The sequence below is a fragment of the Alteromonas marina genome (genome assembly GCF_000808575.1).
GTDB lineage: Bacteria > Pseudomonadota > Gammaproteobacteria > Enterobacterales > Alteromonadaceae > Alteromonas > Alteromonas marina_A.
Genome location: NZ_JWLW01000019.1, coordinates 1 through 57,671 on the forward strand (window position 1 = coordinate 1; position 57,671 = coordinate 57,671).

52 protein-coding genes and 1 pseudogene (1 of these 53 running past the window's edge) are annotated in these 57,671 nt (G+C 45.7%); 28 read left to right on the forward strand and 25 right to left on the reverse strand.

The window, feature by feature from the left end; all coding sequences use genetic code 11:
* Positions 1–370: 370 nt before the first annotated feature.
* On the reverse strand, positions 371–1,234 hold the full coding sequence (locus tag RJ41_RS11790) for an alpha/beta hydrolase family protein (protein WP_039220918.1): 864 nt from the start codon (positions 1,232–1,234) through the stop codon (positions 371–373).
* 253 nt (positions 1,235–1,487) lie between these two features.
* On the opposite strand from RJ41_RS11790, the gene RJ41_RS11795 reads away from it, so the two are divergent.
* Complete coding sequence (locus RJ41_RS11795) at positions 1,488–2,081, forward strand: hypothetical protein (RefSeq protein ID WP_039220920.1); 594 nt, start codon at positions 1,488–1,490, stop codon at positions 2,079–2,081.
* A 74-nt stretch (positions 2,082–2,155) separates the two neighbouring features.
* Here the strand turns inward: RJ41_RS11795 and RJ41_RS11800 are convergent, their stop codons facing one another.
* Both RJ41_RS11800 and RJ41_RS11805 read right to left on the reverse strand, forming a co-directional pair.
* The gene (locus RJ41_RS11800; protein WP_039220922.1) at positions 2,156–2,740 is read right to left on the reverse strand and encodes an HAD family hydrolase; all 585 of its coding nucleotides are present in this window, start codon (positions 2,738–2,740) and stop codon (positions 2,156–2,158) included.
* Positions 2,741–2,805: 65 nt separating this feature from the next.
* On the reverse strand, positions 2,806–4,143 hold the full coding sequence (locus RJ41_RS11805) for an MFS transporter (RefSeq protein WP_039220929.1): 1,338 nt from the start codon (positions 4,141–4,143) through the stop codon (positions 2,806–2,808).
* Between the two features lie 368 nt (positions 4,144–4,511).
* Here RJ41_RS11805 and uvrA point away from each other — a divergent pair, with 368 nt between their 5' ends.
* The gene (gene uvrA / locus RJ41_RS11810; RefSeq protein ID WP_039220933.1) at positions 4,512–7,343 is read left to right on the forward strand and encodes an excinuclease ABC subunit UvrA; all 2,832 of its coding nucleotides are present in this window, start codon (positions 4,512–4,514) and stop codon (positions 7,341–7,343) included.
* A 202-nt stretch (positions 7,344–7,545) separates the two neighbouring features.
* The gene (locus RJ41_RS19165; protein WP_012516741.1) at positions 7,546–7,713 is read left to right on the forward strand and encodes a hypothetical protein; all 168 of its coding nucleotides are present in this window, start codon (positions 7,546–7,548) and stop codon (positions 7,711–7,713) included.
* Positions 7,714–7,790: 77 nt separating this feature from the next.
* On the opposite strand, the gene RJ41_RS11820 is transcribed toward RJ41_RS19165, so the two are convergent.
* A complete protein-coding gene (locus RJ41_RS11820; RefSeq protein ID WP_039220939.1) occupies positions 7,791–9,293 on the reverse strand; it encodes an Hsp70 family protein in 1,503 nt (500 codons plus the stop codon).
* Positions 9,294–9,478: 185 nt separating this feature from the next.
* On the opposite strand from RJ41_RS11820, the gene RJ41_RS11825 reads away from it, so the two are divergent.
* Together RJ41_RS11825 and RJ41_RS11830 are read left to right on the forward strand one after the other, a co-directional pair.
* On the forward strand, positions 9,479–9,898 hold the full coding sequence (locus RJ41_RS11825) for an acyl-CoA thioesterase (RefSeq protein ID WP_039220941.1): 420 nt from the start codon (positions 9,479–9,481) through the stop codon (positions 9,896–9,898).
* Between the two features lie 22 nt (positions 9,899–9,920).
* Positions 9,921–10,619 (forward strand): 2OG-Fe(II) oxygenase, encoded by a 699-nt coding sequence (locus RJ41_RS11830; protein ID WP_039220945.1) that lies wholly within the window; start codon positions 9,921–9,923, stop codon positions 10,617–10,619.
* On the opposite strand, the gene RJ41_RS11835 is transcribed toward RJ41_RS11830, so the two are convergent.
* From RJ41_RS11835 to RJ41_RS11850, 4 genes are all read right to left on the reverse strand, one after another.
* Entirely contained in the window at positions 10,616–11,563 is a 948-nt protein-coding gene (locus tag RJ41_RS11835; RefSeq protein WP_039220948.1) for a dihydrodipicolinate synthase family protein, read from the reverse strand. The two genes, RJ41_RS11830 and RJ41_RS11835, sit on opposite strands and share 4 nt — an antisense overlap.
* Positions 11,564–11,590: 27 nt before the next feature.
* A complete protein-coding gene (locus tag RJ41_RS11840; protein ID WP_039220951.1) occupies positions 11,591–12,076 on the reverse strand; it encodes a DUF3299 domain-containing protein in 486 nt (161 codons plus the stop codon).
* A gap of 137 nt (positions 12,077–12,213) precedes the next feature.
* Positions 12,214–12,744: an inorganic diphosphatase gene (gene ppa / locus RJ41_RS11845; protein ID WP_014947861.1), complete on the reverse strand. Its 531-nt coding sequence runs from the start codon at positions 12,742–12,744 to the stop codon at positions 12,214–12,216.
* A 163-nt stretch (positions 12,745–12,907) separates the two neighbouring features.
* The gene (locus RJ41_RS11850; RefSeq protein ID WP_039220955.1) at positions 12,908–13,885 is read right to left on the reverse strand and encodes a class 1 fructose-bisphosphatase; all 978 of its coding nucleotides are present in this window, start codon (positions 13,883–13,885) and stop codon (positions 12,908–12,910) included.
* Positions 13,886–14,195: 310 nt separating this feature from the next.
* Here RJ41_RS11850 and mpl point away from each other — a divergent pair, with 310 nt between their 5' ends.
* From mpl to RJ41_RS11865, 3 genes are all read left to right on the forward strand, one after another.
* A complete protein-coding gene (gene mpl / locus RJ41_RS11855) occupies positions 14,196–15,554 on the forward strand; it encodes a UDP-N-acetylmuramate:L-alanyl-gamma-D-glutamyl-meso-diaminopimelate ligase (RefSeq protein WP_084081862.1) in 1,359 nt (452 codons plus the stop codon).
* A gap of 73 nt (positions 15,555–15,627) precedes the next feature.
* Positions 15,628–16,260: a flavin prenyltransferase UbiX gene (locus RJ41_RS11860; RefSeq protein ID WP_014975357.1), complete on the forward strand. Its 633-nt coding sequence runs from the start codon at positions 15,628–15,630 to the stop codon at positions 16,258–16,260.
* Between the two features lie 2 nt (positions 16,261–16,262).
* Positions 16,263–17,072, forward strand: coding sequence for a S1/P1 nuclease (locus RJ41_RS11865; RefSeq protein ID WP_039220962.1), 810 nt, complete (start codon positions 16,263–16,265; stop codon positions 17,070–17,072).
* Between the two features lie 150 nt (positions 17,073–17,222).
* Here the strand turns inward: RJ41_RS11865 and rraA are convergent, their stop codons facing one another.
* On the reverse strand, positions 17,223–17,708 hold the full coding sequence (gene rraA, locus RJ41_RS11870) for a ribonuclease E activity regulator RraA (RefSeq protein WP_039220963.1): 486 nt from the start codon (positions 17,706–17,708) through the stop codon (positions 17,223–17,225).
* A gap of 365 nt (positions 17,709–18,073) precedes the next feature.
* On the opposite strand from rraA, the gene RJ41_RS11875 reads away from it, so the two are divergent.
* The 8 genes from RJ41_RS11875 to RJ41_RS11910 are packed head-to-tail and all read left to right on the forward strand — an operon-like array spanning position 18,074 to position 24,399.
* Positions 18,074–18,586 carry a phosphatase PAP2 family protein gene (locus tag RJ41_RS11875; protein ID WP_039220965.1) on the forward strand — a complete coding sequence of 171 codons (513 nt, stop codon included), beginning with the start codon at positions 18,074–18,076 and terminating at the stop codon, positions 18,584–18,586.
* Between the two features lies 1 nt (position 18,587).
* Entirely contained in the window at positions 18,588–19,655 is a 1,068-nt protein-coding gene (locus tag RJ41_RS11880; RefSeq protein ID WP_039220967.1) for an MJ1255/VC2487 family glycosyltransferase, read from the forward strand.
* Between the two features lie 51 nt (positions 19,656–19,706).
* The gene (gene lptM, locus RJ41_RS11885) at positions 19,707–19,904 is read left to right on the forward strand and encodes an LPS translocon maturation chaperone LptM (RefSeq protein WP_240485791.1); all 198 of its coding nucleotides are present in this window, start codon (positions 19,707–19,709) and stop codon (positions 19,902–19,904) included.
* Entirely contained in the window at positions 19,904–21,154 is a 1,251-nt protein-coding gene (gene lysA, locus RJ41_RS11890) for a diaminopimelate decarboxylase (protein WP_039220974.1), read from the forward strand. The genes lptM and lysA overlap by 1 nt, the downstream gene beginning before the upstream one ends.
* A 35-nt stretch (positions 21,155–21,189) precedes the next feature.
* Positions 21,190–22,020 (forward strand): diaminopimelate epimerase, encoded by an 831-nt coding sequence (gene dapF / locus RJ41_RS11895; RefSeq protein ID WP_039220976.1) that lies wholly within the window; start codon positions 21,190–21,192, stop codon positions 22,018–22,020.
* The gene (locus RJ41_RS11900) at positions 22,017–22,712 is read left to right on the forward strand and encodes a DUF484 family protein (RefSeq protein ID WP_039220979.1); all 696 of its coding nucleotides are present in this window, start codon (positions 22,017–22,019) and stop codon (positions 22,710–22,712) included. Before dapF ends, RJ41_RS11900 begins: the two co-directional genes overlap by 4 nt.
* Before the next feature lie 5 nt (positions 22,713–22,717).
* A complete protein-coding gene (xerC, locus tag RJ41_RS11905) occupies positions 22,718–23,638 on the forward strand; it encodes a tyrosine recombinase XerC (protein ID WP_039220981.1) in 921 nt (306 codons plus the stop codon).
* 20 nt (positions 23,639–23,658) lie between these two features.
* Positions 23,659–24,399, forward strand: a complete 741-nt coding sequence (locus tag RJ41_RS11910; RefSeq protein WP_039220983.1) for an HAD-IA family hydrolase — start codon at positions 23,659–23,661, stop codon at positions 24,397–24,399.
* A 36-nt stretch (positions 24,400–24,435) separates the two neighbouring features.
* On the opposite strand, the gene cysE is transcribed toward RJ41_RS11910, so the two are convergent.
* The gene (cysE, locus tag RJ41_RS11915) at positions 24,436–25,233 is read right to left on the reverse strand and encodes a serine O-acetyltransferase (protein WP_039220986.1); all 798 of its coding nucleotides are present in this window, start codon (positions 25,231–25,233) and stop codon (positions 24,436–24,438) included.
* 443 nt (positions 25,234–25,676) lie between these two features.
* Here cysE and uvrD point away from each other — a divergent pair, with 443 nt between their 5' ends.
* Positions 25,677–27,848, forward strand: coding sequence for a DNA helicase II (uvrD, locus tag RJ41_RS11920; RefSeq protein ID WP_014977964.1), 2,172 nt, complete (start codon positions 25,677–25,679; stop codon positions 27,846–27,848).
* 42 nt (positions 27,849–27,890) lie between these two features.
* Complete coding sequence (locus tag RJ41_RS11925) at positions 27,891–29,168, forward strand: GGDEF domain-containing response regulator (protein WP_039220989.1); 1,278 nt, start codon at positions 27,891–27,893, stop codon at positions 29,166–29,168.
* Positions 29,169–29,234: 66 nt separating this feature from the next.
* Here RJ41_RS11925 and rarD read toward each other — a convergent pair whose 3' ends face one another.
* The 3 genes from rarD to RJ41_RS11940 form a co-directional block, all read right to left on the reverse strand.
* Entirely contained in the window at positions 29,235–30,149 is a 915-nt protein-coding gene (rarD, locus tag RJ41_RS11930) for an EamA family transporter RarD (protein WP_039220991.1), read from the reverse strand.
* A 229-nt stretch (positions 30,150–30,378) separates the two neighbouring features.
* Positions 30,379–31,716 (reverse strand): magnesium transporter, encoded by a 1,338-nt coding sequence (locus tag RJ41_RS11935; RefSeq protein WP_014977961.1) that lies wholly within the window; start codon positions 31,714–31,716, stop codon positions 30,379–30,381.
* 86 nt (positions 31,717–31,802) lie between these two features.
* The gene (locus tag RJ41_RS11940; RefSeq protein ID WP_084081866.1) at positions 31,803–32,315 is read right to left on the reverse strand and encodes a thioesterase family protein; all 513 of its coding nucleotides are present in this window, start codon (positions 32,313–32,315) and stop codon (positions 31,803–31,805) included.
* Between the two features lie 213 nt (positions 32,316–32,528).
* Here RJ41_RS11940 and recQ point away from each other — a divergent pair, with 213 nt between their 5' ends.
* Positions 32,529–34,370, forward strand: coding sequence for a DNA helicase RecQ (gene recQ, locus RJ41_RS11945; protein WP_039220993.1), 1,842 nt, complete (start codon positions 32,529–32,531; stop codon positions 34,368–34,370).
* 85 nt (positions 34,371–34,455) lie between these two features.
* On the opposite strand, the gene RJ41_RS11950 is transcribed toward recQ, so the two are convergent.
* Positions 34,456–35,124 carry a glutathione S-transferase gene (locus RJ41_RS11950; RefSeq protein ID WP_014975342.1) on the reverse strand — a complete coding sequence of 223 codons (669 nt, stop codon included), beginning with the start codon at positions 35,122–35,124 and terminating at the stop codon, positions 34,456–34,458.
* Positions 35,125–35,229: 105 nt separating this feature from the next.
* On the opposite strand from RJ41_RS11950, the gene RJ41_RS11955 reads away from it, so the two are divergent.
* From RJ41_RS11955 to RJ41_RS11970, 4 genes are all read left to right on the forward strand, one after another.
* Positions 35,230–35,547, forward strand: a complete 318-nt coding sequence (locus RJ41_RS11955) for a DUF3630 family protein (RefSeq protein WP_039220995.1) — start codon at positions 35,230–35,232, stop codon at positions 35,545–35,547.
* A 151-nt stretch (positions 35,548–35,698) separates the two neighbouring features.
* Complete coding sequence (locus RJ41_RS11960) at positions 35,699–38,530, forward strand: EAL domain-containing protein (protein ID WP_039220997.1); 2,832 nt, start codon at positions 35,699–35,701, stop codon at positions 38,528–38,530.
* 132 nt (positions 38,531–38,662) lie between these two features.
* On the forward strand, positions 38,663–39,277 hold the full coding sequence (gene ribA, locus RJ41_RS11965) for a GTP cyclohydrolase II (protein ID WP_039220999.1): 615 nt from the start codon (positions 38,663–38,665) through the stop codon (positions 39,275–39,277).
* A gap of 242 nt (positions 39,278–39,519) precedes the next feature.
* Positions 39,520–41,040: a DUF3300 domain-containing protein gene (locus RJ41_RS11970; RefSeq protein WP_039221002.1), complete on the forward strand. Its 1,521-nt coding sequence runs from the start codon at positions 39,520–39,522 to the stop codon at positions 41,038–41,040.
* Positions 41,041–41,134: 94 nt separating this feature from the next.
* On the opposite strand, the gene RJ41_RS11975 is transcribed toward RJ41_RS11970, so the two are convergent.
* On the reverse strand, positions 41,135–42,007 hold the full coding sequence (locus RJ41_RS11975) for an ATP-grasp domain-containing protein (protein ID WP_039221004.1): 873 nt from the start codon (positions 42,005–42,007) through the stop codon (positions 41,135–41,137).
* A gap of 173 nt (positions 42,008–42,180) precedes the next feature.
* Here RJ41_RS11975 and RJ41_RS11980 point away from each other — a divergent pair, with 173 nt between their 5' ends.
* The 3 genes from RJ41_RS11980 (at position 42,181) to RJ41_RS11990 (ending at position 45,082) form a co-directional block, all read left to right on the forward strand.
* On the forward strand, positions 42,181–43,662 hold the full coding sequence (locus tag RJ41_RS11980) for a methyl-accepting chemotaxis protein (protein ID WP_039221006.1): 1,482 nt from the start codon (positions 42,181–42,183) through the stop codon (positions 43,660–43,662).
* 39 nt (positions 43,663–43,701) lie between these two features.
* Positions 43,702–44,220, forward strand: coding sequence for a DUF6436 domain-containing protein (locus RJ41_RS11985; protein WP_039221008.1), 519 nt, complete (start codon positions 43,702–43,704; stop codon positions 44,218–44,220).
* A 121-nt stretch (positions 44,221–44,341) separates the two neighbouring features.
* The gene (locus RJ41_RS11990) at positions 44,342–45,082 is read left to right on the forward strand and encodes a MauE/DoxX family redox-associated membrane protein (protein ID WP_039221010.1); all 741 of its coding nucleotides are present in this window, start codon (positions 44,342–44,344) and stop codon (positions 45,080–45,082) included.
* 35 nt (positions 45,083–45,117) lie between these two features.
* Here the strand turns inward: RJ41_RS11990 and RJ41_RS11995 are convergent, their stop codons facing one another.
* The 6 genes from RJ41_RS11995 to RJ41_RS12020 all read right to left on the reverse strand — a co-directional run bounded on the left by RJ41_RS11995 (position 45,118) and on the right by RJ41_RS12020 (position 53,979).
* Entirely contained in the window at positions 45,118–46,098 is a 981-nt protein-coding gene (locus RJ41_RS11995; RefSeq protein ID WP_052235458.1) for a histone deacetylase family protein, read from the reverse strand.
* Positions 46,088–47,935: a bifunctional acetyl-CoA hydrolase/transferase family protein/GNAT family N-acetyltransferase gene (locus RJ41_RS12000; RefSeq protein WP_039221012.1), complete on the reverse strand. Its 1,848-nt coding sequence runs from the start codon at positions 47,933–47,935 to the stop codon at positions 46,088–46,090. Before RJ41_RS12000 ends, RJ41_RS11995 begins: the two co-directional genes overlap by 11 nt.
* A 238-nt stretch (positions 47,936–48,173) precedes the next feature.
* Positions 48,174–48,671, reverse strand: coding sequence for a YqiA/YcfP family alpha/beta fold hydrolase (locus tag RJ41_RS12005; RefSeq protein WP_039221014.1), 498 nt, complete (start codon positions 48,669–48,671; stop codon positions 48,174–48,176).
* 58 nt (positions 48,672–48,729) lie between these two features.
* Positions 48,730–51,828, reverse strand: coding sequence for an efflux RND transporter permease subunit (locus RJ41_RS12010; protein ID WP_039221016.1), 3,099 nt, complete (start codon positions 51,826–51,828; stop codon positions 48,730–48,732).
* 21 nt (positions 51,829–51,849) lie between these two features.
* Positions 51,850–52,995, reverse strand: a complete 1,146-nt coding sequence (locus RJ41_RS12015; protein ID WP_039221020.1) for an efflux RND transporter periplasmic adaptor subunit — start codon at positions 52,993–52,995, stop codon at positions 51,850–51,852.
* A 312-nt stretch (positions 52,996–53,307) separates the two neighbouring features.
* On the reverse strand, positions 53,308–53,979 hold the full coding sequence (locus RJ41_RS12020; RefSeq protein ID WP_039221022.1) for a DNA-J related domain-containing protein: 672 nt from the start codon (positions 53,977–53,979) through the stop codon (positions 53,308–53,310).
* A gap of 78 nt (positions 53,980–54,057) precedes the next feature.
* On the opposite strand from RJ41_RS12020, the pseudogene RJ41_RS12025 reads away from it, so the two are divergent.
* Positions 54,058–54,775 (forward strand): annotated as a pseudogene (locus RJ41_RS12025) (DUF1499 domain-containing protein).
* Positions 54,776–54,901: 126 nt separating this feature from the next.
* Here the strand turns inward: RJ41_RS12025 and RJ41_RS12030 are convergent.
* Both RJ41_RS12030 and RJ41_RS12035 read right to left on the reverse strand, forming a co-directional pair.
* Positions 54,902–55,219 carry a DMT family transporter gene (locus tag RJ41_RS12030; protein WP_039221025.1) on the reverse strand — a complete coding sequence of 106 codons (318 nt, stop codon included), beginning with the start codon at positions 55,217–55,219 and terminating at the stop codon, positions 54,902–54,904.
* Positions 55,220–55,328: 109 nt separating this feature from the next.
* Positions 55,329–55,931 (reverse strand): LysE/ArgO family amino acid transporter, encoded by a 603-nt coding sequence (locus tag RJ41_RS12035; RefSeq protein ID WP_039221028.1) that lies wholly within the window; start codon positions 55,929–55,931, stop codon positions 55,329–55,331.
* Between the two features lie 218 nt (positions 55,932–56,149).
* On the opposite strand from RJ41_RS12035, the gene RJ41_RS12040 reads away from it, so the two are divergent.
* Positions 56,150–57,034, forward strand: a complete 885-nt coding sequence (locus RJ41_RS12040; protein WP_039221030.1) for an ArgP/LysG family DNA-binding transcriptional regulator — start codon at positions 56,150–56,152, stop codon at positions 57,032–57,034.
* Positions 57,035–57,172: 138 nt separating this feature from the next.
* Here RJ41_RS12040 and RJ41_RS19385 read toward each other — a convergent pair whose 3' ends face one another.
* Together RJ41_RS19385 and RJ41_RS19390 are read right to left on the reverse strand one after the other, a co-directional pair.
* A complete protein-coding gene (locus tag RJ41_RS19385) occupies positions 57,173–57,436 on the reverse strand; it encodes a diguanylate cyclase domain-containing protein (RefSeq protein ID WP_240485792.1) in 264 nt (87 codons plus the stop codon).
* 23 nt (positions 57,437–57,459) lie between these two features.
* Positions 57,460–57,671, reverse strand: the 3' portion of a protein-coding gene (locus RJ41_RS19390) for a hypothetical protein (RefSeq protein ID WP_052235460.1). It continues 58 nt past the right edge of the window; the window shows 212 of its 270 coding nt (coding positions 59–270); its start codon lies off the right edge, out of view — the gene reads right to left on this strand; its stop codon occupies positions 57,460–57,462.

Here is a 57,671-nt window from a genome sequence, read left to right on the forward strand (position 1 = left end):
CCCGCCATTGGCGGGTATTTTATTTAGTCATTACTAAGCCAGTTTGGTGAGTGATTAATCGTAATTCGGTGTATTCTTGAGCGACCGTATTCTAAAAATTTCATGACACGAAACTATTGACAAAAATACACGCTTGATCATTTTGCTTAAGATTTTTATCCCCAATACAGAAAATTGCCTGATCCTGCACAGCTTTACGATCAAAAAAGATTAAGATCGAGCACAGTTGCTCTACAGCGCTTGATTTAACTGACATTTCGTGATCCGACCAGAAAGTCATGAAAAGATCGTGATCTGTTGTTCTATATGGCTATTAACAGACTTACCAACAAGGTTTTCCACTACTTATCCACAACGAGTAAGGTTTCTATTACTGAGTGAATCTTGCTAAAAATTGCTTGTACTGCTCAATAGCATAGTCGCTTTTAAGCGTAGCGTTATGGGTAGCACCAGGAATAACTGAAATGTATTTCTCGCTACTTGATGCATCTTCTAATAGCTGCTGACTAATCGGGTAAGGGGTTATTTTGTCTTCCTCACCCACCACCAGCCATAGTGGTCCTTCATAGTGACGCAAGATTGGGGCTATTTGCATACTATGAACTTCATCGTGAAGCTTCATGTTTGTGAATGAATTAGAGAAGCCTGGCACCATGTTGGCAATTAAATCAGAGATGTTATTGAAAGCGCCGTCTAATACTAAAGCGTCTATCTTTCTATTTGCAGCAACATAGCTTGCGAAATAGCTGCCTATACCTCGGCCGTGAACGATAGTGGGAATTGAGGCGTCAAACGCACTTTCTACATAGTCAAACTGGGTTAACGCATCTTGTTTAATAGCGTTAATACTTAAGTCCTTCGCTTTATCACTGGCTCCTACTCCCTGATAATCGAGCCACAATATATTAGCGGGCAACTTACCCAGTCTATGAATAACGCTGTTGTTTTCGCTTACAGGCATACGATTGTCTGCAAAGAAAACAATGTTAACAATAGGGTCAGGGTAAGAAACAGCAACGCCTCTCAAAGTTAACCCAGCTTCATTTTTAACTTCAACACGGGTTATGCCCGCTGAGGTTTTGTCTTTTTGAATTGCCGCGTGTAGCTTCGTAGTATCAAGGTTTTTTTGCTGAGTGTCTTGATAAAAGAAGGCCGAAGGGGACACGTTAATTGCACACCCAATAAGTGACACACTTGCAACTACACTGATTACCGCGTTTTTTAAGCTCATCATTAAAAAACTGTCCGTGTTGAATGGTTATGGCGAAATTTTTATTCAGGTTACATAGGTGTAATGGTTGTGACGCTGATCAAAAACTCGCTCAGCAAAATCAACACTCCCACACCTATGCTAAACAAGCTGTAACAGTTTGCAACAGTTGTTCTGTTTCTTAGCGATACAAACTTTCTTATACTAAATACAATATTACTTGCACAATTTATCTGCATAAAACAAAAATAATTTAATGAAAAGTAGAACATTTTCCATGTCTTACGTTACATCACCAGCTCGACTTATTGTTGCCTGCTGTGCCCTACCCTTGCTTGTTGCCTGTGAATCGACTCCGCCTGAGATGGATTCGTCCTTAATTCCTGCATCACAAAGAAAAGACTACCAACTAACTATGTCTAAAGCGAAAGCATGTCCTATAAACTTAGCTGAACTGAGCGATATACGTTCGAGCAAAGACCTATTAGTTGGGAACAGTAATGTAACGGAAGATACGCTCTATACGCTGTTACAACAAAGCTTAGAGGATATGAACGTTAGTCCAGATATTGAAGCAGCTAACAGCGTAAAAGTGATATTAAACCGAGCGTTTATAAAAAGCTTGGGAAGTAATATGGTTGCCACCGTTGTGCTTAAGGTAAGGTATAAGCCAGACTATGCGGATGAGTACTCACCTGCTACAACCTTTAGAGGGCAAAGCATGAATGTGAATGCCAATATCAGCGAAGAACAGAGCAATCAAATTGCCATTGATGCAATGAAAACGGCCATAGATGATGCCACCAAACGCATTAAGTCTTCACTACTGCATAATTGCAGCGATGCTCTCGGAGAAATAGAGGCGGTATAAGCCAAAGAAATTATAGAGTGAGCGCGATTGATTTAGCGTTAGCGCTAAGCTCGAAGGCTTACTCAGCGTAAGATTTAGTAGATAAGCCGCCCATTATCGACCATAAAGCACGCCATGCCGCCGTCAACCGCCGCTTTTCGGCCCATGTCGGTGTCTTCAAACACCACACAATGCTGTGGTGCTACACCCATTAATTCTGCCGCACGCACAAAGGTTTCAGGGTGAGGTTTACCTCGAGTTACGTCATCGGCTGTAACTAGCGCAGATAATTGGGCTAGCAAGCCGTGTTCATTTAACACCATTTGCGCGTGCTGCCTATCTGAGCCCGTACCTACTGCAATGGGCATAATTCCCTTATAGTGATTAAACACGTTAAGGGTATCTTGAATAAGCCTTGGCACATGATCTAGCCCTTCGAAAGCCTGTTTTTTATATGAAGCAACCTCTGCTGGATCGTGGTTTTTGCCATACTTGGCATTCATAAGATGTACGGTTTCAAAGGTAGGAACACCACCTAAACTGTATTGATAGTCTCGGTCAAAAGGGTAGCCAAACGCATCGCACGTAAGCTGCCACGCATCAATATGCGCGCCCATTGAATCGACCAAGGTGCCATCCATATCAAAAATAATGGCTTTGTAGCTGCTTAGGTCAATCATGGTCTTCGCTTCCTTTTCAAAAATAGTGTGATGCTAACCTTTCATGGTTGCAATGAGATAAGCAACTATGCAGACAATACGTCTCGCGCTTTTACCGCATCAAAATCACGATCAACTTTCAGGTATACCGCGTTATTTTGACTGTTTAATGTCACTTCCAACACACCAGGCACTAACAGCAGCTCGGCTTCAATGCTAGAAACATTTGAACTATCAAACTCTGCGTTCATCATCACGCGCTTTACCCGACTCACTTCTTTAACACCAAGAATAATAAAAAGCCAAAGCAGAGTGCTAGCAGCGCCGATGCCATAAGCTAGTTCTTGCGACCAAATATCGGTAACTAAGCCTGAAATTACACCACCCAAAAACGCGCCAAAGAACTGAAAGCTAGCGTAAAGACCCATGGCCGTTCCTTTTTGTCCCGCAGGCGCAATGCTCGACACCAGTGCAGGGAAATTCGCTTCCAAATAATTAAAGCCAGTAAAGAAAAGCACCACGGCAGCACAAACCCACCACCAGCTATGGTCCTCTAAACTCAGCGCCAAAAACGCGCCACCCATTAATACAACGCCGGTTACAAGGAGCGATTTAGGCGTACGCCCTCTTGCTGCTCCCATCATTACAATTAGACCTACTATTGACGCGCCTAAAATGGGTAAGTAAACCGTCCAGTGACTGTCTAGCGTCATATCAAAGTTCAGTAGCGTTACGGGCAGTTGAACAAACAACAGCGTTATCATCATATGTAGAATCATCACGCTGATATTTAAACGCCATAACTGAGAAGAGAAGATTAAGCGCTTTAGCTGGTCTTTTTGTGGCAGTGTATCGCCGCTGCTAAGCTGCACACCGTTTGGCACTACCCATTTAACCAGCGGCATGCAAAGAATGGCCAGAATACCAGTAATACCAAACACACCTGTAAGCCCATAGCTGTTCGCAATAAGAGGTCCTAAAATAACGGCTAAATAGAATGAAAAGCCAATGGCTATGCCTATGATAGCTAACACTTTGGCTCGCTGACTTTCCCGGCTTACATCGGTAGCCAGCGCCATTATCGCTCCTGCAATTGCCCCAGCGCCTTGAAGAATACGCCCAACAATCATCATGGCCATACTGTCGGCGTTTGCTGCGACAAAGCTTCCTAATGCAAATACAGCAAGCCCTAGCAAAATAACGGGTTTACGCCCCCATTTGTCAGACATCATACCCATAGGAATTTGCAACGTAGCTTGGGTTAGGCCATATCCACCCACGGCAAGCCCTACCAACAGCGGCGAGTAATCTGGGTAGTCCATTGCGGCTACAGCCAACACGGGCATAACCATGAACAGCCCCATCATGCGTAATACGTAAACGGAGGCGAGTGCAAGCGCGGCGCGTAATTCCAAAGCGTTCAAAGCGTCTTTTTCCCTCAATAAATAAAATCAAAAAAACGTAAAAGCGCGCAGAGAACACTTGTTTCTGCAGCATCAAGAATAAGGTCGCGAAGTGTAGCATAAATTGCTCTTGCGCCCACTTACCTTAAATTCGATTAATACAATTGGCGTTTTCTCCCGCTCAACGGGTCGATTTAGCCTTTTTGCCTTAATAGGGGTTTAAAAGTGGGGATAAAATCACCACTTTGCAATGTCGATAAGCGAGATCTAATCGTAAGCTTATGTCCGTGAGGTGATCTGCTTACTCCGCTTACAGTATAACTTGAATGTCATATCACTTTACTTGACACCTATGGCATACTGATTCTTTTTCTCTCATTTAGGCTTCAATGGATAAAATCGAAATTCGCGGTGCTCGCACCCACAACTTGAAAAACATCGATTTAACACTGCCACGAGACAAACTGGTGGTGATAACCGGCCTTTCTGGCTCGGGTAAATCGTCTCTTGCATTCGACACGCTTTATGCAGAAGGCCAGCGTCGTTACGTTGAGTCTTTGTCTGCCTATGCTCGTCAGTTTCTATCTATGATGGAAAAACCAGATGTTGATCATATTGAGGGTTTATCACCAGCAATATCCATTGAGCAGAAATCAACATCGCATAACCCCCGTTCAACGGTGGGTACCATCACTGAAATATACGACTATCTGCGTTTAATGTTCGCGCGAGTGGGTACACCACGCTGTCCTGACCACGATGTGCCGCTAGATGCACAAACGGTCAGCCAAATGGTCGATAAAGTGTTAGCGATGCCCGAGGGCAGTAAGTTAATGCTGCTAGCGCCTATTGTTAAAGAGCGAAAAGGCGAGCACGTTAAGACGCTGCAAAACCTGTCTGCTCAGGGCTTTATTCGCGCGCGAATCGACGGTGAAGTGTGTGACCTATCTGATCCGCCGCCTCTCGATTTGCACAAGAAGCACACCATTGAAGTTGTGGTTGACCGCTTTAAAGTGCGCGACGATATGGCACTGCGTTTGGCTGAATCATTCGAGACGGCGCTCAGCCTTGCTGGCGGCAACGCGGTTGTGGCTGATATGGACGATAAAGACGCAGAAGAAATTGTGTTTTCTGCTAATTTCGCCTGCCCACACTGTGGTTACAGCATCAGTGAATTAGAGCCGCGCCTGTTTTCATTTAACAACCCAGCGGGCGCATGCCCTACCTGTGACGGCTTAGGCACAAGACAATTCTTTGACCCCGCACGCGTAGTCGGCAATACCGAATTGAGTCTGTCTGGCGGCGCTATTCGCGGATGGGACAAGCGCAGCTATTACTATTTTCAAATGCTACAGGCAGTAGCAGACCATTATAAATTTAGCCTTACCGCGCCATTTGAAGAGCTCGATAAAAAGCACCAAGACATTGTGCTTTACGGGTCTAAAGGCAAGTCGCTGTCGTTTAAGTACATAAACGAGCGTGGCGACGTGATGGAGCGTAAGCATCCATTTGAGGGCATTATCCCTAATATGGAACGTCGCTATCGCGAGACCGAGTCGAATTCGGTGCGTGAAGAGCTAGCAAAATATTTAAGCCAGCAGCACTGCAGCAGCTGTAACGGCACCCGTCTGCGTGTTCAAGCACGTAATGTATTTATACAAGACACCAACCTGCCAGCCATTGCTGACATGTCGATTGCCGATGCGTACGGCTTCTTCGAGACACTGAAACTTGAAGGTCAACGTGCTCAGATAGCCGAAAAGATTTTGAAAGAAATCATGGACCGCTTGCGCTTCTTGGTAAACGTAGGTCTTAACTATCTTTCTATGTCGCGCAGCGCCGATACTCTATCAGGCGGTGAAGCTCAGCGCATTCGACTGGCAAGTCAAATTGGCGCAGGCCTAGTGGGCGTTATGTACGTGCTGGATGAGCCCTCTATCGGTCTTCATCAACGGGATAACGAACGCTTACTTGGTACGCTTACGCATTTGCGCGACCTGGGTAACACAGTTTTAGTTGTAGAGCACGACGAGGATGCCATTCGCGAAGCCGATTACATTGTAGATATTGGCCCAGGTGCAGGTGTGCATGGCGGTGAGATTATCGCCGAAGGCTCACTGGAAGACATCAAAAACAGTGAACACTCACTTACTGGAAAGTACCTATCCGGTAGAGAGAAGATAGATATCCCCGCAACACGCACACCGGTTAAAGACGACAAGTGGCTAGAGCTTTTAGGCGCTACCGGCAACAACTTGAAGTCTGTTGATTTACGTATACCTACCGGTGTAATGACCTGTGTGACGGGTGTATCGGGCTCGGGCAAATCAACGCTGATTAATGACACCTTCTACAAAATTGCGCAGCGCGAGCTGAACAAGGCGACCACGTCTGAACCGGCACCACATAAGTCGATGACAGGATTAGACCAGCTCGACAAAGTAGTCGATATTGATCAAAGCCCTATCGGCAGAACACCGCGCTCTAATCCGGCGACTTACGCTGGTATTTTCACACCAATTCGCGAAATGTTCGCCGGCACTCAAGAGTCTCGCTCACGGGGTTACAAGCCTGGCCGCTTTAGCTTTAACGTAAAAGGCGGTCGCTGTGAGGCGTGTCAGGGTGACGGCGTAATTAAAGTGGAAATGCACTTTTTGCCAGACGTGTATGTGCCTTGTGACGTGTGTCAGGGCAAACGCTATAACCGTGAAACCCTTGAGATAAAGTACAAAGATAAGAACATTCACGAAGTGTTGGAAATGACGGTGGAAGATGCCCGTGAGTTCTTTGATGCTATCCCGGCTATTTCACGTAAATTGCAGACCCTCATGGACGTAGGCTTGTCATACATTCGACTAGGCCAAGCAGCCACTACGTTATCAGGTGGTGAAGCACAGCGCGTGAAATTGGCGAAAGAGTTGTCAAAAAGAGACACTGGGCAAACACTCTATATCTTGGATGAGCCAACCACCGGGTTGCATTTCCACGATATTAAACAGTTATTAGCCGTCCTTCACAGGCTGCGCGATCACGGTAATACCGTTGTGGTTATTGAGCATAACCTAGATGTGATTAAAACCGCAGACTGGATTGTTGACCTTGGACCCGAAGGTGGATCCGGAGGTGGCCAGATTATTGCAGAGGGAACACCTGAGCATGTGGCACAACAAGAAGTTTCACATACAGGTCGATTCCTGAAACCCATGCTCACACAAGCTTGAGCCGGTAACGGGTAAATCCGTTAGCGTAAAGCGCACTCGTTTTCTATTTTGCTGTTGTGTAATTTACACAGCAGCTTGTAAGAAGTGCGTGATGACGTTTATTTACACGTTTTTCCATGCTGGTCAGAGCTTGTATTGGCAAATCATACGTTACGATGATTTTTGTGTATTTTTGCAGTAAGAATTGCTGGAGCGACAACTAATGAACCAAACGCCGCCATTAGCCTTAGTGAAAACATGGTATCACCTACTGTCATCATCAGAAGACAATGATGTGAAAGCACGCGCACAAGAAATGCTGTTAAAAGCCTTCGAGTCGCCTGAGGCCATCGCGATTTATCTAAAAGAACACAATATCCTTAAGCACTGATCAAAAAAGCCTTAGCGTAGTAAACGCTACTACGCTAAGGCTTAGTGTTTTTCATATCGAAAAAAGAATAGAAAAGGTTAAGCGTGCTTCGCCGCTTGAATAGCTAACCCTTCGCACACCGAGTTGAAGGCGTCATTCTCTAATCGCGGTAAACCGGTAAGCAGGTTTTCATACAGCGCATCAACCACGATTGGCGATAAACTCATACCACCTGTGATCATCACCACTTCTGGCTTTTCACTGCTGCTTTCCAAGCATTCCACCACTAGCGCTTTTACTTTATCAAGCCAAGGTTTTAAAGCCTTTTTAAGTGACTCTTGCGAAATCTCCACGTCAAAATCATCCTCGATATAGTGCAGCGGCAAGGTAATATTCTGTTTACTTGACAGAAGTTCCTTGGCTAATCGAGCCGAGTTCACCACACGGGCAGACAACTTGTTCTCCTGCACAATAAGCAAGCGTTCTAGTTGGGCAGGCTCTTTAATCACAGACATGGTTTGAGAAATATCTAACCCATAATCGTCAGAGAAAAAGCGAGTAAGAGCAGGAATGTTATCAACCGCACACATATCAGAGAAGTAGGTGGGTGGAACAGGAAGCCCGTTAATCATCTTAAGGCCCATTCCCATTTCTGGGGCAATAGCCTTAAGCACCAAGCTTTTGTCGCAATCCATGCCGCCTAAACGTCTGCCTGTTACTGACAGAACATCATCTTTGCGATCAAGCTGGTTGGAACGCTCTGGGGAAAGCTTAATACAACAAATATCCGTGGTACCCCCACCAATATCGACAATCAGCGTAGTGGTATCCCTTGGTAGAGTTTGCTCAATTTTATACGCCGCGGCGATAGGTTCATCTAGAAAATTAACCCCTGTAAATCCGGCTTTCGTCGCCGCTTCAGTCATAATTTGAATGGCCTGCGCGTTCCCCTCTTCACCGCGGGTGCCGTGAAACTTAACAGGACGGCCAATAACTGCATTATTAACAGCCTTGCCTAGCTGCTGCTCTGCACACTGTTTAAAGTACGCCAACTGCTTAGCAATAATACCGATGAACGCTTGTTTTTGGTCGCCGTCTAGCGATGCGCCTAAAAAGTTCTTAGGTGAATAAATAAGACGGCCTTTGTCCGGCATTTTAAGAAAGCGCCTAAACCCTTCTTCACCAAACGCAAACTTGCCGTGCTCTACTAAGCGCAGCAAAGGTATTTCGTCTAGCGACATAGCATGCATCAATTGTGCAATAGCTTTGCGCTGCAAAGCAGGCTTGTTGTGCAAATCGCCGCGCAGCGAGTCGATACGGTCGCTGTACATCGCCTGTTCTTTTGGATCTTTCGCCGAGTAATAGCCGTCCTTCGCCTTATCTATTTGCTCACTGATAACGCGCTGTAACTGCGCCACTTTCGCCTCAACCATGGCATCAGGAGGCGGCGGCAGTTCATCTTCAAAATAGATGAACACCGACGAACGGATTTTATTGCCCTTCTTATCTAACGGGTCAAGTTTGATGTGCTGATGGGCCGTTCCATCAAAATACACAACCTCAGAATTTGATGTACCGTAGTCAATCCCAATCGCAGTCATAGTATGTTCGCTCAAAAAGTTAGAAGCGGATTGTAATGCAAAAGCTTTTTGAGGTCACACCCCTGTAAGCTAATCAAAACACAACGATTTACCCTAAACACAATCGCTTTTATAAGGGCTACTGCAAACTCCCGCCTATAATGCTAGAGTGGAAATCAAACTTATAACAAAGCCTACAAAAATTTATGAGTAATACAGCACCACTTATCACTTCTTTTGACGTGCGTTTTTGCGAAACCGATGCTTTGCAACATGTTAGTAACACGGCATTAGTTGCTTGGTTTGAAGCCGCTAGAGAGCCTATTTTCAGAATGTTTACCCCTGAGCTAGACTTAAATAACTGGCCGTTAATTTTAGCCAGTTATAAGGTCGATTTTTTAGCGCAAATTTTTTATGGCAAACCGGTAACGGTGAAAACCTATATTAGTCGATTGGGTAACAGTGCATTCGACGTGTTTCAAGAACTATGGCAAGACGATAAGTTGTGCTCAACAGGCATTACCACCATGGTACATTTTGACTATAAAACACAGCGTTCTGCGCCTATTCCAGAGGATGTGAAGTCAGAACTACAGTCACACTTTAAAGAACTACCCACTAAGTAACAAAGCGCAGTACGAGGTCTCCATGAGCGATTTAATTGAAGTTATTGATGATGTGTTACCACCAGAGCTGTGCAAGCAACTCATGGAACGCTTTGAAAGCAGCCCTAATTTGTCTCAAGGCCGAACTGGCGGCGGCGTAGACTTAGACAAAAAGCGCAGCATGGATGTGTCGATAAGCCGCAACCCGGAATTTAAAGACTTATTTCAGCAAGTGATGCAGCACACTGGACAGCAGCTGGTCTCCTACATTGAAAAGTACTATTTTGCGCTTGTTGGGCCCATTGGCTTAACCGTACGCCACCCTAAAACCGGTGAACCGGTAAAAGTAACCGGAGAGAATTTTGACGAAGTAGGCAAACCCAATTTGGCAAATTTGGTGAATTACCTGTTCCGCGTTGGCGATGTAAATGCACAGCGCTACACCGCGGGCAATGGTGGCTACCCGTACTGGCATTCAGAAGTCTATCCACAGCTTCAACATAACGATGCGCTGCATCGCGTACTGCTGTTTATGTACTACTTAAACGATGTGGACGAAGGCGGCGAAACAGAATTTTATTATCAAAACCGTGCGGTTAAGCCCAAAGCAGGCAGAATGGTGATTGCACCTGCCTATTTTACTCACACACACCGCGGCCAAATTCCAAAAAGTAACGATAAATACATTTTAACGTCGTGGCTTCTGTTTAACCGCGCTGAACAGATTTATACGCAGGGCTAGCTTAACGATAACTTCGTGATGATGTGCTCTAGCTCGCTGTACTCTTTTTTGTCGATAGGTAAGAAGGGTGCAGGCAAGCTAGGCGTGTCACAATAGCCCAAAATTTCTGCCGCTGCAGCAACCACTCGCAAACCACCGCCATTGCGCGCAAACATGCTCCATATTCCGCTTAACGCTTGTGACTGAGCCTGTGCATCCACAGCATTACCAGACTGAGCGGCGTCGATAATACGCATTACGGTTCGCGGGAATATTCCCCCTATAACAGAAAGCCAAAGGTCACAACCTTCAACCATTCCTGCTGCGCCAAAACTATCACCACTCACGCCTATAGCAATCTGTGCAGGCATTATCTCTCGTAATGATGCTAATCTACGAGCGCCTTCGCTACTGCTTGCTTCAGAGGGTGGGATATCCTTGCTGGAACTATTATCCATTGCGCTTTTGGCAAACGGAGTACCGGGTATTTTAATCGCCCCGATATTCGGTAATTTTCCTATGCGGCGGTATAAATCATCGCTGAAGGTAAAATTAGTCACACGAGGATTTTCGTAAACGCAGATAGGCACAGATACCTCGTGACTCACTGCCTCATAGAGGCCATACACTTCTTCTTCATTAAGCACTTGATAGGATACCGGTGCCAACAACACAGCATTAACACCTGCTTGCTGCACAGCTTCAACGTTTTTCAGCACGTCATAGGTTCTCAGCGCCCCAACGCCTGCCATAACAGGAATACCATTTGCGTGGTCGACGGCGAGCTTGGCTACATCGTACTTTTCCTCTCGCGTTAGATAAGGGTACAGCCCAGTAGAGCCTATCGCGCAAATTGAATCTACGTTCGCCGAAGCTAAATTCTCAACAAGCCCTTGAAGTGCTTTGTAATCAATAGCTTCTTGTTTGAATGGAGTAATGGGAAACGCTGATAATCCTGTAAACACCTGATGTCCTTTTTAAACGTTTAATGCTTAAAACCCTTCTACGGCTTCGCCTTTCAAACGGTAACCTACAGACGCAATATCGCCTTTCCAACCGTCAGTCGACAGTTCGCCGGTTACCCAAATTGCATCGTAAATATTATCTATGCGCACACCTTCTTCAAATTTTACGTAAACAATTTGATTAGACGGCGGCGGTGGTACGTGAATACAGGCTCCGAAATATGGAACAAGTAAGAACTCAGTGGTTAGCTCTGCCGTACCTTCTAGCGGCACAACAAAACCCGGGATTTTCACCCGTTTACCATCAAAGGTATCGACAACGGGTGCGTCAGGCTGAAGCTGACTCATCTCGCCATTATGTTGAACTGAAGGTGGCGCGAGCTCATTAAAGCCCTCAGGCACTAGGTCTTCCCAGTATACTTCAATGGGAGTCTCATCTGCCAAAGAGTTGAAGGACACAACCATCATTAGTACAGCAAATAATGAGGTTACGGTTTGTTTCAGGTTGTACATACGGGTCTCTTTCAGGTATCTGTTTAGCTTTCTGTTGTGATGCCTAATTTTAGTTATCAATCTTCACTTTTTAGCCACATACAAAAAGGGCTGGTATTACACCAGCCCTTTGTATCATCAATTTGAAGCAGCGTGAATTATTCTGCTTCGAAACGCGCGATGCTTGCGGTAATTTCTTCTTTTGCAGCGGCAGCGTCTGCCCAACCGTCAATCTTCACCCATTTGCCTTCTTCTAGATCTTTATAGTGCTCGAAGAAGTGCTCGATTTGCTTAAGAAGAAGCGGAGGTACGTCTGCAATTTCTTTAACGTCACGGTAAATAGTAGAAAGCTTGTCTACTGGTACCGCTAGTACTTTTGCATCTTTACCAGACTCGTCTGTCATGTTTAGTACGCCAACTGGACGACACTTGATTACAGAACCCGCAAGTAGTGGGAACGGAGTCATTACTAAAACGTCAACTGGGTCGCCATCTTCTGACAATGTGTTGTTCACGTAACCGTAGTTAGTTGGGTAGTGCATGCAAGTTGCCATAAAACGGTCAACAAATAGCGCGCCAGTGTCTTTGTCTACTTCGTACTTCACCGGGTCAGCGTGTGCTGGAATTTCGATGATTACGTTCACTTCATCTGGTACGTTTTTACCAGCAGAAATAGCACTCAAGCTCATTCTTAGGTCCTTTCAGTAATGGATTAAAAATTTTGGTCGTAAGTATACGGTGACAGCAGCAAAATAAAAACGCTTTACGACCCATGTCGTACTAATCTCTTTATTTTTCGTTAAATTTTGCTGCTTTTTAATAAACAAATGACCCTAAAGGGCCATTTTTTCATTACTTCGCGTTATCGTTGTAGCTTAAACACATTTCAACTTCGTCTTTAGAGCCGATAATACACGGTACGCGCTGATGAATTTCTTCAGGCATAACTTCTAGAATTCGGCCAGTACCGGTTTCTGCTTTACCACCAGCTTGCTCCATCAAAAATGCCATTGGGTTGGCTTCATAAAGCAAACGCAATTTGCCAGGCTTAGACGGGTCTCTGTTATCGAATGGATACATAAAGATACCGCCACGGCAAAGCAAACGATGAATATCACCCACCATTGCCGCTACCCAGCGCATATTAAAGTCTTTACCACGTGGACCTTCTTTACCTGCTAAAAGATCGGCAACATATGCCTGCATTGCCGGTTCCCAATGACGCTGGTTCGACGCATTGATAGAGAATTCTGAGGTTTGCTCGGGCACCTGAATATTCGGGTGAGTAAGCAGGAAACCACCGTGGGTTTTATCAAGCGTATAAATATGCGTACCGCGACCGGTAGTCAGCGCTAGCATTGTAGACGGGCCATACAGCACATAGCCTGCAGCTACCATCTGCGTTCCAGGCTGTAAGAAAGCAGACGGATCATCTGGTTTCATCCACTGAGGCGCATGGGTAATAGAGAAAATAGTACCGATTAGGCTGTTAATTTCAGTGTTTGACGACCCATCTAGCGGGTCGAAGCTTACTAAGTAATTACCGTCTGGATTACACGGCACAACGTCATCTTCTTCTTCAGACGAAATGGCTTTTACGTAGCCAGATTCCCTTAGCGTGTCTTTTAAAATGTGGTTAGAGATAACGTCGAGCTTTTTCTGTGTTTCGCCCTGTACGTTTTCTGAAAGGGTTGAACCGAGCACGCCAGCAAGTGCGCCTTGACTCACGCGGAAAGAAATTTCTTTACAGCCCGCTAGCAGTGTACGAATGAGTAAAATTAACTCAAGCGGTGCACCGTCTTGTTGCAATTGGGAATTTAAACGTTTCATTGAATGTAAGCCTTTTTTCGTGTGTAGGGTGTTGTGCTACCAGTCGCTCAGCTTTCCTTACCGGCGTTTGTCTGAAGCACACACAGGTTTTAAACCTGTGGTTAGATTGTAACCGTGTTCTTGGGTAAGTGGAACACGCCTGTAAAATGTCATACACACACCATACCAGTTTGCACATCATAGATTCTTAGGTGTTTAGCGTATTACAACGGCTTAAGGCATTTATTGAATGATTAAAATTGAATTATCTATAGGCCACGGGGTTCTGATACAGTACCCCAATAACATGATAATTCATTGAGAATGCGCTATGCATGTACATATTTTAGGCATTTGTGGAAGTTTTATGGGCGGCATCGCCGCTATTGCTAAATCACTCGGCCACAAAGTAACAGGGTCTGATAAAAACGTTTATCCGCCCATGAGCACCCAACTTGAAGCATTAGGCATTGAGTTGACCGAAGGTTATTGCGAAAGCCAGTTTGATCCAGCGCCAGATATGGTAGTAATTGGTAACGCGATGTCGCGCGGTAACCCCGCCGTTGAATACGTGTTAAATCGAAACCTGCCTTACACTAGCGGCCCACAATGGCTGCTTGATAACTTACTAAAAGATCGTTGGGTAATCGGGTTATCAGGTACCCACGGTAAAACAACAACTAGCAGTATGGTCGCGTGGATTTTAGAACACGCTGGTCTTAATCCCGGTTATTTGATTGGCGGCGTACCAGAGAATTTTGGCGTATCGGCTCGCGTGGGTGAAAGCCCCTTTTTTGTCATTGAAGCTGACGAATACGACAGCGCATTTTTCGATAAGCGTTCTAAGTTCGTACACTATCGTCCAAAAACCTTGGTAATTAACAACCTTGAGTTTGACCATGCAGATATTTTTGCTGACCTTGGGGCTATTCAAACTCAGTTTCACCACTTGGTGCGCATGGTACCTGAAAACGGGCTTATTCTTACGCCAAACAGTACGCCCGCAATTGAGGATATGCTCAAGAAAGGTTGCTGGTCTTCTCGCCAATCGTTGGGCAAGGAGTGGCATGCAGAACTGTTAAAGAAAGACGGCAGTGAATTCAATGTATTACATAACGGCGTTATCGTCGGAACCGTAGCATGGTCGCTCTTAGGCCAGCACAATGTGGACAATGCTTTAATGGCCATAGCTGCCGCCCACCATGCAGGTGTTACCTTACCTGATGCCATAGAAGCCTTATCATTTTTTAAGAATGTTAAGCGTCGCATGGAAGTAAAGGGTGAAGTAAACAACATCACCCTTTATGACGACTTTGCACACCACCCTACTGCAATTGCGACTACACTTGATGGACTGCGCAAGAAAGTGGGTAATGCCCGTATTCTGGCTGTGCTAGAGCCGCGGTCAAACACGATGAAAATGGGCGTGCACAAAGACACGCTGGCAAACTCTTGGCAAAAAGCCGATGAAGTATACCTTTACGAACCTGAAGGCATGGACTGGTCGTTAGTTGAATCGGTAGCGCACAGTAACGCACCTGCCCACTGCTTCAAAGATGTAGAGAAGATCGTTCAAGGCGTTTGCAACGTAGCACAACCAGGCGATCATATTCTTGTAATGAGTAACGGCGGCTTTGAAGGTATTCATGGCCGTATACTCGATGCACTGAAAATGAAGTCCAAACTATAAGAAAGACAGCTTAAAACGAAGTAATACCCGATAAACAAGCTTTGCTATGCTTGTTATCTACAGAGGCTAAACCATGAAACACGACAAGCAAGTCACGCTTGCTATCACAGGTGCATCAGGTGCACCTTACGCGCTAACACTTTTGAAATCGCTGGTTAATGCAGATTACCAAGTGTACGTACTTATCTCTTCAGCAGCAAAAGTAGTATTTGCCACTGAAGAGAATGTGAAAATCCCCGGGCGTCCCGAAGATGCAGCTGCGTTCTTTACCGAGCATTGCAATGCAAAACCTGACCAAATCAAGGTATTTGGAAAAGAAGAGTGGTTTTCACCGGTAGCGTCTGGCTCGGCTGCTCCGGCTAAAATGGTCGTATGCCCGTGTTCTACAGGTACACTTTCGGCCATTAGTATTGGCGCAAGCGACAACCTGATTGAGCGTGCAGCAGATGTCGTTTTAAAAGAGCGGGGCCAGCTGATTCTAGTTCCCCGTGAAATGCCACTTTCTTCTATTCATTTAGAAAATATGCTCAAGCTTTCGCAAATGGGTGCTACTATTATGCCTGCAGCGCCAGGTTTTTATCACAACCCCAAGACTATCGATGACTTGGTAGATTTTGTTGTGGCGCGCATATTAGATCACCTAGGTATTGAGCAGTCTCTTGTCGCAAGATGGGGCTATCAGTCTTCCAAACATTCTGAGGATTAACCATGTTCGCGTTTGCAAACAGGATTTGCGCAGTTGCGCTGAGCACACTATTTACATTGTGCATTTCATCACCTGCTTTCGGCTGGGGTCAGACCGGCCACCGAGTAACTGGCGCTATTGCCGAGCAATATCTTAGCCCACTTTCTCAGGCCGCAATTATGGATTTGCTGCCACATGGCTCTTTGGCTGAAGCCGCTACCCATGCTGATGAAATGCGCTCTAACCCCAGCGAATTTTGGCAGAAAACGGCCAGTCCTTGGCATTATGTCTCTGTACCTGAGGGCAAGACCTATAAAGACGTTGGCGCACCAAAACAAGGTGATGCGGTTACCGCGTTAAAGCAATTTACTGAAACCTTAAAAAGCGACACAGCCAGCATCGAGGAAAAACGACTAGCCCTTCAGTTTATCGTGCATATCATAGGTGATCTCCATCAACCACTTCACGCTGGAAACGGCACCGATCGTGGCGGAAACGATGTAAAAGTACGCTTCTTTTGGCAAGACTCTAACCTACATCGCGTGTGGGATTCGCAAATGTTAGACCAGCGCGACTTGTCATATTCTGAATGGACTGAATGGCTTACAAAGACCATAAACTCTAAAGATATTCGCAGCTGGGCAACCACCGACCCTATGGTATGGATTGAAGAAAGTACCGCAATTCGCGACACTATTTATCCAGATGACGCCAACAACATGAGCTACGATTATTTATACAATCACCTACCTACTGCCAAAAAGCGTTTGCAGATGGCGGGAATTCGTATCGCTATGTATTTGAACAAGGTGTTTGACGAGGCCAATAAATAGTTTTCGTCAACTCCGAGTTGCTCCAAGGCCGATTAATTCGCCTCACCTAGGTCTCTCTCAGAAATCGCGAAAGTATTGAAAACAAAAACGGAGGCATACGCCTCCGTTTTTTAATTCTTAAAGCAGATAGCTTCTGCTTGCTGTTCAACTTTAATCTAAGTCTAGTGGCTCGGGGGAAAGAATAACGCCCGTGCTATCAGCATATAGGTGGTCTTCGGGTAGAAACGTTACGCCACCAAAGTTAACGGGGACGTCTACCTCACCTATGCTTTCACACTCAGCATTCACAGGGATTGCTGCAACAGCCAATACGCCAATGTCCAATTCGGCAAGGCTATCGACTTCCCGAACACTGCCGTAAATCACAACGCCTTCCCAATCGTTATCAATAGCAATTTGAGCAGATGATGCATCAAATAAAGCACGACGGCTTGAACCACCACCATCTATCAGCAGCACTTTACCCGCACCAGGTTGAGCAAGTACACGGTCAACAAGACCTCTATCTTCAAAGCATTTAATAGTGGTAATTTCACCACCGAAAGAATAACGGCCACCAAAGCTTGCGAAAATTGGATCTACTACGTCTACGCTATCAGCAAACAAGTCGCATAATTCAGATGTGTTGTATTCCATTCTTTTTGCCTTACTAAAATTGAGAAGCGTTGAAGCTCTAAGCTCGTAAAACTTAGCATAGCATTAATTCTTATGATGCAAACGTTTGATTTACCGCGTTTCGTCAAATTTTTCGCATTTGTTTAAAATGCAAGACTTTCCTCTAACTATAGCCAACATGAGCACGTATTTTGCTTTATTCATTTAGCTGAATACTTTTACTAAAAAATTTGTTTAATAACCACTTTCCCCGTTTGAGCAAAGGGTGCATGACTAAAAAGAAACCACGTGAGTTGTCAAAAAAGTTTCTTTTTTCCGTCACCCACTGTTCACAGACACACTTTAGCCTGTGCAGTAATTAATCGATAGGGGACAAGGCAATGTTAATGAAATCCTTGACCAAGTACGACACTGACTTATTTTATCGCCTCTACAAACTGACGCAAAAAAGAGACTGCCGAAGTATTGTGTGGCTATCGAAAACAGGTGACGGCTATTTATACCTCGTCATTGGCATGTTGCTTTGGGCGTTTGAGCCTGAACACGGTGAGCTTTTCCTCTATACAGCGCTGATGGCATATGCGCTGGAATTACCCATTTATGTGCTGCTTAAGAAAATGTTCAAGCGCCCGCGCCCTTGCGATTTTCTAATGAATTTAACAGCACATGTCACGCCGTCGGATAAGTTTTCACTTCCCTCAGGCCATACTGCGGCCGCAACATTAATGGCTTGTATCGTCGCGCACTATTACCCGCCATTTACCTTACTTGCTTACAGTTGGGCAGCACTTATCGGGCTATCACGCGTATTATTAGGTGTACATTACCCTTCTGATGTGGTCGCAGGATCACTGCTAGGCGTAACAATCGCGACACTAAGTATTTCAATTCTGGGGTAGTATGAAATTATTGTATGGTGTGCAAGGCACCGGAAATGGGCATATTGCCCGAGCACGAATTATGGCCGCCGCACTAATGCAGCGAGATGACATTAGCGTTGACTTTGTTTTCACCGGCCGCGCCCCTGAAAAATATTTTGATATGGAAGTGTTCGGAGAATACCGAACATACAAAGGACTTAGTTTCATTACGAAAAGTGGACGAGTAGACAAATGGTCTACGGTGAAAGAAGCCAACATTCGTCAGTTAAATAAAGATATAAAAGCATTCGATACTCGCGATTACGACTTGCTGGTTAACGACTTTGAACCGGTAACGGCGTGGGCAGCTAAAAAGCAAGGCTTACCGTCTATTTCTATCAGCCACCAAGCGGCGTTTGCTTATAACGTGCCGAAAAGCGGGAATACCATATTTGATACCTTGCTCATGAAAATGTTTGCGCCTACGGATCTACAGCTAGGCGTGCATTGGTATCATTTCAATCAGCCTATCATCCCGCCTTTCGTTGCTGAAAAGCCAATAACATCTTCAGGTAATGGCCATGTTTTGGTGTACCTACCGTTTGAAGAAATCGAAGATATTCAGCAAATGCTTGAGCCGCTAAGTGATCAAGTATTTGAGTGTTTTCATCCTAATATTGATGAAGCAAAGGAAACGGGCCACATTCATTGGCACCCTACGTCCAAAAAGCAGTTTCAAAAAGCACTTCAGCACGCCAGTGGAGTAATTGCTAATGGCGGCTTTGAGCTCTCGAGCGAAGCACTTCAGTTAGGCAAAAAACTACTCATTAAGCCCTTACATGGCCAGTTCGAGCAACTGTCCAACGTACTAACCCTGAATAAACTGGATTTATGCCAGACCCTTTTTCAACTCGACACCGATATTGTAGAAGAATGGCTTGAGGCGCCCGAGAACGAAGCGATAGCCTTTCCAGACAATCCAAACATACTCATCGACTGGCTCAAAAATAAAGACTTTTCTGACACCAAGAGCCTATGCGATACACTTTGGAAAAACGTTCAATACGGCGATAAAACACAAGAACGATTATTGGCTCTTGCAATTTAACACCGCAATGCGATGATAGCGGCATTTGTCGTATTCTTTGCGGGATATTTCGTGCTTAAAAAGTCTGTTGTTTTCTTGCTAACACTCTCAGCATTGTGTGGCTGTGGGTACAAAGGGGCGCTCTACATTCCTGACGCGCCTGCACAAAACACATCTGCTGAACCAGCGTCTTCTAATGATGTAGAAGCTGAGGCTTCATCAAGCGCCAACACCCCATCCCCCGCAACTACTTCTGGAGAGCTGAACTAGTGGATTTTTTCGCCTACAGCCAAGGTCAGCTGCATGCTGAACAAGTAGCTGTTTCTGATATTGCTGCCCAGCACGGAACGCCGGTTTATATTTATTCACGCGCAACATTAGAGCGTCATTGGCATGCCTTTAACGACGCTATCGGTGAACACCCTCACCTTGTATGTTACGCGGTAAAAGCGAATTCGAACATCGGTGTATTAAGCGTTCTAGCCAAATTAGGTTCAGGCTTTGATATCGTTTCAGCAGGTGAACTGGCTCGCGTCATCGAAGCCGGTGGCGATGCAAGTAAGGTGGTATTCTCAGGCGTTGGCAAAAAGCACGATGAAATTCGTTATGCGCTAGAACAAGGCATCATGTGTTTCAACGTAGAATCAGAGCCAGAGCTTCATCGAATTAACCAGGTTGCGGGCGAAATGGGCGTGAAAGCCCCTATTTCACTGCGAATAAACCCTGATGTAGATGCCAAAACCCACCCTTATATTTCGACAGGGTTGAAGGCGAATAAATTCGGTATTGCCCGCGAACGAGCGCTTGTTACCTATGAATTAGCCGCTTCCCTGCCTAACCTAAATGTGGTTGGTATGGACTGCCATATTGGCTCACAGCTCACTGAAATCGGTCCGTTTGTAGATGCGCTAGAGCGTCTACTTCTGCTTATTGACGAACTAGCAGAGCGCAACATCATTATTGAGCACTTAGATGTAGGTGGTGGTCTTGGCGTGACTTATAACGACGAGCAACCGCCTCACCCTAAAGCCTATGCACAAGCCATGGCTGAGAAAATGGTAGGCCGTGAAAACCTTAAGTTAATCCTTGAACCTGGTCGAGCTATTGCAGCTAACGCAGGTATTTTGGTCACTGAAGTTGAATTTATAAAAGAAGGTGAAGAAAAGAGCTTTGCCATTGTCGATGCTGCAATGAACGATTTATTGCGCCCTGCGCTTTACTCAGCATGGCAAAAGATTATTCCCGTAAAGGAAGGAAGCACGGCAACGCCTCGCACCTATGACGTTGTGGGCCCTGTGTGTGAAACCGGTGACTTTATAGGAAAAGACCGCGAATTAGCCATTGAACCTACCGATTTACTTGCAGTTCGCAGTGCCGGTGCCTATGGTTTCGTTATGGCGTCAAACTACAATAGCCGCTGCCGTCCAGCCGAGATTATGGTAGACGGTGACAAAGCAATTGTGGTTCGCGAAAGAGAAAAACAAAAAGATCTCTGGCAAGGTGAGTACAAACTTCCGTAAACTAGAAACAAACTAACAAGATAGATGCGCGTTTAATGCAGGTTCAATTTTCTAAAATGCACGGGTTGGGTAACGATTTCATGGTTATTGATAACGTTACTCAAAACGTCTTTTTCTCTAAAGAAAAAATTCAGCAATTAGCTAACCGAAATTTCGGTATTGGCTTCGACCAGCTGTTGATGGTAGAACCACCGTACGACCCTGAACAAGACTTTCACTATCGCATCTTCAATGCTGACGGCTCAGAAGTGGAGCAATGCGGCAACGGCGCACGTTGTTTTGCACGATTTGTTAAGCAAAAAGGCCTTATTAATCGCAACAAAATAGTGGTAAGCACCAAAGCAGGTAAGATGGTGCTGTATTTAGAGAAAGACGGCCAAGTGACCGTTAATATGGGCAAACCAGAGTTTGAGCCTGCGAATATTCCACTTACAGCCAACAAGCAAGAGAACACCTATATTTTGCGTGTGGGCGAACGCACCTTGTTTATTGGATCAGCGTCAATGGGTAACCCCCATTGCGTAATGGAAGTTGACGACGTTGATACGGCCGATGTAGCCGAAATTGGCCCGCTTGTTGAAAAACACGAACGCTTTCCCGAGGGCGTAAACGTAGGCTTTATGCAAATTATCAACGAGTCACATATCAAACTTCGCGTATTTGAACGTGGTTCAGGTGAAACTTTAGCCTGCGGCAGCGGAGCATGTGCAGCAGTTGCAATTGGGCAAATACAGGGTAAATTAGGTAAAGACGTACGGGTAGACTTGCCCGGGGGCAGTTTACGTATACGCTGGCCAGGCCCAGATAACGTGTTAAAAATGACAGGGCCTGCCGAACACGTATATGACGGACATATAAATTTATGAGCGAAGTATCAGGGCAATCTAACGCCACGCAATTAATTGAGCCATTTAACGACAAAACGGAATTGTCGAGTGCTGATGTGCGCGCGTTCTTACTACAAAACCCTGAATTCTTTTCCGAGCATGCCGATCTTCTCGAAAAAATTAAGCTACCTCATGAACACAAAGGCAGTGTGTCGCTCGTTGAAATTCAAAGTGACCAGTTAAGACAAAAAGTTAGACAGCTTAACTTTAAGCTTAATCAGCTGGTTACCATCGCTAAGCAAAACGAAAAAATATATCGCGTTTATACCGACTTAAACGTGCAGTTACTACGTTGCGAAAGTGTTGCTGAAGTACAGTTTACGTTAGAAGATATATTACAAGAGCGTTTACAGTTGTCCTCTGCGGTGATCAAAAGCTTTAAAGGCCCCCATGCTATTCCTGAACTGCAACAACGTTTGTTCACGGAAAAGCGCTTTAAAAATACCAACTTTTTCTTTGGCCGTTTGTCACAGCACGAACGCCAGCTGCTTTTCGGAGAAAGCCCTGCGGAGTCTGTAGCGCTAATGCTGCTTGGTGACAACCGTGAACTCGGTATTTTAGGCATTAGCAGCAGTGATGCCAGCCACTTTACGCCAGACATGGATACTCTGTTGCTTCAGCAACTTCAGCAAGTGCTTAATATCATCTTGCCTGAAATGATGGGATATTAGGTGAAGTGTCTACGGACGCCTTAATCAGCGAACCCTGCCAGCAATGGCTAGATAAGTTTCTGCTTCATTTGCAGGTAGAGCGTGGTTTATCTCTACACACCATCAAAAATTATCAGCGCCAGCTAACCGAAGTGGCTAAGCTACTTGGGCTTTACGAGTGGTCCGGACTTACACCAAGTGATATAAAGCGAGTTATGGCTGATGCAAAAATGTCTGGCCACAGTCCACGCAGCATTGCGCTGAGACTTTCAGCATTACGAACCTTCTGTCAATACCTTATCGACCACCAGCAGCTATTTAGCAACCCTGTAGAGGGCATTCAAGCTCCTAAACAGGGAAAGCCGTTACCCAAGCAGCTTAGCGTAGATGAGATGCAGCAGCTGCTTAATGCTTCACCTCGAAGCAGTGACGACGATGAAGGCATGCAGTTAAGAGATGTAGCCATGTTTGAGCTACTTTATGGGTGCGGTCTACGTTTGAGTGAACTTACCGGGCTTAATTTATCCGACTGTTTAAAAGACGGTACGGTAAAGGTCATGGGTAAAGGGAGTAAACAGCGAATACTGCCACTAGGTCGACATGCGCAAAAAGCCCTTAATGCTTGGTTAAAAGTTCGGCCAGCTTACGCTTCCCCGTATGAAAGTGCGGTTTTTGTAAGTAAACGCAAAACCCGAATATCGAACAGGCAAGTCGCCAATCGCTTAGATAAAATGGCGCAAGAGCAGTCCCTATCGCAAAAAGTAAGCCCTCATAAACTGCGCCATTCTTTCGCTACTCACGTATTAGAATCAAGTGGTGATTTGCGTGCGGTTCAAGAACTGTTAGGTCACGCTAACTTGTCGACAACACAGGTTTATACCCATCTCGACTTCCAGCACCTCGCCAACGTATACGATGCGGCTCATCCGCGCGCGCGAAAAAAATAACGCTCACTTAAGGTTTTACCATGCAGTTTTTCCGGTCTATTAACAACGTCGAGGCGATGACCTTCGACCTTGACGACACCCTTTATAATAATGAACCTATTATTCGACGCGCAGAGCAAGCCCTTCAAGCGCATATTGCTAGGCATCATAAGGACGCTGCGGCACTGTCGTCACAAGATTGGCAGGCATTAAAGCGAGCAGCCATTAAAAAGGACTCGCGCTTAGCCTCTGACATGGGGCAGCTTCGCCGTGTAGTGCTTACCGCAGCACTTTCTAACACCACACCTGAAAAATTAACAACAGAGTTAAACAACGACCGTGAACTTAGTGATGCAGTAGAGGCGTGCTTTAACTGCTTTTACGACGCAAGAAGCGACTTTGAATTGGCTGACAATGTACACGCAGCCCTCAAGGCTGTAAGTAGTCAATTACCGCTTATCGGCATTACTAACGGTAATGTAAACGCAGAGAAAATAGGTATTGATGGGTACTTTGAAACCATTCTTCACGCCAGTACAACACGACCGATGAAACCAGCCCGCGATATGTTCGATGAAGCGGCTGCACGTTTACAAATTGCGCCGAAGCATATTCTTCACGTGGGCGATAACATTATAAAAGATGTCCAAGGTGCAATTAACGCTGGCTATCAAGCAGCATGGTTTGCCTGTAACAGACCAATGATACTAGCCAATGAGCCCGTCAGCGTACTTCCCCACGTCGAACTAGACAACCTCAACGAGTTAACCCACTTCCTATGAATAATGGGGTCAGAGTCGGGACTCTGACCCAAAGCTTTAGTTGTCTTCTAGTACGTTTTGGCGCATGGATTCACATGGGCTTTGACAAACCGGTCTCCCCACTACCTTGGCTGGTACACCCACCACGGTAACGTGGGCTGGTACGCTATTCAGTACAACGCTACCTGCGCCTACTTTTGAGCCCTCGCCGATTTCGATATTTCCTAGAATCTTGGCACCTGCGCCAATTAACACACCCTGGCGAATTTTAGGGTGGCGGTCGCCCGACTCATTACCGGTACCACCCAATGTAACGCTCTGCAAAATAGATACGTTGTCTTCAACTACTGCAGTTTCGCCCACTACAATGCCAGTTGCGTGGTCAAACATGACGCCTTTACCTATACGCGCAGCAGGGTGGATATCGACACCAAAGCTTGCCGAGTTGCGGCTTTGTAAGAATAAAGCAAGCTGATGACGACCGTGCACCCAGAGGTAATGCGCCATTCTATGCACCTGCACAGCATGGAAACCTTTGAAGTGCAGTAAAGGAGTAAGGTAGTCGTTCACTGCGGCATCCCGCGCCTTAATCGCCATTATGTCAGCAATAGCCGCTTCGCTGATGCCTGGCTCTAGCAAATAAGCTTCGTCGAACACCTCACGTATAGCAATCGCAGGCATAACGTCATCTGCCATTTTGTTTGACAGAATGAAGCTTAGCGACGATTCAAAATTATGATGAGCAAGAACACTGGCGTGCACATAGCTAGATAGCAATGGTTCGTTGTCAGCAACAATTTGCGCTTCTTGTTTGAGCGTCGACCAGAAATCGATGGGCGTAGAAAGTGCGGTCATAAGCATGTCCCGTTAGTGTGCTGTTTTTATGCCAATGTACGTCGTAAAAAAGTTGGGGCCGTGTGCTTTTTTCAGTTTGCCTAAAATGGCTTAACTCTTTTGCTAACACTCGCCTTGTTTGAAAGTGCGGAGGTAGCAACAGTAAAAGAACAGAAAGTTTACCTGAGTTTGGCGTGATGCAATACCGATGTGATACCTGCCAAGCGTATAATTCGATCAATTTATCGTATTAATTCGTTATAGCTAATAACTGTATCTTTCATACGTGCACTTATGAGCTTTTCTTTAACCACTCTAGGCTCCTTCACTATTCAATTTAGAGCAGTTAAATCGCTCTTATTTTACAAAAAAGGGCTAAAAACTGGACTGTATAAATTAACAGGCAGGTGGCATAATAGCGCGCTGCTGAATGTATAACACTATCAACTAACAGGTACCACACTATGGATGTATCTCGACTGCTAGACGAGCTAAACGACAAACAGCGTGAAGCAGTAGCAGCCCCACTATCTAACGCCCTAGTTTTGGCTGGCGCGGGCAGTGGTAAAACCCGCGTATTAGTGCATCGCATTGCGTGGTTAATGGAAGTCGAAAACATCGCCCCTTTTTCTATTTTGGCAGTAACCTTTACCAATAAAGCAGCCAAAGAAATGCGCGGCCGAATAGAGTCGTTGATGGGTCGCAGCCTGCACAATATGTGGATTGGTACCTTCCACGGGCTTGCGCATCGCTTGCTACGCGCGCACCATGCAGAAGCCAACTTGCCTGAGAATTTTCAGATAATTGATTCGGACGATCAGTATCGACTTATTCGCCGCATTCTGAAGGCCATGAACCTGGACGAAAAGCATTGGGCGCCTCGTCAAATTCAGTGGTACATAAATGGCAACAAAGACGAAGGCTTGCGCCCTCAGCACATTGAAACCCACGGCGATCATATTCAAAAGACCATGCGCGAAGTCTATGCGGCATATCAAGACGCTTGTGACCGTTCAGGCTTGGTAGATTTTGCTGAACTGTTGCTACGCGCACATGAATTATGGGCTAAAAACCCAGAAGTATTAGCCCACTATCAACGTCGTTTCCGTGCAGTGTTGGTTGACGAATTCCAAGATACCAACAATATCCAATATGCATGGCTTCGTATGCTGTGTAGTGGTGGTAATAATAACATTATGATTGTTGGCGACGACGATCAGTCTATTTACGGCTGGCGCGGCGCGAACGTAGATAATATTCAGCACTTTCTGAAAGACTTCAACGAGCCTACTACTATTCGCCTTGAGCAGAATTACCGCTCTACAGGAAACATTCTTAAAGCGGCGAACACGGTTATCGACAACAATACGGGTCGTTTAGGGAAAGAACTTTGGACAGAAGACGCGCAAGGCGAGCTTATTTCTGTATATGCGGGTTTCAACGAACTAGATGAAGCGCGCTTTATTGTTTCGAAAATCAAAGATTGGCTTAATCAAGGCAACGCCCTTACTGATACCGCTATTCTTTATCGAAACAACGCCCAGTCTCGAGTACTGGAAGAAGCCTTGCTACACGAAGGGCTGGCGTATCGCATATACGGCGGTCTGCGCTTCTTCGAGCGCCAAGAAATTAAAGACGCCCTTGGCTATATGCGCATGGTTAGCCACCCGCACGATGACGCTGCTTTTGAACGCGTGGTTAACACCCCAAGTCGCGGTATTGGTGAGAAAACCTTATCGCAAGTGCGCGACACCGCGCGAATGCACAACTGTTCAATGTGGCAGGCGTGTCAGTTGCTCATTAATGAAGGTGGCTTCAAAGGCCGCGCGCTAAACGCAATGCAAAGCTTTGTGTTGCTAATTACTGAGCTAGAACAATCCACGTTAGATGAGCCCCTTGACCAACAAGCCGATAAGGCTATTCGCCAGTCTGGTCTGTACGCCATGTACCAAGCAGAGCGCGGAGAAAAGGCCCAAGCACGTCTAGAAAACTTAGAAGAATTGGTTACTGCATGTAAAACTTTTATCGTGCCTGAAGAAGCCGAAGAAATGTCGCCTCTGGCAGCCTTTCTAGCTCATGCGTCGCTGGAAGCGGGTGAAACCCAGGCGGATAAAGACCAGGACGCCGTCCAGATGATGACCATACACACCGCCAAAGGCCTTGAATTTCCGCTGGTATTCTTAGCAGGTGTAGAAGAAGGCATGTTCCCTAGCCAAATGACTAACGACGAGCCAGGTCGAATGGAAGAGGAACGCAGACTTTGCTATGTTGGTATGACCAGAGCAATGCAAAAGTTGTATATTACTTATGCAGAAAGTCGTCGACTCTATGGCCAAGATAAGTATCATACTGCTTCTCGGTTTATTCGCGAAATGCCAGCAGACTGCGTTGAAGAGGTTAGGCTGAAATCGACTATTTCGCGGCCCGTGCACAACCGCTTTAGTCAGGCAACCTCGCACGCCAGTTTTGAAGAAACGGGCTTTAGTTTAGGTGAGCGAGTTGTACATCGTAAATTTGGCGAAGGGATCGTACTTAACTACGAAGGGAGTGGTGAGCACGGTCGAGTTCAAGTAAACTTCGACGAATTTGGCAGCAAATGGCTGGTACTTGCTTACGCAAAGCTGGAGAAAGCGTAACATTATTAATAGGCAAGGTAGCCTAAACCTAAGTTGAAATGTATGCAGCAACACGTGCTGATCATCGAAAATGGTGAAGGCAACCTTGAACTTATAGCGAAATTAGTACGCCGGGCAGGTCTTACCCCCGTTGGCGCGACGTCGCTGACAGAAGGCAAAGCACGGTTTTCGCAAAATATGCCGGAAACCTTTCTGTGTGCTATTGTTGCATACTCGCTTCCCGATGCACCAAAAGGCGAAGCCATCGACTTTACGGTTGAGTCTTTCATTCCCACCATTGCTACAACAGAAAGTTTAGATAGCGCTATTCGCGATAAAGTCCTAGAACGTGACGTTGTCGATTACATTCCCAAAGAAAATTCGCAGAACTACGACTACCTCAATCGTCTTATTAGCCGATTAGAAAAAAACAAGTCTACTGGTGTCGTCGTGGTAAGCACTAATCGGGTGTTGCGCTCAAAAACCGTTTCATTACTTCAGCGCCATAATTTTATTGCGTTTGAATGCTTAACGGCTACAGACGCTATGCAATGCTTGTCTGAACACAAAAACGTACGTCTTGTTATCACTGACAACACGTTACCTGATATGACAGGCACGCACTTTGTCGCCAGTTTAAGAAAAGCCTTTTCGAAAGAGCAGCTGGCAATTATGGGCGTTGCTGGAGGCAAAGGCATGTTAATGTCTGCGTACTTTATTAAAAGTGGTGCAAATGACTTCTTGCGAGTGCCCTACTGTCATGAAGAGTTCTTGTGTCGCGTGATGCAGAACGTAGAATATATTGAGAGCGTTGAAGAAATTCGCCGTGTGGCCAACACCGACTATTTAACAGGTTTGCCTAACAGGCGCCACTTCTTCTACATGGTTACTGTACAACACCAAAACCTGTCTGAGGATCACGCTCTCGCCCTTATTGACCTAGACTTTTTCAAATCGATAAACGATACCCATGGCCATGACGCCGGTGACATTGTGCTAAAAGCCATGGCGGCCCTTATTGAGTTTTATTTTCCAGACGAAATTATTTCCCGCTTTGGTGGCGAAGAGTTTTGTATATACATGCCGTCAACACCACTAAAAGAAGCCTGTGAGCGTTTAGACGACTTCAGAAAAGTGGTGGAAGCGGAAATTATTCAGCTGCCTAAAAGCGACATTAAAGTGACCTGCAGTATTGGGGTAAGTGGCGCCCACACTCAGCGCGTAGATAAGCTACTAAGCCTTGCCGACAAGCAGCTTTACGCCGCCAAAAATAGTGGGCGTAACCAAGTGAAGTGCGAACCACCAGATGTTCCTCAGCAAGAGCAAGCTTCACTGCTTTAGCTTTTCACTCAATCAACCGCCGCTTAGCTGTCCGACGTTTAATTAAAGACTTGTGCGCAAAAGCCCCTACTCCACCGCTAGCTTTCGCGCTTTACGCTGACTGCGGTAATTAACTAGCGAGTCGGCACTAAACAAGATAAGCGCAAACCACACAAAGCCGAAGGTTACCAAGCGCGACTCTTCAAGCGGTTCGCCGTAAAGGTAAACCGCCAGAATGAACATAAGCGTAGGGCCAATGTACTGAAAAAAGCCCAGCGTTGAATACATAATGCGCCTTGCTGCAGCGGTAAAACAAAGTAGTGGCGCGGTAGTTACAATGCCAGCCGCTAAAATAAGGGTATTTAGCGTGGCGTCGTTATTAAATAAGTTACTGTACTCAGAGCCAAAGAAAACCCAGTAAATAATAGCGAATGGCGAGAGCATTAAAGTTTCAATGAATAGGCCGGGTAGCGAGTCTACAGCCACTTGCTTGCGCAATAAGCCATATACGCTAAAACTTCCCGCAAGCACCAGGGCAATCCACGGCACGTGGCCGTAAGAGAAAATAAGAATAGCCACGCCAATAACGGCAAGCCCAACGGCTACACGCTGTAAGTTACGCAACCTTTCACCTAAGAAAAGTCGCCCTAAAAATACGTTGATAAGAGGGTTGATGTAATAGCCAAGGCTTGCATCAAGAATATGGTCGTTATTAATTGCCCAAATAAACAAGAGCCAATTCGCCCCGAGTAACAACCCTGCAACGAATAAAATCTGCATAACGCGCTTATTGCGAAGGGCGGCGCCCACTTTGGGCCACTGCTTTAGCGCGGCTATAAGCCCAACCAACAGCACCACAGACCAAATTACCCTGTGCATTAGGATTTCAGTAGCCGGCAATACCATCAACTGTTTGAAATAAACAGGTGCAACACCCCACATGCTATATGCGGCAATTGCACAAATAACGCCGACTTGAGCGGCACTGGCTTGCTTAGACAAGACTGACTCCAACGAAATTCGGGGGAAGAAGGCGCGTATTGTTTATCAGGTTAAGTGAATACACAACCCTTAACGCTTTCCAATGCGGCAAAGGACGTGTAACAAGCGGCATAATTAATGAAACGTAATTAACAAAAAATGAAAAAGCCCCACTAAATGTGCTCATTCAATGGGGCCTAAGATGCGTTCGTCATGAAAAAACAGGACAATGTTTTTCGCGGGAATGGTGCTACAGCAGAAACAGTGTGCCCAAACCTAAGAATGCTACAAAGCCTACAATGTCGGTTACGGTAGTCAAAATGACCGACCCCGACAGCGCAGGGTCTATTTTCAGCTTGTCCAATATTACAGGCACAAATACGCCTGCAAGTGCGGCAGCTACAATGTTGAACAGTATGGCCAAACAGATAACCAACCCTAACATGGCATCGGTAAACCAGAAATAAGCAACAACGCCAATTACTAAGGCCCAAATCACGCCATTAACGCCGCCTACTTTAAGCTCTTTCACCATCAGCGCTCGTAAGTTGGCAGGCGTGACCTGCCCCAACGCCAAGCCGCGTACAATCAGGGTTAGCGTTTGACTACCTGCAATGCCTCCCATACTTGCCACTACCGGCATCAGTACCGCAAGGGCAACCACTTGTTGAAGGGTGCCTTCGAACAATCCAATAAACCACGAAGCTAAAAATGCGGTAAGCAAGTTGATGCCAAGCCAAAGGGCACGATTTTTCGCACTTTTCGCCACAGGCGAGAATAAATCTTCGTCCTCATCCATACCGGCCGAAGCCATCACTTGGCGTTCGTAAAACTCGTTGACCAACTCACTTGCAGAGGTCACATCTAATCGGCCGAGAAGCTTGTTGTTTTCGTCAACTACCGGCAGCGACGCAAGCCCAGAACGTTGAACAAGTAGCGACGCATTCATTGTGTCGTCAGCCCCTTGAATGGTCGTCACACTTTCTTCCGACAAGTCGAATAGCGACACGTGATCTTGCGCATTGAAGAGGTGGCTAATTTTAACCAGCGCGGAAAATTGACCTGAGCGGTTAACCAAAAAAATGCTGTCACAATGCTGAGGTATGTCACGTCTTAATAAGCGTAGCCCTTCGCGCACTTTCGCGTTCGAAGGTAACACTAACTGCTCGTGGTTAACCCAGTGCCCTATTTGGTTATCGGGGAATTGTGTCGCTTCTCTGAAGTACTTACGCTCTTTAGAATCAAGTGATTCATAGGCCATATCGACAAGCCGTTTTGGCAATGAATCGAGTAGTTCCAGTAAATCTTCTGCGTCAATATCAGCAAAAATAGACGCCCATTCGTCGTGCGGCGTATTGTCGATAAGAATTTCACGGGGGTCGCTACGCATCTCAACCAATACGTCGAGCTTACGGTCGCGAGGAATGCCTTCCCATACCGCCAAACGTTTTTCTACGGGCAACGATTCTAACAGTGATGCGATGTATACCTCGTCTTGTCCCGCAAGGGTGGCTAACAAGGTCGCCGGATCGTCACCCATACTTTCGGTAACAATCTCTTCAATTAAATCTGGTAATGGCTCTGCCATGCTACACCTCCCGTTAATACCGCTCACTTCCTTTACACAACGTCACAACAGGCATTGTGGGATGATGCAAACCTATTAAGACACTGCTATCCCAGCATATACGTACCCGTGCCAAAGGCTATATGATCGCCTTTTTCGTTGTGCAATTCCATTCTACAAACCACTAATTTACTGCCCTTGCGTATAATCGTGGCTGTCGCAACAAAGCGCTCGCCTCTTCCCGGCCTTAAGTAGTCAACGCGCATATCGACCGTGCCCATGGTGGGCAATCTAACTTGAAGGTCCGCAAGGTGTTCACGTGCGGTTTGTTTGATGGTTTCTACAATTGAAACTAAACCACCGATGGTGTCTAGCATAGTCGCTGTTACACCGCCGTGTAGGATTTTTTGCATTGGATTGCCGGTTAGCGCTGGTTGCCAATCAAGGTGCAGGGAGATCTGTGTATCCAGCCCCTCTCCTTCGGTAACAAATTCCAAGCCCAGCAACTGGTTAAACGGCATAGTATCACGAAAAAGCGCAATTACATGTTTAATCATTAGTTCGTGGTTTAGTGTTTTGCTGCCCTTAGCTTCGTCTTTATTAGTCGTTTTGTTATCCACTCGCTTTCCTTGATGAATTGATATTTGTAATGTGCTTATAAGCAACATTACTACCGAAAGTAAGTTTGACGGAAATTCATCCAACCAATGATGTTGAATCAAAATAAATTATAAGAGCTGCTGCCCCTCTGCTCAGGACTATCGCTGAATTTTAGTCTAGTTTTTTAAATTGCCCCGTGAAGACGTCGCCAAAAACGCGTAAAATCCAGCGCCATGACAACTGCAATAGCTCCATCAGAATTAGCGCCAGAAACGCAACGTGTAAAAACACCAGAAACCGTCTTAAAAGATGTATTTGGTTACGATGCTTTTCGCGACGGTCAAGGCGAAGTTATTCACCAAGTATGTGAAGGTAAAGACGCACTCGTTTTGCTTCCAACAGGTGGAGGCAAGTCGCTCTGCTATCAAATTCCTGCGTTAGTGCGCCAGGGCACCGCTATTGTTGTGTCACCGCTCATATCGCTTATGCAGGACCAAGTAGAACAGCTTAAAGCACTGGGCGTAAAAGCTGCTTATCTCAATTCAACGCTAGAAGCAGACGAACAAGCGCGCATAAATGACGCACTGCAAGCTGGCAAACTGGATTTGCTGTACGTGTCGCCTGAGCGTTTAATGCAGTACTATTTTCAGCAGTCGCTGGCACACGCCGACATTGCCTTATTTGCCATTGATGAAGCGCACTGCGTTTCCCATTGGGGGCACGATTTCAGGCAGGATTATCGCGCTCTGGGGCAAATAAAGTCTCGCTTCCCCTCTATTCCTGTTATTGGACTCACAGCGACTGCAGATTCGGCCACCCAAGCAGACATACTGACGCAGCTAAACCTTAACGACCCGCTGGTTTATAAAGGCAGCTTCGACAGACCCAATATTCGCTACCGCGTAATGAGCAAGTACAAAGCCTTTGACCAAGTTGTTGCTTACGTAAAACAGCAAGAAGGTAGCGGCATTATTTACTGTAACAGTCGCGCGAAAGTCGACGACCTGCACGCTAAATTATTCAGACAAGGCTTTCGCTGTGCGGCCTATCACGCAGGTATGGATAACGACGAGCGAGAGTTGGTACAGCGCCAGTTCCTTAACGACAAAATTGATATTGTGGTGGCCACCGTTGCCTTTGGCATGGGTATCAACAAATCGAACGTGCGTTATGTGGTTCACCACGACGTTCCGCGCAGTGTTGAAAGCTATTATCAGGAGACCGGCCGAGCGGGGCGAGACGGCCTAGAGTCTGAAGCTTTACTATTATTTGACGAAAAAGACGCAGCCCGTGTAAAACAGTGGATAGAGCAAGGGGAAATAGCCGAGCGCAACCAAATAGAGTTACAAAAATTTGCGGCTATGGAAGCTTTTTCAGAAGCGCAAACCTGTCGTAGACAAGTACTCCTGAACTACTTTTCGCAGTTCAGCGACAGCGCCTGTGGCAACTGCGACATTTGCCTAGACCCACCTAAGATGATCGACGGTTTGGTGATTGCACAAAAAGTACTGTCGTGTGTACTTCGGCTCTCACAGCAAGCCTCTAGCCAGTATGTCATTGATGTGTTGCGAGGCAAGCAGCTTAGGCGCCTTCAGGAAGCAGGCCACCACCAGCTTTCCACGTACGGCATAGGTAAAGATAAATCGGATAGCTACTGGCACAACATTATCAACCAGCTTGTTCATAAAGGCCTTATACGCGTTGATATTACCGCCCATGCCGCATTGCGCTTAACCGAGGCCGCTCGGCCTGTGCTAAAAGGTGAAGTAGCGGTTCAGCTTGCCGTTCCGCGGCTTGAATTTAAGCCCGACAAGAAAAAAGCAAAACAAGCGCCTGCAAACTACGACCGAACGTTGTTCACTCGTCTTAAGCACTTACGCAAAGTGTTGGCCGAAGAAAATGAAGTGCCGCCGTATGTGGTATTTAGTGACGCCACCTTAGTGGATATGGCGTGTAAACTCCCCACTACGCACAACACCTTGCTTGATGTAAGCGGCGTAGGCCAAACCAAACTCGAACGCTATGGTGATGCCTTCATTCAGCTTATTGATGATTACATAAATCGAGAGCACTGAGGGCTTGCAGGCCAACTAGATTCTGTTTTCCAGCTGGCCGCAGGGTTTGCACAAAGTAAAAGTGCACGCAGTAGAGATAAACACACTAGGCGTAAGCGTATTCTCCCCCTTTCTCAAGCGCCGCTTTGTAGGCTTCTCTGGCATGAACTCGTTTTACGTAACCTTGAATGGCAGTAAAGTCCTTCGCACGCCCGCTGGCCACCAACGACTCTAACGGAAATATCATTTGAACATCAGCGCCACTGGGTGCGTCACCCGCAAACCAGGTATTTTTCGATAAGTAAGATTCCACATAGCGTAAGCTCTGCGCTAAATTAGGGCCATAATAGGCATTTAAAATACCGTCTATCAGTTTGTTAGTAATTGGCTTAATAAAGAAAGGCTTCGAACCTTTTTGACGCGCTTTCTCCAGCACTAAGTTTGCCACTAGTGGCGGCATTAGCGAACCTTCAGCGAAATGCAGCCAAAACCAATACTGTTGAAGTGCCTCTGGGTCTTGAGGTACAGAAAATGCGTCTGTAGCGTGGTGGCGAACAAGGTATTCCACAATAGCACCAGACTCGGCAATGGCACCGTGCGGCGTAGTAAGCACCGGAGAGCGTCCCAGTGGATGAACAGCGCGCAATGAATCCGGCGCTAGGTTCGTTTTACTGTCTCGTTGATAGAATTCTATTTTGTACTCTACGCCTAGCTCTTCAAGAAGCCACAAAATTCGCTGCGAGCGAGAGTTATTTAAATGGTGAAGTGTTAGCATACCCCGTCCTTAATACGCTTAGATTAACGCTATTGTTTTTGTGTTGTACTATATACACTTTATAAAGCAAGCAGGTTTACAATAACCAGCGAATTGATAAGTTCTATGCAAAATCTCACTAAAGAAGACATTCAACAGCACGCCGTGGTTAACGAACAAAGCGTAGAAATCCGCGTTGCATTACCTTTAACGCCTCTTAAAACTCAGCAATGGGCAGAAAAATTTTGCGGCTTGTTTGATTTCAAGCTTTCAGAAACAGATTGGGGAGCCGACCGGTTTCAGGCAGTGATCACGGCAAACAAAGGTGATACAGATTTGCAATGTATGCTTTGTATAGAGTGGCTTTGCGAAGCAATATGGCTAGAGCCTATAGGTACACAGCAGTCACCATCCATTATTTTAAACTACTTGATTCAACAATAGTGTAAGCCTTGTCACTTTACGTTGGGTTTGGCTTTTCATTAAAACTAGTATTATTCTAAGGAAAATCCCCGAGGGACGAGAGGGCTAAGCGATATATATTTTGCCTTCAAAAAACACCGCCCTCTTACTATGCGGTTCAAGGAATTAACGAGTGGTAACAGCCCGGCTAATAAAGTACGTATCAGCTTTGCTCATCAGTTGGGTAATACTAAGCGTCAACGCTTCGGCTAGCAGTCAGCTTACTGTCAACGAATCCTTTGAGCGTGAAATTATTAATCACTACGCGCGTTTAACTATCGCGCCAAGCAGCGCCACATACTTTGATATTTTAAACGACAACATTGCCGTTCAAGCCCCGTCGTCAAACGGACGGGTATGGTACTCTACTGAACTTGTTCATACAGGCTACAGCCCAATACCACTGGAGCTTAATATTGACAGGCTGAACGTTGACGACTTACAAATATTTCTTCTTGATAGCAGCGAGCGCATTGTTAAGTCTTATCGATATCAGGCTGGTAAAGGTGATTATTCTTTAAGACAGCCCCTTCCCAATATTAGGCTAGCTTTCACCCTTCAGCCTTACCAAAACGCTCGCTTGTTGATCGCTGTAAAAGATGAGGGGCTTAAGTACTTTCCTATTACATTGTGGAAGAAAGACCTTCTAGTCCAGCACGACACCAACATGCTTACCTTACTCGGCGCGGTTTCCGGGATCATGGCGTTAATTGCTTGCTATTTTCTATTTTCTTATCTTTATCAACGTATCCCCACGCGCTTTTGGCTTACCATGTCGTCGCTCGTTCTTATCGCTCTGCTTTTTATAACCGTGGGAGGGGTAGCGATTTGGCCAAGCCTGACCAACGGTAGTGAACATTTTTATGCGGTTTGTTTTGGCATATTGTTATTGTGCATTGCAAAAGTAACGCACCACCTATTCGCCCGTATTCCCTTTATTTTGCGCGCGTTAAATTATTTTGTACCTTTAGTAGCAACCCTCTATTGCTTTACTGTAAATGCGTATACCACATCCATTACGCTACTGATATTAACCGCTGGAATGGGGCTATATCACGTCTTACTGGCCTTGGTGTTTAAGGACAAGGGCAGCCAAGCGGTAAGTATTACCTATATTCTTGCCTGGCTTTCCTTTTACGCATTTTACGCACTAGTGACGCAGAACTTATTCAATAATTTGGTTTATACCGTCGATGTTGCTATCGGTATGCTCTTCTTTCTTACACTCGGTTTTCTATGTTTTGGTTTTGCCGTCATAACTAAAGAAGAAGTTTTAAATCAACGCCAGCTTTCAACTCAGGCAGAAACGATTTCTAGCTTGAATCACTTCTATGATTTGTTCCGGCATTCAGCCGAAGGGCACTACACGTCTACATGGGATGGAAAGCTCATTTCAGTAAATCCCGCGATGTGTAAAGTTTTTGGCTACGACAATGAAGAAGAGATGCTTGCCGAAGCAGAGAACACAAAAGTGTTCTACGCCAGTGCTGAAGATAGACAAATTTTACTGGGTGAAATATCGCAGCAAGGCCACGTTACCGGCAAAGAAATACGAGGCAAGCGCCGCGACGGTAGTGAATTTTGGTTTTCTTTATCGTGTCAAATTCGAGAAAACGACGAAGGCAGCTTTTTGTACGGCTCAATTATAGATATCACAGAGAAAAAACAATCAGATTTAAGCCTTCAGTATTTAGCTACTCATGATTCACTCACGGGTGTTTTTAATCGACGTCAGTTTGAATTGGTGTTTAAAGAAAAAGTGCTCGAAGCGGACGATACACCAATATGCTTGCTGTTTTTAGATCTCGATAGGTTTAAGGTGGTTAACGATACCTGCGGCCACAAAGCCGGGGATGTACTTATTAAAGATATTGCCCGCCTTATTGAAAATACGTTGCTGCCAGAAGCACAATTAGCTCGCCTTGGGGGAGATGAGTTCGGCGTGATCTATTCAAATATCGATACCGATGCCGTTTACTTGAATGCCGTAAAGATCCTCAACGCTGTTCAAGCTTATCGATTTATGTGGGACAACCGCATTTTCAACTTAGGTGTGAGTATAGGGATGGTTGTTTGTGACGACGCCGATGTAAGCTCTGGTCAGTATTTAAGTATGGCGGATGCGGCGTGTTACTTTGCAAAAGAACAAGGTCGAAATCAAGTTCATAGATACAACAAGAATGATGAAAGTATGCAGCGCTATCAGCGCGAGCTCGATTGGGTATCTTCGATAAATAATGCGCTAGAAGAAGGCCGCTTCGAGCTTTTCTATCAATCGTTAAGGCCATTGAGCAAAACCGCCGATGGACACTATTATGAAGTATTACTAAGGCTGCGAGAGAAAGATGGGAAGCTTGTAGAGCCTGCCAATTTCTTGCCCACAGCTGAGCGATTTGAAATGAACGTGAGTGTGGATAAATGGGTAGTAACGAATACGTTCAAGTGGTTGTCTGAAAACCCTAAACACCTAGCAGAATTGAAACGATGCAGTATTAACCTTAACTGTCACTCGCTGGCAGATAGGGATTTCACTCTGTTTATTTTAAATGCATTTGAGACCTTTAACATTCCGTACAACAAGATTTGCTTTGAGGTTATCGAGTCGGTAGCCATTATCAAAATGGAAGACACCCTTGCCTTTATGCGAACGTTTAACCGCCTTGGGTGTTCTTTTGCCCTTGACGATTTTGGCAGCGGTTTCTCCTCGTACAGCTACCTGAAAAGCTTACCGGTGAGTCAGGTAAAAATTGACGGTATGTTTATTAAGGACATGCTTAACGATAGTGTGGACACCGCAATGGTCGCATCCATTAACGATGTAGCAAAAGCTATGGGCATGCAAACTGTAGGCGAATTTGTTGAAAATGAAGGTACGATGGCGCAACTCGGAAAAATGGGCGTTGATTTCGCTCAGGGCTTCGGTGTTGCTAAGCCTGCCCCTTTGCGAGAATTCCAACCTCTATAATAACCATATCTGATGCTTGTGTTACGAAAAAAGTGATAGCACAAGCGTCTACTCGCGTATAATAAAATGGTAGACTTGCAAAAATAGAAGTCACCCCCACTTATTGCCTACTGTCCAAAGTGTAGAAGTAACATGAGTAGCAAACAGCCTAAATACGAATATGTCAGTACTGCAAAATTACCCACTAGAATGGGTGATTTTAAAATACACGGCTTTGTTGAAGCCAGCGGCCAAGAGCACGTTGCCCTTTCCTACGGGGAGTGGAAAGCTGATGATGTAGTGCCTATTCGTATTCATTCAGAATGCTTAACCGGCGATTCTTTATTCAGCACCCGATGTGACTGTGGCTTTCAGTTGGAAAAAGCCATGCAGAACATTGTAGATAACGGGCACGGTGTTTTGCTTTATTTACGCCAAGAAGGCCGAGGTATTGGTCTTTTAAATAAAATTCGCGCCTACAACCTGCAAGACAGCGGTATGGACACCGTTGAAGCTAACGAGCACCTTGGCTTTGACGCCGACTTAAGAAGCTATGATATCTGCAAGCTAATGCTAGATACGCTTAATGTAAAGCACGTTGAGCTTATGACAAATAACCCGAAAAAACTGGCAGCATTAAAGGCACTCGGTATAGATGTGGTAGCGAGAAAGCCTATTGACCACGGCATCACTAAAGACAACAAACACTATCTCAAAACGAAGACAGAGAAGCTTGGCCACGCTTTCGACCCGCACGTTTTCAAATAGTTAGGCACAACGGCTTTGCCTATCATGCTTTAACGCTTTCCCCTTTTTAAAAAATGCCCACGTTTAATGTGGGCATTTTCTATTCAGCTTAGGTTAATTATACGTTGACCATAATGTATACAGACTTACCACATTGCGCGCGAAAGCAGCTGCTTGGCAGCACAGCAATTTATTACCAGTTCGCATAGAAAATTACCTTCTGAGTGGGCAATTCTCTATGCGGATTGGTATAAGGAGAATGTATGAAAAACATAGCCTTATCTGTAGTTTTAGCGCTAGCCAGTGCCTCTGCGCTGCCTGCGCTTGCTCAATCGAACACAAGCTTTAGTCAGGCTTCGTCTACAGCTCAGCAATATTCTGACGCAGACTTAGACAGTGTACTTGCGCCCATTGCACTATATCCAGACACGCTTCTTACACACATTTTGATTGCTTCTACCTATCCCTTAGATGTGGTTGCGGCCGATCGCTGGCGTCAAAGTAATAAGCATTTAGCACCGCAGCAGGTAGAGAGTGTATTAGACGGCGTTAGCTGGGACCCTAGTGTAAAAGCGCTCGCGTCTTTCACTGAACTACTTAACACCATGGCCAATGATCTTGAGTGGTTACAGCAGCTTGGCGACAATGTGCTTGTTGACCAAAGCCGTGTATTAGACCGTGTACAGGTACTAAGACAGCACGCGCACAACACGGGTAACCTAGTAACCAACGACTATATTGAAGTTGAGACAGAACGTGAACGCAGCCGAGAGATCATTTACATTGAGCCTCGTCGGCGAGAAGTAGTGTATGTACCGTATTACGACCCCCATGTGGTATATGGCAACTGGTGGCACGCGACTTCCCCTGTACGCTGGCGTCATCACGTAAGCTATCACCAATATAGCAATGTATATTGGTCTCCCAGTGTACACCTTTCTACTTTTTTCTTTTTCGGTAGTGTGCACTGGCATAACCGTCACGTAGTCATTCACCGTGAGCCCGTGCGCCGTTATTACCACGGTAGCCCACGAAAACGCGTTGTAAGTCGTGACTATCGCCGTTGGGAGCACAATACAGTACATCGCCGGGCACGTTATTCTGAACGCGTAGTGAGCAGTGCGCCTTCGCGATACGAACATGCCGGTGTTACCCGGGCTAAACATTTATCAAATAAGCACGTTAAAACGGTTAATACGCCGACGCATCATAACGATAAACGTTTTACTAAGCCTTTAGCGCGATCTGTTGAGAAGCCCTTAGCGCGTACTAATGAAAAGCCCTTAGCGCGCGCTAGTGAAAAAACCTTAGCGAGGTCTATCGATAGCCAACCGGTAAAACGGACTATCGAGCCTAAACAAGTAACACCACTAAGAGAAAGTCGCTCTCAGAAGAAGCAGGATTCAGCCAATCGCAAGCAATCAATAGAACATGCGCTGAAACGCAATCAAGCGGTGGCCAGAAGTGAAAAGCCAACGAGGGACAACACATTAAAGCAACTAAAGCGTGTTAAGCCTGATCGAGTGACGCCCTCTCCACAGCCAAAAAGGTATGTGAATAGTGGTGAAACACTGCCGCGCTCAACGAAGCAAAGCGTCAATCGCCAGCGAGTTGAAAGAACAAGTCCTCAGCATCGCTCGATTGCTCGAGAGACGAATAAACCAAAACGTATTGAACGAGCCAGTAGCAACAGACCTGTTAAACACGCTCAACGGGAAAGATCACAAAGGCAAATCTCCCGAGTAGAACGCAGCGTTTCAAAAGGTAATAGCTATAGGGACTAGGCTTTAAGCAAACGTGGAAAAAAATGACACTTTTAACAGGCTTGCCGACATTAGGTCGCAAGCCTTTTTATCATCACCAGTATTAATAACCTGATTATTGTGTGGCTTCGTGAGCTTTTACCAAAGCTTCAACAAAGCGAACAGGAGACTGCGTATCAAGGTTGAAGTAAAGTGAAGGCTCAATAAGCTCAAGCTCCATTATTGCCCAGTTGTTATTCTGCCTTACTAAATCGACCCGCGCATAAAGCGCCTCGTATGGCATAGCTGACAGCGCCTTTGTCGCGATGTCTAACTGTTCTTTATCTACGACAACGGAATGTAAACTACCTCCATGCTCTTCTTGTACGCGGAAATCGCCTTTTTGCGGTACCTTTTTGATGGCATGGCTATATTCCCCACCGAAATAAAATAACGAGTATTCTCCTTCTTCAACAACGCTTTCTAAAAACGGCTGAATCATGAAGTCACGTTGATTAAAAACGTTACAGAGCACCTGCTGCTGATTATGCCAATCGACGACCGACAGCTTAAAGGTATCGTCAGCGTTGGCACTGAGTGTGGGTTTAATTACCAAGGTGTCACAGCTAAAGTGTGTAAATGCTTGCTCTATAACATTGTTATTAAAATCTTTCCCCCATATTGTTTTAACAATGGGTATGCCTTTACACTGCAAGTCTTTAAGGTAGTGCTTTTCTATATTCCACTGAATAAGAGCCAGAGGGTTGAGCAAAATAGCGCTCGACGCGTCGATCTGATCTAAACACTTCATAAAAGCTCTCGGGTGCTGCTGATAATCCCAAGTGCTTCGTACGATCACATAGTCAAATCTATCCCACTTTTCTGACTGGCTATGCCAGGATATGGTCTCTACAGACCAGCCTCGCTCATTAAAATATGGAACCAACAGCTCGTCGTAAACAAAAAAGTCTTCAAGGTGATCGGTGGAAAGAAAGGCGATAGCAGGCATGTTTGTCTCCTTCAGTTTATTCGGGCCACTTGCACTTTAAACTTTTTTATAACAGTGACTTCTATACAAAAGTTAAATGGCCCAAAAACCGTTATTTCCGTAAACTGTGGCGAACATAGCATACCTCTAATTTTTAACCTACACTTAACCCCAAATACTTGTTGGAGATTGGCATGCAGTACCCTTGGCTCCTTGAAGGTCACAAAATTTTTCGCGTTGTGATTGTTGTACAACTACTCATTGCTGTAGCGATTGGTGTGTTTACGGGTGAACTTTTACCTGCGTTTATATTTGGTGTTCCTATTGCAGCTTTGCCGCTTATACTCAGCCTTCAAAATCCCTACTCAGCTATAAGCCGCCATGCTATGGCTATCGGCGTTCAGTTGCTAACAGCCCTCCACATCCATCAATCTTTCGGTTTAATTGAAGTCCACTTCGAGATTTTTGTTCTTCTTGCCTTTCTTTCTTATTTCAGAGACTGGAAAGTGGTTGCAACAGGAACTGCTGTTGTTGCCGTTCATCATATCTCTTTCTTCTTTCTGCAGTCTGGCGGTGCACCGCTAATGATCTTTGAAGAAGGTCATGTAACCTTCCCTATCTTGCTCATGCATGCTGCTTTTGCATTAAGCGAGGGTGGCGTGTTGATGTACATGGCTAAGCAAAGTAATCAAGAGGGCGCGGGGGCAGCCGAACTGCGCTTGGCCATTGAAACAATGCAAAAAAACGATGGTAAGCTCGATTTATCTGTTGACCTAAATCGCGGAAACAAAATAGTCAGGCCTTTCGCTGAACTTATCGATCAAGTGAAATCGCTGATTGAGCTTGCTTCCAATTTAACAGACGAAGTTGTAAAGGGCTGCGGTAAAATGGAATTGGCAGCCAATAACATGTTCGAAATTAGCAGAAATACAGACCAAGAAATTGCTATGGTCTCGGCGTCGTCAGAAGAAATCGCACAAACCATGCAGCTTTCAACAGAGCAAACTACTCTTGCTAGCGACAAAGCATCGGCAGCGCAAAATGCTTCCCAATCTACCCGCGATTCTATTTCTCAATCCAGTAAAACAATAGATTCGTTGCGCAACACACTAAATTCTGCAGCGCAGACTAACTCTGCGCTTAACGAACAGTGTTCACATATTTCTGATGCCATGCGCTCTATCACTGCTGTGGCTGAACAAACTAATTTGCTTGCACTGAATGCTGCTATTGAATCAGCCCGCGCTGGCGAACACGGTCGTGGTTTCGCCGTGGTTGCCGACGAAGTGCGCACTCTGGCCATTCGTTCAAAAGAAAGTGCAGACCAAATTACTAGTATTACTGAACAATTAGTGGCGCAAACCGCCAGTTCAGTTGAACAAATGCAAACGTGTATCCAATTAGTGGATGAAGCGGTCATTTCAAGTGAAAGCGCCACCTCGGCCATGTCAGAAATCATGCAGCAAATCCGCGAGGCCAGCGAGAGCATGACCGAAATAGCCACCTCTGCCGTAGAGCAAGAAACCGCGTCTGCTTCCATAGCGCAGAGCACCGCTCGTTTGAGTGAATTTACTTCCGAAGAACTCGCTACAGCTGAATCGCTCGCGGATGAAGTTGAAGTATTGTCACAAATTTCTCAGCGCATGCGCAGCGCAATTGAACGTTTTAAACTTTAAGCGCAGTAATTAAAGCAAAAATGAAAGGCATTACGCCTTATGCACAAAAAGACTAGCTGGCTATTACTAGCATTATGGGCGGTGGGCTTACTCTCTGCCCTGCTCTTGTATGGTCAGCGCCAACTCTCACAGTTCGACCCTAACGGCGAATTGCTGCACCGCACCACGGCGCCAGACTTTGATGCAACGCTTGTTGAGTTCTTAAAAAATCAGAACATCAAGGCGGGGTCAGTCATTCATGTGGGAACGCAGTCTCGCTGCTATTGCGATACGCTAACTACACCACACCAAACTCAGTTGCTAGCAAAGCTCGGGAATGACTATCACCAAGTTAGGTTAAACGTGGAGGATGTGCCCGAGCTAGCGGCTTTAATTGAGGCCGTGCCAGCGCTTATCGTGTTAGATAAACAAGCGCAACTTCGCTATCTAGGCCCTTATGCAACAGGCTATGGTTGTTTTACCGGCAAAAACCTTGTCGAACAAGTGGTGAGCTACACCACTCAGCTTCCCTATAACGGTGCCGTTATCAATGCAGACGCATCAGGTTGCTTCTGCTAAAACGCTGGCACAAATTTTGTTGGTTTCTTTGTATATCGCAATATTACTAATAATCGAGCTTGAAATGCGCATATTTTGCGCACTCTGTGTTCTTTAGTGAAAGCTTTACAAGGAGTCCACAATGTCAAAGCGCGCCGTTCTTTATCGCATGGTTACCCCGGACCATATTTGCCCCTTTGGGCTCAAATCAAAAGACCTACTAGAGAGAAAAGGCTATAAAGTTGAGGATCATCACTTATCCAACCGAAGTGAAACCGACGCCTTTAAAGAAAAGCACAACGTGAAAACTACCCCGCAAACGTTTATCGATGATGAGCGCATTGGTGGTTATGACGACCTCAGAGAGTATTTCGATTTGAAACAGGAAAGCGAATTCGGGTCACGCTATACACCTATTATTGTGATTTTTTCTTTAGCTGCGCTTATGGTACTTGCGCTTATGCTAAAAGGCGGTCTACCAGCAGGGCTAGAGCCTTTTATATTGAATTTCATTGGAGTGGCGATGGTAATACTTGCCCTTCAAAAGCTGCAAGACTTAGTGGCTTTCTCAAACCAGTTTATTACCTATGACTTATTAGCAATGAAGCAGGTACGATACGCGTATATTTATCCTTTCGCAGAGGCGTTTGCCGGGCTTGGTATGCTTGCAGGGTTCCCTGCACTATTGGTCTCACCTGTTTCCATTTTTATCGGCGCCATTGGTGCGGTTTCAGTTATCAAGGCGGTTTATATCGATAAGCGCGAGCTTAAATGTGCCTGTGTGGGCGGTAACTCAGACCTCCCCCTTGGCTTTATATCACTGACAGAAAACCTAGCCATGTTAGGGGCCGGACTCTACATGTTGTCTGCATGGCTAGCCTAGTCTGAAAGATTGCTGAGGCTAGATAACCCGTCGTCCTATTGTGCTTCTTCGATAGGACGACTCATGCCTTTTAGGTGGGACACTACGCTGCGGCCTAACGCACTTAAATCATAGCCGCCTTCTAGCATACTTACGATACGACCTTTGCAACATGTATCAGCAACGACGCGAAGCTGTTGACTTACCCAGAAATAGTCATCTTCTACTAGGCGTAGGTGAGCCATTGGGTCTTCAGCGTGAGCATCAAAGCCTGCAGAGATAAAAATCAGTTCAGGCTGAAAGTTACGCAATGCATCAAACCAATGCTGCACTTTTTCTCTAAAAACGTCTCCTGTTGTGCCGGCTTCCAGCGGTACAGAGAGAATATTACTTGCCGATACCGGCGAGCCACTATGCGGATAAAAAGGGTGCTGAAAACTGCTACACAGCATAATGCGCTGGTCGCCAGCTACAATTTGCTCGGTTCCATTTCCGTGGTGCACATCAAAATCGACAATGGCTACACGTTTCAGCTGATAGTTTTGAAGTGCGTAGCGAGCAGCTATAACAATGTTATTAAAAATACAAAATCCCATAGCACTATCGTATGTCGCGTGGTGTCCTGGTGGCCTAGTGGCACAAAAGGCTTGCCGGTCATTGCCATCCATTACCCAATCGACAGCATTACACCCTGCACCAGCCGACTCAAGCGCAGCGTTTAGGCTGTGGCGCATTAAGCCAGTATCTTCATCTAACCATGCCACGTTATCTTTGTTTTCTGAATACAGCGTTTTTTCGTGGTCGTTAAATATAGATTGAGCCGCATGCTCAAACACACTTTTTACATAATATGGGTCGTGCGCTAGTTTCAGGTAGGATTCGGCAATAGGCGTAGCGTCAGCATGTTCACACACCATATCTAATCCTGAAGAAAGCAGTTGGTCGTCAATCGCAAACAAACGGTCTGGCGACTCGGGATGGTCTTTGCCTAAATCGTGTTTAGTGCCGTGCTTGCCACGAAATATTTTAATTGTCATGCAGTGATGCCACGTCTAGTACTAACTCTATATCACTGGGGTCGCCAGTAAATTTTCGTTTAAATTTGGCTTGTTCGAAAATAGCGATCATGGGGCTATTATCGCCACGCACGTAAGCCATCATTTTCGCAATGCCTCTTATTTTTGCTACCGTGATAAGCTCGTTTAACAAGCGGCTTGCCATGCCTTTTCCTTGCTGGGTTTCCCGAGTGACAAAAGCAGCTTCACAGGTATTGTCGTTTGGGTTGTAGTAGAAGCGCCCCACCGCGTGAATGGTAATGCGCGAGCCTTCTTGTCTTACTATGCATAACGCTGCATCAGAGCTTTGATCCACAGACACCAAGTTACATGACTTTTCACGCGACATTTGTTTCGGGTCGTAGTTGTAGCGCAGCCTTAACGTTTCTTTAGTATGGGAATAGAAAAATTCTTGCAGCCGCCTTTCATCTGCAGGATTAAGCGGGCGCATGTAAAATGTTTCACCCTGTATATTGAGCTTTTTAAGCTGAATAGCCCCTAGTTCCGGAATATCTGTGGGGTACTTTTCTTGATAATGGGGCACCCAGTAATGCTGACGCACTTCTTCTAATAGTGCGGCACGGAATTTAGGGTGAGCCACGCGAATAAGCTCTAACGCACGCTCTCGAATGCTTTTCCCTTTAAGCGATGCTATGCCGTATTCGGTAACTACATACTGTACATTACCTCGCGAAGTCACAACCCCCGCCCCTTCGCTTATGCGCGGTGTAATACGAGAAATGGTTTCGTTCCTTGCAGTAGAAGGCAGCGCTATAATCGCTTTCCCACCTTTGCTGATAGACGCGCCCGTTACAAAATCTACTTGCCCGCCTATGCCACTGTAAAAGTCATAGCCCAGTGAATCGGCCACCACCTGACCGGTTAAATCCACTTCAAGTGCACTGTTTATAGCGACCATATTGTCGTTCTTAGCAATATTGGTGGGCTTGTTTACATAACTACTCGGGTAAAACTCGATGTGAGGGTTACTATCAATTAAGTCGTAAAGCTTGCGGGTGCCAATAGCGAAGCTAGTAACAATTTTACCGGGGTGGAAAGTCTTCTTCTTGTTGGTGATAGCGCCAGACTCCAACAGTTCAATAATACTGTCGGTGAGCATTTCGCTGTGAATACCCAGGTCTTTGTGGTTACACAGATATTTAAGGGTGGCACTCGGTATTTTCCCAATACCAAATTGCAGCGTTGCGCCATCGTCCACCAGCATTGAAACATACTGACCAATTCGCTCCGCCACCGAATCGATAGGCGGCGGCGATACTTCAACAAGCGGCTCTTCGGCTTCTATGCACGCCGTTATTTCACTAATATGGATGTACGAGTGACCGGCGGTTCTTGGCACCTGAGGGTTAATTTGAGCGATCACTTTTTTGCTTTGTCTGATTGCTGACATAGCTATATCTACAGCCGGGCCTAGCGAGCAGTAGCCGAATTCATCGGGAGGGCTTACATTAACCAGAGCAGCATCAAGCGCCAGCGTACCATCGCTAAACAAGCTTGAAATTTCAGAGAGGAAAACAGGGGTGTAGTCGGCGCGGCCTTCGTCAACGGCTTTTCGCATGGCCTCACCACCAATGAAAAACGTGTTGGCTTTAAAAAGGTTCTTATACTCGTCTTTTACCCATCGGGTGTCGCCTAAGGCCAACATATGTACCAGTTCAATGTCGCTGAACCCTTCGCTATTGTCAATCAGATGCTGTACCAATGCGTGCGGTACTGCCGCATTTCCCCCGACAAAGACACGACAACCCGACTTTATTAGCGACGACCATTGCGGCGCTTGAGGTAAGTTAAATGCCATTTCCTTCTGCCCCGTGTTAAGCAATGCCCCATCATGCCATAAATATAGGTAATTTTATGTATTAACCCCCACCTGAATATAAGCGATTAGTCTTACCTTACAAAACAAACCAGTAGTAACAAAAAAGCCTACTCATTAAATAAGTAGGCTTTAAACATTGGCGATCTTTTTGACGCAACAAATATTACGCCGGTAGCACCGTTTCAAAAGGTCAGCTCCCTGTGTGTAACACTATTCACTAGTAGCGAAACTTCTCCAGCCAATTTCTGAAAAAGGGTGAAATTACTGATTTACTATTAGCTAAGCGATGACCATCGTTAAGCAATAGCAACTGAGCTTTTTGGTGACGTGCATACTTAAGGCTGTTTTCAATAGGTACGATGTCATCATTCCAACCATGCACCAAGCTCACATAACCATCGTACGGGAAGCGTTGAATCTTGTAGTTGGGCAAGTAAAGCGCAGGCGCCATCAAAAACACGCCTCTGGCTGAAATCTGACTGGCGGCAGCAAGTGATACATAACCGCCCATGCTCGAGCCTACTAACACAACGTCATTACACTTTTCAGCGATGGTTTCTTTTAATCGCTCTAGGCGGGCTTCGGGACAGTCGAGATCTTGATAATCGATACTCTCAACACCAAAGCCCATATCGTTTGCTACATTCGAAAGCGTGGTTATCTTACTGCCCCATGGCCCGCTTTCTTTACCGTGAGAAAAAACAACGGTGGTCATTACCAATATCCCTCTGTAAAAAATGAAAAGTTTTTCCCCACTCTAGCGTACTTACTCGTTATTTGTCTTCCTTATGAAATAGTTTTTCTACCATAACGTAGAACATAGGAACGAAGAATATCGCTAGAAAAGTCGCTGCAAACATGCCGCCCATTACCGCAATACCAATAGCGTTTTGGCTTGCTGCACCTGCACCACTGGCTAATGCTAATGGCGTAACCCCTAAGATAAACGCCATTGACGTCATCAAAATTGGGCGAAAGCGCTGAGATGCCGCATTAGAAACAGCGGTCATCAGGTCTTCACCGTTTTCGTACTGCTCTTTAGCAAACTCTACGATAAGAATGGCGTTTTTCGCCGCTAAGCCTACGGTAGTTAAAAATGCGACCTGTAAATACACATCGTTGGGCAGGTTAAATATGAAGGCCGCGGTTACCGAACCTAAAATACCTAAAGGCACAACAAGCATTACCGCAAAGGGTACCGACCAGCTTTCGTACAACGCCGCTAAACACAGAAAGACAACCAAAATAGAAATGGCATAAAGCATAGGAGCCTGAGAACCCGCCTCTTGTTCCTCATAAGATAAGCCTGACCACTCAATGGCAAAACCAGGAGGCAGCTGTTCAACCAGCTTCTGCATTTCAGCCATGGCTTCACCTGACGATACGCCTTTTGCCGCGCTCCCCTGAATATTAACCGAAGACAAGCCATTAAAACGCTCTAGCTTGGGCGAGCCGTACACCCACTCTGTTGTTGAGAATGTACTGAAAGCTACCATTTCTCCGTCGCTGTTGCGCACAAACCACTTATCTAGGTCTTCAGGCGTCATACGATGGGGAAGATCTGCCTGCATATACACACGCTTAATTCGGCCTTTATCAATAAAGTCATTCACGTAGCTTGAGCCCCAGGCGATTTGCAGTGCGTTATTGATCTCACTTAAATTCAAGCCAAGTGCCGATGCTTTTTCGCTATCAATGTTGATTTTAAACTGGGGCACATCGCTTAAACCGTTAGGGCGGACACCTGCCAGTTTCGGGTTCTGAGCAGCCATACCTAACAGCTGATTGCGCGCATTCATCAGTGCCTCATGGCCATTTCCACCACGGTCCACCAGCTGCATGTCGAAGCCCGTTGCGTTACCTAATTCCATAATAGGTGGCGGCACAATTGGAAACGCTGACGCATCTTCAATCTGGCTAAATGCGCCAAACGCTCTACCCATTACAGCAAAGGCCGAGTTGTTTTCGTCACGCACACTCCAGTCATTGAAGTTTAAGAATGCCATACCGGCATTTTGCGCTTGCCCCGCGAAGCTAAAGCCCACTACCGCAAACATTCCGTTTACCGCTTCTTGTTCTTGCTCAAGAATGTAATCTTCAACCTGCTTAATGGATTCTAGGGTACGCCCTGCTGTCGCGCCCGGAGGTGTGCTTACCAACACCATCATTCGACCTTGGTCTTCATCTGGCAGAAAGGCTCCAGGAAGCTGGCTAAAGATAAATACCATTCCACCCACCAGTAAGCCGTATACAACGAAGTAGCGCTTAAAACGCTTTGCCATGTGGTTAGTTGTTTTCTGATAGCGGTCGCGTCCTTTGTTAAAGGTGCGATTAAACCATCCAAAGAAACCTTTATTCTTGTCGTGTTCCTCTGAGTGCTGCTTCAATAAAGTGGCACATAATGAAGGCGAAAGCACAATAGCAACCAGCACTGAGAATGCCATAGCTGAAACAATAGTTACTGAGAACTGTCGGTAAATAGCTCCGGCTGAACCGCTGAAGAAAGCCATAGGAATAAATACCGTTGATAGTACCGCGGCAATCCCCACAAGTGCACCGGTGATTTGCGACATAGACTTCTTCGTCGCTTCGGCAGGCGGCAAGCCTTCTTCTTCCATGATGCGTTCAACGTTTTCTACAACAACAATAGCGTCATCAACAAGAAGACCGATAGCCAACACCATAGCAAACATGGTCAATACATTGATACTAAAACCAAAGGCCAGTAACACCGAGAAAGTCCCAAGTAGAACAACAGGTACAGCAATGGTGGGAATAAGCGTTGCGCGCCAGTTTTGAAGGAACAGCAGCATCACCAAGAACACTAGTACAACCGCTTCGATAAGCGTGTGAACCACTGACTCGATAGAAAGCTCAATAAAAGGCGAACTGTCTACTGGGTAAACCACTTTCACCGTATCAGGTAGGTTTGAACGCAGCTCTTCAACTCGGGCTTTTACCGCTTTGATGGTGTCTAGCGCATTCGCACCTGAAGCAAGGCTTATCGCCATTCCTGATGCAGGCTTGCGATCATAACGGACAATAACGTCATAACTTTGCGCACCAAGCTCAACTCGTGCAACATCACGCACGCGAACTTGTGAACCGTCTGTGTTCACACGAAGCACGATATTCTCAAAATCTTCTACGGTTTGAAGGCGGCTCTGCGCTTGAATCGTGGCGTTTATTTGTTGATTTTCGATGGCAGGTAAACCGCCCAACTGCCCCGCTGACACGTCGGTATTCTGCACTTGTACTGCGCCCTGCACGTCTGTAGGCGTCAAGTTATAGCTGTACAGCTTATCTGGGTCTAGCCAAATTCGCATTGAACGCTGTGCACCGAATACTCTTACGTTACCCACACCGTTAACCCGAGAAATAGGGTCACGGAATTGGGAAACGAGCAGATCGCTTAAGTCGTACTGCGTCATTGAGTCGTCTTCAGAGTAAAAGCCTACCGCCAATGCAAACGCGCTGTTTGCCTTAGTCACGGTTACCCCTTGTTGCTGCACTTGTGTGGGCAACAGTGGTAATGCCCCCTGCACCTTGTTCTGAGTTTGCACCTGTGCAATATCGGGGTCAGCACCAGGCTCAAAAGTGAGCGTGATAGACATGCTGCTGTTAGAGCTGCTTGCAGAGAAGTAACGAAGGTTATCAATGCCTGTTAGGCTTTGCTCAATAACTTGTGTTACCGAGTTTTCGACAGTCTCTGCAGATGCACCTGGATACGTTGCTGAGATAGTCACCGATGGTGGCGCTACCTTTGGGTATTGTTCAATGGGGAGTGAGGTAATTGCCAACACACCCGCCATCATTGTAATAATCGCCAGCACCCATGCAAACACGGGCCTGTCTATAAAAAAACGAGCCATATTACTTAAATTCCTTGTTTGCTATCGTGAGCCACGTGATGAAGGTTGCCATTCTGATGGGTTAACTTTGGCGCCAGGCTTTACCTTCTGATAGCCAGTCACAATGACTTTTTCGCCTTCGTTCACGCCATTTAGCACAACGTACTGGTCACGGTATATCTTGCCGATTTCTAAGGTTCGGCCCTCTACCTCATTGTTTTGGTTCACTACATATACAGAGAGCGAACCATCTGGCTGACGCGTAGTAGCTCGCTGAGGAACAAGAAGCGCATTCTCACGTCCCGTAATAACGTGGCCTTTTACAAACAAACCAGGAAGCAACACGCCATCAGGATTAGGCATTTCAGCGCGCAACGTTACCGAGCCTGTACTTTCATCAACCGTTACTTCAGAAAATTTAACGCTACCTTTTTGTTCGTAGCGCTTGCCAGTGACTTCATCTACGGTCAACTCAACATCCATTGAGCCTTGCTTACGCATAGACTGACGAAGTGTAATGATAGATGCGCCAGATTCCTGCATGTCGATATAAACAGGGTCCAATTGAGTAATAGTGGCTAACTGCTGTGCTTGATTTGTGGTAACCAGCGTGCCTTCGGTAACATATGAGCGGCTAATTCGACCGCCTATGGGCGCGTAAACCTTGGTGTAGCCCATATTAACTTTAGCAACATCAACTGCCGCTTCAGCCACACTTATCGCTGCTTGCGCTTGCTCTTTTTGCGCAATAACATCGTCATATTCTTGTTTGCTCACCGCATTTTGTGCCACAAGGTCATCGTAACGTCGCGCTTTGGCTTCCAATGTTTTTAGATTTGCTTGAACACTCTTAAGGTCAGCTTTGGCACTGTTCAGCTGTGCTAGGTAGCGCGCTTCATCTATTTGATATAGCTGCTGCCCTTTTTCCACATATGCGCCTTCTTCAAACAAACGTTCAGTGATAACACCATCCACCTGAGGTCGCACTTGCGACTGGCGCGACGGACTGACGCGGCCTGGCAACACCATTTCATGCACTACAGGTTGTTGTTTCAGCGTAACTACCGATACTGATGGAGCAGGCATGCCTTGCTGAGCACCTTGCTGTGCTTGCTCGCCTTCGTTCGAACACCCAATAACACCCAAAAGGGTTATTAATGCTGCTGTAACATAAAAAATGCGGCTCATAAAATTTCTATTTCCCAATAACTTTCATACAGAGCACAGCCATGGTTCTGTATCGTTAAATTAAACGTTAGTTGTGCTTCCAATGCGCCGAGTTACCCCAATCCCTACGTTCGGGCAAGAAGAGGATAATCGGAAAAGACGTGGCATAGCTAAGCGATCATTAATACGAATCTACGCGCTTATAGGTCATATTGTGCGCATTTAACGATAATAATAAAAGCCAATGAAGGCGAAGTTACCGATGTTGTCGGTCAGTTACCGATGCCTATGTACATTATGCGAATAATACGAAGCTAATAGGCAACACATATTCTATTTAGACGAATAGTAACGGCTAAGAACTTGATAAGCGTGGATAACTGACTGTGCTTCTTGTTGCGTTCCACCTTTATCTGGGTGAGCGGATTGCAGTCTGCGTTTGTAAACATGTTTTAGCTGCACAAGTGTGACGGGCTCGCCTTCGGACAGCCCAAGTACAGTGTGAGAAGTGCTGATATCTTCTTGGTCATGCCTGCTATTACAGCCACCCGACATCCTTTGCCAAAATGCATTTAGCAATGTGTCTACGGTTTTACGGTCAGTTTCTTCAAAATTACCCCAATCTAGATAATACTCAGCAAGTGCATCATGGTTTTGTAACGCCGTCACCGCTTGTTCATCATTACTATGAGCTGGGACACTCTCATCAAAATTATTGAGTTTTATGCCTAGTGCATGAATCTCTAACACACCTTCATTTTGCTCTATCCAATACTGCTTTAACTGATACAGTGCATGAAACAGAATAAAATGCGTTTTAAAAAGCATAAGCGGGTCGCGCAGCGCATCTTCATCGAACAGCTTATAAGGCGCTTTTTTTAATAGCTCAATAAGCGCATACTCAGAAATACCGTTAATAAACAGCGCTTTTTGCGTCGATAAAACATCAACAAGAAGTTCAGCTTGCAATGCGTGTATATTTCTGGCGTCCGGTTGTGTATTCAAACCTAGTACCTATTAATTAACGTCGGTAGAAGAAGATAAACCAAGCGGTCAAACTAAAATAACAACCTTGGAGTTCCCTTGAAAGCACTCATTGCCCTTACCAGTATTGTTGGTTTTTTAATGGTGGTTTTACCTGGACCGCTATATCAGTACGCCGGTGTTAGTTTAGGTACTGCATTTACCTCACTTCGTTTTGGCGTATATGTAGGCGGCGCAGCGTTAATACTAATTATTCTGCAAGTATTGATTAATCGCAAAAGCGTAAACTGGGGTAGTACACTTGTATACGCGATTTTATCGTTAGTAGCAGTTGGCATGCCCGTTAGCATGATGAGTAAAGCGAGCGCCGTTCCCCCCCATTCACGACATTACCACTGACGTAACAAACCCACCTGAGTTTGTTGCCATTGCACCACTTCGAGAAGGCGCACCAAACTCCATTGCCTATGAAGGTGGTGAGGTAACCAAACAGCAGCTTGAGGCTTATCCTGAAATTAAAACTCAGCGACTTCCTCAACCTATAAACGAAGTTTACATGGCTGCAGAAAAAGCCGTTGTAGCGCTTGGGTGGGAACGAGTAAGTGAAGGCGCAATCCCTAACACGGTAGAAGCAACCGATACTACCGCTTGGTTTGGCTTTAAGGACGACGTAGTCATTCGATTAACCGCCAAAAGCGATGACACCCTTGTAGATGTTCGCAGTAAATCGCGAGTAGGTAAAAGTGACTTGGGTACAAACGCTGAGCGAATTGAGACTTTCATGGCTGAACTAAGGAACCAGTTGGGTTATCACTAAACCAACCTAAAAAGCGCAGCAACTATATAAAAGCCCGACAGTGAATCGCTGTTGGGCTTCTTCTTTTTATCAATCTATCGAATGAGCTAAACACGGTCATCGAAGCCAGGGTTCGGTTTTGTTGTACTAGTGCGCGAGTTTAAGTACCACTACGCCGGCCACAATAAGCGCCACGCCGAAGTAACGGGCTAGCGACGACGGGTCGCCGTAAAACATCACGCCTACCAAAAACGTGCCCGCTGCACCTATACCTGTCCATACGGCGTATGCGGTACCTATAGGAATTTGTTTTTGTGCCATCCAAAGGCAAAAACCACTGGTAACCATAAATCCTATCGCCAGCAATATTCCCATTACACGGGTTTCCGCCTCTTGCGACATTTTTAGTCCTACGGGCCATCCAATTTCCAATAAGCCCGCAACGATTAAATAAATCCAGCTCACTTATATATCCTTAAAGTTACTTGTTTTGGCTTATCGGTAGAATATACCTGCACGGCTATAGGATGATATTCAATGCATCTTAGCATGTTGCTATTCAGCGTTTTTCTTACTAAAGGCTAGCCAACTGAATGCTGACCATACCTAATACTGCTGCGTTTAAACGGTTGAACCAGCGCCAAAAGTTGGGACGCTGCATGTGGTGGGCAAAACGCGCTGTCAGCGTGCTCAACCCTATAAACCACACAATCGATGCCCCAATCGCACCGCCAACGAACCACCATTTGTTTTCTTGCCATTGGCTCGCCAAATTGCCCATCAACAGCAAAGTATCTAAATAGAAATGTGGATTTAACCAGGTTACCGCTAACGCAATAAGTAGCGCTTTTTTAAACGACAGCTGCTTTTTTGCCATTTCTAATACAAGAGCGTCATTTGCCAGCGAAGACTTTATCTTGTTAAACGCTATCCACAATAAAAACGCTACGCCAGCCCATTTGGTCACCGTTACTAGCATTGGGTACTCCTGAAGCAACAGGCCAAAGCCCATGGCACCCAAACTAATAGAAATGGCATCGCTTAAAATAAAGAGTAAAACAAATAGCGAGGTCCATTGCCTTTTCATCGACTGCTCAATCAGAAAGCTATTTTGCGCGCCTACTGCGATAATAAGGGTACCGCCCATCACGAAACCACTCGTTGCTGCCGCCAACATGATAAATGCCTCTTCGAATAAAGAATTGAATAAATATTTCTATGCACGTTTCTTGCTTTGATTTGCGGCACTTGCCGCTTAACGTGGGATCTGAATATCCCAGCAAGAAACTTAACTGACGCTATTTTATACACCTTGCACCACTTAATTAAATTAATGATACTTGTGTTGCATAAGCATATTTAATATTTTTAACGTTCATTTCACAGGCTACAAAAATGTTAGATTACGACGCACTTCGGTGCTTTCATGAAGTATTGCGCTATGGCGGCTTCGAAAAAGGAGCACAGGCATTAAATCTTACACAGTCTGCCGTTTCGCAAAAAATTAAACGGCTAGAACAAAGTGTAGGCGGGCCTGTTATGGTGCGAACAAAGCCTCTTAGAGCAACGCCGCTGGGAAAAGAACTGCTTGCGCACATCCAGAAAGTGAGTGTATTGGAAGAAGCCCTTAACATCAAAAGCGGCTTAGAAGCTTCAGCAGCCCCTATTAGCGTGGCGGTGAATAATGATGTACTTGCTACTTGGTTTTCACAAGTTATGGCGGCGTTTAGCGATAAACGCGCTAACCCCGTTCACATCGTCAATGCTGATCAAACACAAACTAGAGACATTCTTCAGCAAGGTCGCGTTATGGCATGTATTAGCCAAACGGGCACGCCCGTTACTGGCGGTCAGTCGATAAGGCTAGGTACCATGCGCTATCAGCTTTTTGCGTCGCCGCGTTTTATCGAACGATATCTTCACAAAGGCGTGTCGCCTGATAGTGTGATGAAAACACCAGGCCTATTGTACGATGAGTATGATGTTACATTACTTACTGACTATCAAAGAGAGTGTTTACATATAGCACCTTCGTTCACCACGTGCCACTGGTACCCATCGTCTCACGGTTTTGTAAAAATGGCGGTGGATGGTGTGGTATGGGCGTTACTTCCCACATTACAGGTTGTGCAAGAAGTGAAAGAAGGAGAGCTCATTGCACTTTTCCCTGATAAAGAGCTAGGCGTTCCTCTTTTTTGGCATTGGACTACCCTTGAATCGGCCGCCCTTGCCGACCTGACAAAAGCCGTAAAACAGGTCGCCAAAACACAGTTAAAATAACCTGCTATTGAGAGCTAGACATGCATTTGTCAGTTTTATGTTTCTCTTTAATACTGTACATCAACTTGTCGGCTTTAGTTAATAAGCTCGATAAATCTTTGCAACGACTTGCAAGACATTGTCCCCTGCGTTATGCCCCTACTGATCATTAATTTCCTTGAATTTATCAATATCAATGAAAAGTAATGTTAGATAGCCGCCCTCCTTGTGGAAGTTATTCAACAGAGATTGCGCTCCCCCTTCCCAGCCACTGCGGTTAAGCACGTTGCATAACGAGTCAGTAGACGCGCGCTTAAATGCACTAAGCCTGTCATCATCGAGTTTTTTTACTTTCCTTGATGTGGCAATAGCAAAAATAAAGGCCTCGATAGTAATACCCACTATAAGAGAATATCGATACATGAATGCCGAGGCGTCTACGAAAACTAAACGAAAAAGCTGTAAGAATAAAAACCTAGGCTTTGCATGCTAGTTCCCAGCATGCCTACATATAAGGTCAGAGCCAAACAAAAGCCAATAAATAGGCTCATCATGAGCGTGTGGACCGACACATATTTTTGAAAATCACCAAGCGGCGTTACCTTAAACGTCACGCTGCGTTGAACCTGTGCATTAATATCAAGGTATAGGCGGTTGT

Excerpts from the sequence above, each read along its gene's own strand:
- RJ41_RS11790 (WP_039220918.1), bottom strand. The coding sequence starts at position 1,234 with ATGATGAGCTTAAAAAACGCGGTAATCAGTGTAGTTGCAAGTGTGTCA.
- RJ41_RS11795 (WP_039220920.1), top strand. The coding sequence starts at position 1,488 with ATGTCTTACGTTACATCACCAGCTCGACTTATTGTTGCCTGCTGTGCC.
- RJ41_RS11800 (WP_039220922.1), bottom strand. The coding sequence starts at position 2,740 with ATGATTGACCTAAGCAGCTACAAAGCCATTATTTTTGATATGGATGGC.
- uvrA (WP_039220933.1), top strand. The coding sequence starts at position 4,512 with ATGGATAAAATCGAAATTCGCGGTGCTCGCACCCACAACTTGAAAAAC.
- RJ41_RS19165 (WP_012516741.1), top strand. The coding sequence starts at position 7,546 with ATGAACCAAACGCCGCCATTAGCCTTAGTGAAAACATGGTATCACCTA.
- RJ41_RS11820 (WP_039220939.1), bottom strand. The coding sequence starts at position 9,293 with ATGACTGCGATTGGGATTGACTACGGTACATCAAATTCTGAGGTTGTG.
- RJ41_RS11825 (WP_039220941.1), top strand. The coding sequence starts at position 9,479 with ATGAGTAATACAGCACCACTTATCACTTCTTTTGACGTGCGTTTTTGC.
- RJ41_RS11830 (WP_039220945.1), top strand. The coding sequence starts at position 9,921 with ATGAGCGATTTAATTGAAGTTATTGATGATGTGTTACCACCAGAGCTG.
- RJ41_RS11840 (WP_039220951.1), bottom strand. The coding sequence starts at position 12,076 with ATGTACAACCTGAAACAAACCGTAACCTCATTATTTGCTGTACTAATG.
- ppa (WP_014947861.1), bottom strand. The coding sequence starts at position 12,744 with ATGAGCTTGAGTGCTATTTCTGCTGGTAAAAACGTACCAGATGAAGTG.
- RJ41_RS11850 (WP_039220955.1), bottom strand. The coding sequence starts at position 13,885 with ATGAAACGTTTAAATTCCCAATTGCAACAAGACGGTGCACCGCTTGAG.
- mpl (WP_084081862.1), top strand. The coding sequence starts at position 14,196 with ATGCATGTACATATTTTAGGCATTTGTGGAAGTTTTATGGGCGGCATC.
- RJ41_RS11860 (WP_014975357.1), top strand. The coding sequence starts at position 15,628 with ATGAAACACGACAAGCAAGTCACGCTTGCTATCACAGGTGCATCAGGT.
- RJ41_RS11865 (WP_039220962.1), top strand. The coding sequence starts at position 16,263 with ATGTTCGCGTTTGCAAACAGGATTTGCGCAGTTGCGCTGAGCACACTA.
- rraA (WP_039220963.1), bottom strand. The coding sequence starts at position 17,708 with ATGGAATACAACACATCTGAATTATGCGACTTGTTTGCTGATAGCGTA.
- RJ41_RS11875 (WP_039220965.1), top strand. The coding sequence starts at position 18,074 with ATGAAATCCTTGACCAAGTACGACACTGACTTATTTTATCGCCTCTAC.
- RJ41_RS11880 (WP_039220967.1), top strand. The coding sequence starts at position 18,588 with ATGAAATTATTGTATGGTGTGCAAGGCACCGGAAATGGGCATATTGCC.
- dapF (WP_039220976.1), top strand. The coding sequence starts at position 21,190 with ATGCAGGTTCAATTTTCTAAAATGCACGGGTTGGGTAACGATTTCATG.
- RJ41_RS11900 (WP_039220979.1), top strand. The coding sequence starts at position 22,017 with ATGAGCGAAGTATCAGGGCAATCTAACGCCACGCAATTAATTGAGCCA.
- RJ41_RS11910 (WP_039220983.1), top strand. The coding sequence starts at position 23,659 with ATGCAGTTTTTCCGGTCTATTAACAACGTCGAGGCGATGACCTTCGAC.
- cysE (WP_039220986.1), bottom strand. The coding sequence starts at position 25,233 with ATGACCGCACTTTCTACGCCCATCGATTTCTGGTCGACGCTCAAACAA.
- uvrD (WP_014977964.1), top strand. The coding sequence starts at position 25,677 with ATGGATGTATCTCGACTGCTAGACGAGCTAAACGACAAACAGCGTGAA.
- RJ41_RS11925 (WP_039220989.1), top strand. The coding sequence starts at position 27,891 with ATGCAGCAACACGTGCTGATCATCGAAAATGGTGAAGGCAACCTTGAA.
- RJ41_RS11935 (WP_014977961.1), bottom strand. The coding sequence starts at position 31,716 with ATGGCAGAGCCATTACCAGATTTAATTGAAGAGATTGTTACCGAAAGT.
- recQ (WP_039220993.1), top strand. The coding sequence starts at position 32,529 with ATGACAACTGCAATAGCTCCATCAGAATTAGCGCCAGAAACGCAACGT.
- RJ41_RS11950 (WP_014975342.1), bottom strand. The coding sequence starts at position 35,124 with ATGCTAACACTTCACCATTTAAATAACTCTCGCTCGCAGCGAATTTTG.
- RJ41_RS11955 (WP_039220995.1), top strand. The coding sequence starts at position 35,230 with ATGCAAAATCTCACTAAAGAAGACATTCAACAGCACGCCGTGGTTAAC.
- ribA (WP_039220999.1), top strand. The coding sequence starts at position 38,663 with ATGAGTAGCAAACAGCCTAAATACGAATATGTCAGTACTGCAAAATTA.
- RJ41_RS11970 (WP_039221002.1), top strand. The coding sequence starts at position 39,520 with ATGAAAAACATAGCCTTATCTGTAGTTTTAGCGCTAGCCAGTGCCTCT.
- RJ41_RS11975 (WP_039221004.1), bottom strand. The coding sequence starts at position 42,007 with ATGCCTGCTATCGCCTTTCTTTCCACCGATCACCTTGAAGACTTTTTT.
- RJ41_RS11980 (WP_039221006.1), top strand. The coding sequence starts at position 42,181 with ATGCAGTACCCTTGGCTCCTTGAAGGTCACAAAATTTTTCGCGTTGTG.
- RJ41_RS11985 (WP_039221008.1), top strand. The coding sequence starts at position 43,702 with ATGCACAAAAAGACTAGCTGGCTATTACTAGCATTATGGGCGGTGGGC.
- RJ41_RS11990 (WP_039221010.1), top strand. The coding sequence starts at position 44,342 with ATGTCAAAGCGCGCCGTTCTTTATCGCATGGTTACCCCGGACCATATT.
- RJ41_RS11995 (WP_052235458.1), bottom strand. The coding sequence starts at position 46,098 with ATGACAATTAAAATATTTCGTGGCAAGCACGGCACTAAACACGATTTA.
- RJ41_RS12000 (WP_039221012.1), bottom strand. The coding sequence starts at position 47,935 with ATGGCATTTAACTTACCTCAAGCGCCGCAATGGTCGTCGCTAATAAAG.
- RJ41_RS12005 (WP_039221014.1), bottom strand. The coding sequence starts at position 48,671 with ATGACCACCGTTGTTTTTTCTCACGGTAAAGAAAGCGGGCCATGGGGC.
- RJ41_RS12010 (WP_039221016.1), bottom strand. The coding sequence starts at position 51,828 with ATGGCTCGTTTTTTTATAGACAGGCCCGTGTTTGCATGGGTGCTGGCG.
- RJ41_RS12015 (WP_039221020.1), bottom strand. The coding sequence starts at position 52,995 with ATGAGCCGCATTTTTTATGTTACAGCAGCATTAATAACCCTTTTGGGT.
- RJ41_RS12035 (WP_039221028.1), bottom strand. The coding sequence starts at position 55,931 with ATGTTGGCGGCAGCAACGAGTGGTTTCGTGATGGGCGGTACCCTTATT.
- RJ41_RS12040 (WP_039221030.1), top strand. The coding sequence starts at position 56,150 with ATGTTAGATTACGACGCACTTCGGTGCTTTCATGAAGTATTGCGCTAT.
- RJ41_RS19385 (WP_240485792.1), bottom strand. The coding sequence starts at position 57,436 with ATGTATCGATATTCTCTTATAGTGGGTATTACTATCGAGGCCTTTATT.